The sequence below is a fragment of the Streptomyces sp. NPDC005004 genome, from assembly GCF_053600675.1.
Window position 1 is genome coordinate 1 of record NZ_JBSGAH010000019.1, and the last position, 55,617, is coordinate 55,617.

Annotated in this window: 56 protein-coding genes (1 of these 56 only partly in view); 15 read left to right on the top strand and 41 right to left on the bottom strand. The window is 71.6% G+C overall.

The window, feature by feature from the left end; all coding sequences use genetic code 11:
* From ACWEEU_RS24380 to ACWEEU_RS24400, 5 genes are all read right to left on the bottom strand, one after another.
* Positions 1–928: hypothetical protein (locus ACWEEU_RS24380; RefSeq protein ID WP_451734942.1), on the bottom strand; the 928-nt coding region annotated here is incomplete at its 3' end.
* Entirely contained in the window at positions 925–1,689 is a 765-nt protein-coding gene (locus ACWEEU_RS24385) for a hypothetical protein (protein ID WP_451734944.1), read from the bottom strand. The genes ACWEEU_RS24380 and ACWEEU_RS24385, both read right to left, overlap by 4 nt.
* A gap of 62 nt (positions 1,690–1,751) precedes the next feature.
* On the bottom strand, positions 1,752–2,039 hold the full coding sequence (locus tag ACWEEU_RS24390; protein ID WP_385743140.1) for a hypothetical protein: 288 nt from the start codon (positions 2,037–2,039) through the stop codon (positions 1,752–1,754).
* 79 nt (positions 2,040–2,118) lie between these two features.
* A complete protein-coding gene (locus ACWEEU_RS24395; RefSeq protein WP_385743142.1) occupies positions 2,119–2,403 on the bottom strand; it encodes a hypothetical protein in 285 nt (94 codons plus the stop codon).
* Positions 2,400–2,963, bottom strand: a complete 564-nt coding sequence (locus ACWEEU_RS24400) for a hypothetical protein (protein ID WP_451734946.1) — start codon at positions 2,961–2,963, stop codon at positions 2,400–2,402. The genes ACWEEU_RS24395 and ACWEEU_RS24400 overlap by 4 nt, the downstream gene beginning before the upstream one ends.
* A gap of 260 nt (positions 2,964–3,223) precedes the next feature.
* Between ACWEEU_RS24400 and ACWEEU_RS24405 the strand changes: the two genes are divergently transcribed.
* From ACWEEU_RS24405 to ACWEEU_RS24415, 3 genes are all read left to right on the top strand, one after another.
* Positions 3,224–4,021 carry a lytic transglycosylase domain-containing protein gene (locus tag ACWEEU_RS24405; protein WP_451734948.1) on the top strand — a complete coding sequence of 266 codons (798 nt, stop codon included), beginning with the start codon at positions 3,224–3,226 and terminating at the stop codon, positions 4,019–4,021.
* Between the two features lie 11 nt (positions 4,022–4,032).
* Complete coding sequence (locus ACWEEU_RS24410) at positions 4,033–4,914, top strand: hypothetical protein (RefSeq protein WP_451734950.1); 882 nt, start codon at positions 4,033–4,035, stop codon at positions 4,912–4,914.
* A 142-nt stretch (positions 4,915–5,056) separates the two neighbouring features.
* Complete coding sequence (locus tag ACWEEU_RS24415) at positions 5,057–5,602, top strand: sigma-70 family RNA polymerase sigma factor (RefSeq protein WP_385743149.1); 546 nt, start codon at positions 5,057–5,059, stop codon at positions 5,600–5,602.
* A gap of 6 nt (positions 5,603–5,608) precedes the next feature.
* Here ACWEEU_RS24415 and ACWEEU_RS24420 read toward each other — a convergent pair whose 3' ends face one another.
* Together ACWEEU_RS24420 and ACWEEU_RS24425 are read right to left on the bottom strand one after the other, a co-directional pair.
* On the bottom strand, positions 5,609–6,802 hold the full coding sequence (locus ACWEEU_RS24420; RefSeq protein WP_451734952.1) for an extracellular solute-binding protein: 1,194 nt from the start codon (positions 6,800–6,802) through the stop codon (positions 5,609–5,611).
* A 138-nt stretch (positions 6,803–6,940) separates the two neighbouring features.
* Positions 6,941–8,380 (bottom strand): gamma-aminobutyraldehyde dehydrogenase, encoded by a 1,440-nt coding sequence (locus tag ACWEEU_RS24425; protein ID WP_451734954.1) that lies wholly within the window; start codon positions 8,378–8,380, stop codon positions 6,941–6,943.
* Positions 8,381–8,586: 206 nt separating this feature from the next.
* Between ACWEEU_RS24425 and ACWEEU_RS24430 the strand changes: the two genes are divergently transcribed.
* From ACWEEU_RS24430 to ACWEEU_RS24455, 6 genes are all read left to right on the top strand, one after another.
* Positions 8,587–9,105, top strand: a complete 519-nt coding sequence (locus tag ACWEEU_RS24430; protein ID WP_385743155.1) for an Lrp/AsnC family transcriptional regulator — start codon at positions 8,587–8,589, stop codon at positions 9,103–9,105.
* A 2-nt stretch (positions 9,106–9,107) separates the two neighbouring features.
* A complete protein-coding gene (locus ACWEEU_RS24435; RefSeq protein ID WP_385743157.1) occupies positions 9,108–10,472 on the top strand; it encodes an aspartate aminotransferase family protein in 1,365 nt (454 codons plus the stop codon).
* A gap of 203 nt (positions 10,473–10,675) precedes the next feature.
* Complete coding sequence (locus ACWEEU_RS24440; RefSeq protein WP_451734956.1) at positions 10,676–11,416, top strand: ABC transporter ATP-binding protein; 741 nt, start codon at positions 10,676–10,678, stop codon at positions 11,414–11,416.
* Positions 11,398–12,678, top strand: coding sequence for a hypothetical protein (locus ACWEEU_RS24445; protein WP_451734958.1), 1,281 nt, complete (start codon positions 11,398–11,400; stop codon positions 12,676–12,678). Before ACWEEU_RS24440 ends, ACWEEU_RS24445 begins: the two co-directional genes overlap by 19 nt.
* Before the next feature lie 91 nt (positions 12,679–12,769).
* Complete coding sequence (locus tag ACWEEU_RS24450) at positions 12,770–13,177, top strand: VOC family protein (protein WP_385743163.1); 408 nt, start codon at positions 12,770–12,772, stop codon at positions 13,175–13,177.
* Positions 13,178–13,480: 303 nt separating this feature from the next.
* The gene (locus ACWEEU_RS24455; RefSeq protein ID WP_385743165.1) at positions 13,481–14,185 is read left to right on the top strand and encodes an LAETG motif-containing sortase-dependent surface protein; all 705 of its coding nucleotides are present in this window, start codon (positions 13,481–13,483) and stop codon (positions 14,183–14,185) included.
* 87 nt (positions 14,186–14,272) lie between these two features.
* Here ACWEEU_RS24455 and ACWEEU_RS24460 read toward each other — a convergent pair whose 3' ends face one another.
* The 4 genes from ACWEEU_RS24460 to rlmN form a co-directional block, all read right to left on the bottom strand.
* On the bottom strand, positions 14,273–15,295 hold the full coding sequence (locus ACWEEU_RS24460; RefSeq protein WP_451734961.1) for an ABC transporter ATP-binding protein: 1,023 nt from the start codon (positions 15,293–15,295) through the stop codon (positions 14,273–14,275).
* Complete coding sequence (locus tag ACWEEU_RS24465; protein WP_385743171.1) at positions 15,295–16,896, bottom strand: ABC transporter permease; 1,602 nt, start codon at positions 16,894–16,896, stop codon at positions 15,295–15,297. The genes ACWEEU_RS24460 and ACWEEU_RS24465 overlap by 1 nt, the downstream gene beginning before the upstream one ends.
* Positions 16,897–16,952: 56 nt before the next feature.
* The gene (locus tag ACWEEU_RS24470; protein WP_385743173.1) at positions 16,953–18,044 is read right to left on the bottom strand and encodes a thiamine ABC transporter substrate-binding protein; all 1,092 of its coding nucleotides are present in this window, start codon (positions 18,042–18,044) and stop codon (positions 16,953–16,955) included.
* A gap of 248 nt (positions 18,045–18,292) precedes the next feature.
* On the bottom strand, positions 18,293–19,399 hold the full coding sequence (rlmN, locus tag ACWEEU_RS24475; protein ID WP_385743175.1) for a 23S rRNA (adenine(2503)-C(2))-methyltransferase RlmN: 1,107 nt from the start codon (positions 19,397–19,399) through the stop codon (positions 18,293–18,295).
* Between the two features lie 102 nt (positions 19,400–19,501).
* Between rlmN and ACWEEU_RS24480 the strand changes: the two genes are divergently transcribed.
* Complete coding sequence (locus ACWEEU_RS24480) at positions 19,502–19,834, top strand: deoxyxylulose-5-phosphate synthase (RefSeq protein ID WP_385743177.1); 333 nt, start codon at positions 19,502–19,504, stop codon at positions 19,832–19,834.
* A gap of 75 nt (positions 19,835–19,909) precedes the next feature.
* Here the strand turns inward: ACWEEU_RS24480 and ACWEEU_RS24485 are convergent, their stop codons facing one another.
* The 5 genes from ACWEEU_RS24485 to rpsB all read right to left on the bottom strand — a co-directional run bounded on the left by ACWEEU_RS24485 (position 19,910) and on the right by rpsB (position 24,481).
* Entirely contained in the window at positions 19,910–20,932 is a 1,023-nt protein-coding gene (locus tag ACWEEU_RS24485; protein ID WP_385750564.1) for a phosphatidate cytidylyltransferase, read from the bottom strand.
* On the bottom strand, positions 20,932–21,489 hold the full coding sequence (gene frr / locus ACWEEU_RS24490; RefSeq protein WP_026248385.1) for a ribosome recycling factor: 558 nt from the start codon (positions 21,487–21,489) through the stop codon (positions 20,932–20,934). Before frr ends, ACWEEU_RS24485 begins: the two co-directional genes overlap by 1 nt.
* A gap of 179 nt (positions 21,490–21,668) precedes the next feature.
* Positions 21,669–22,427: a UMP kinase gene (gene pyrH, locus ACWEEU_RS24495; protein WP_385750567.1), complete on the bottom strand. Its 759-nt coding sequence runs from the start codon at positions 22,425–22,427 to the stop codon at positions 21,669–21,671.
* A 188-nt stretch (positions 22,428–22,615) separates the two neighbouring features.
* On the bottom strand, positions 22,616–23,452 hold the full coding sequence (gene tsf / locus ACWEEU_RS24500) for a translation elongation factor Ts (protein ID WP_385750570.1): 837 nt from the start codon (positions 23,450–23,452) through the stop codon (positions 22,616–22,618).
* A 147-nt stretch (positions 23,453–23,599) separates the two neighbouring features.
* On the bottom strand, positions 23,600–24,481 hold the full coding sequence (rpsB, locus tag ACWEEU_RS24505; RefSeq protein ID WP_385750572.1) for a 30S ribosomal protein S2: 882 nt from the start codon (positions 24,479–24,481) through the stop codon (positions 23,600–23,602).
* 303 nt (positions 24,482–24,784) lie between these two features.
* Here rpsB and ACWEEU_RS24510 point away from each other — a divergent pair, with 303 nt between their 5' ends.
* A complete protein-coding gene (locus ACWEEU_RS24510) occupies positions 24,785–25,342 on the top strand; it encodes a murein hydrolase activator EnvC family protein (protein ID WP_451734966.1) in 558 nt (185 codons plus the stop codon).
* Positions 25,343–25,386: 44 nt separating this feature from the next.
* On the opposite strand, the gene ACWEEU_RS24515 is transcribed toward ACWEEU_RS24510, so the two are convergent.
* The 17 genes from ACWEEU_RS24515 to ACWEEU_RS24595 form a co-directional block, all read right to left on the bottom strand.
* The gene (locus ACWEEU_RS24515) at positions 25,387–25,944 is read right to left on the bottom strand and encodes a TetR/AcrR family transcriptional regulator (protein ID WP_451735031.1); all 558 of its coding nucleotides are present in this window, start codon (positions 25,942–25,944) and stop codon (positions 25,387–25,389) included.
* A gap of 64 nt (positions 25,945–26,008) precedes the next feature.
* Positions 26,009–26,851, bottom strand: a complete 843-nt coding sequence (whiG, locus tag ACWEEU_RS24520) for an RNA polymerase sigma factor WhiG (protein ID WP_385750578.1) — start codon at positions 26,849–26,851, stop codon at positions 26,009–26,011.
* A gap of 349 nt (positions 26,852–27,200) precedes the next feature.
* Positions 27,201–28,328 carry a DNA-processing protein DprA gene (gene dprA, locus ACWEEU_RS24525; RefSeq protein WP_451735033.1) on the bottom strand — a complete coding sequence of 376 codons (1,128 nt, stop codon included), beginning with the start codon at positions 28,326–28,328 and terminating at the stop codon, positions 27,201–27,203.
* 98 nt (positions 28,329–28,426) lie between these two features.
* Positions 28,427–30,052 (bottom strand): YifB family Mg chelatase-like AAA ATPase, encoded by a 1,626-nt coding sequence (locus tag ACWEEU_RS24530; protein WP_385750581.1) that lies wholly within the window; start codon positions 30,050–30,052, stop codon positions 28,427–28,429.
* Position 30,053: 1 nt separating this feature from the next.
* The gene (locus tag ACWEEU_RS24535; protein ID WP_385750584.1) at positions 30,054–30,449 is read right to left on the bottom strand and encodes a YraN family protein; all 396 of its coding nucleotides are present in this window, start codon (positions 30,447–30,449) and stop codon (positions 30,054–30,056) included.
* A gap of 110 nt (positions 30,450–30,559) precedes the next feature.
* Complete coding sequence (locus ACWEEU_RS24540; protein ID WP_018544766.1) at positions 30,560–30,868, bottom strand: DUF2469 domain-containing protein; 309 nt, start codon at positions 30,866–30,868, stop codon at positions 30,560–30,562.
* 53 nt (positions 30,869–30,921) lie between these two features.
* Positions 30,922–31,440, bottom strand: coding sequence for an NUDIX hydrolase (locus ACWEEU_RS24545; RefSeq protein ID WP_385750595.1), 519 nt, complete (start codon positions 31,438–31,440; stop codon positions 30,922–30,924).
* 37 nt (positions 31,441–31,477) lie between these two features.
* A complete protein-coding gene (gene lepB / locus ACWEEU_RS24550; protein WP_385750586.1) occupies positions 31,478–32,227 on the bottom strand; it encodes a signal peptidase I in 750 nt (249 codons plus the stop codon).
* Positions 32,228–32,403: 176 nt separating this feature from the next.
* Positions 32,404–33,282, bottom strand: coding sequence for a signal peptidase I (gene lepB, locus ACWEEU_RS24555; protein WP_451734969.1), 879 nt, complete (start codon positions 33,280–33,282; stop codon positions 32,404–32,406).
* Positions 33,248–34,357: a signal peptidase I gene (lepB, locus tag ACWEEU_RS24560; RefSeq protein ID WP_385749984.1), complete on the bottom strand. Its 1,110-nt coding sequence runs from the start codon at positions 34,355–34,357 to the stop codon at positions 33,248–33,250. Before lepB (ACWEEU_RS24560) ends, lepB (ACWEEU_RS24555) begins: the two co-directional genes overlap by 35 nt.
* Complete coding sequence (lepB, locus tag ACWEEU_RS24565) at positions 34,350–35,045, bottom strand: signal peptidase I (RefSeq protein ID WP_385749987.1); 696 nt, start codon at positions 35,043–35,045, stop codon at positions 34,350–34,352. Before lepB (ACWEEU_RS24565) ends, lepB (ACWEEU_RS24560) begins: the two co-directional genes overlap by 8 nt.
* A 45-nt stretch (positions 35,046–35,090) precedes the next feature.
* Positions 35,091–35,441 carry a 50S ribosomal protein L19 gene (gene rplS / locus ACWEEU_RS24570; protein ID WP_366803823.1) on the bottom strand — a complete coding sequence of 117 codons (351 nt, stop codon included), beginning with the start codon at positions 35,439–35,441 and terminating at the stop codon, positions 35,091–35,093.
* A 137-nt stretch (positions 35,442–35,578) separates the two neighbouring features.
* Complete coding sequence (gene trmD, locus ACWEEU_RS24575; protein ID WP_451734971.1) at positions 35,579–36,412, bottom strand: tRNA (guanosine(37)-N1)-methyltransferase TrmD; 834 nt, start codon at positions 36,410–36,412, stop codon at positions 35,579–35,581.
* Positions 36,409–36,954 (bottom strand): ribosome maturation factor RimM, encoded by a 546-nt coding sequence (rimM, locus tag ACWEEU_RS24580; protein WP_385749993.1) that lies wholly within the window; start codon positions 36,952–36,954, stop codon positions 36,409–36,411. The genes trmD and rimM overlap by 4 nt, the downstream gene beginning before the upstream one ends.
* Positions 36,955–37,037: 83 nt before the next feature.
* Positions 37,038–37,277: an RNA-binding protein gene (locus ACWEEU_RS24585; RefSeq protein ID WP_003973401.1), complete on the bottom strand. Its 240-nt coding sequence runs from the start codon at positions 37,275–37,277 to the stop codon at positions 37,038–37,040.
* 5 nt (positions 37,278–37,282) lie between these two features.
* The gene (gene rpsP / locus ACWEEU_RS24590; RefSeq protein ID WP_199585300.1) at positions 37,283–37,702 is read right to left on the bottom strand and encodes a 30S ribosomal protein S16; all 420 of its coding nucleotides are present in this window, start codon (positions 37,700–37,702) and stop codon (positions 37,283–37,285) included.
* A 287-nt stretch (positions 37,703–37,989) separates the two neighbouring features.
* Complete coding sequence (locus tag ACWEEU_RS24595; RefSeq protein ID WP_385749996.1) at positions 37,990–38,589, bottom strand: hypothetical protein; 600 nt, start codon at positions 38,587–38,589, stop codon at positions 37,990–37,992.
* Between the two features lie 392 nt (positions 38,590–38,981).
* Between ACWEEU_RS24595 and ACWEEU_RS24600 the strand changes: the two genes are divergently transcribed.
* On the top strand, positions 38,982–39,836 hold the full coding sequence (locus ACWEEU_RS24600) for an SAM-dependent methyltransferase (protein ID WP_451734974.1): 855 nt from the start codon (positions 38,982–38,984) through the stop codon (positions 39,834–39,836).
* 71 nt (positions 39,837–39,907) lie between these two features.
* On the opposite strand, the gene ffh is transcribed toward ACWEEU_RS24600, so the two are convergent.
* The 5 genes from ffh to nsdA form a co-directional block, all read right to left on the bottom strand.
* Positions 39,908–41,461, bottom strand: a complete 1,554-nt coding sequence (gene ffh, locus ACWEEU_RS24605) for a signal recognition particle protein (RefSeq protein WP_385750001.1) — start codon at positions 41,459–41,461, stop codon at positions 39,908–39,910.
* Positions 41,462–41,683: 222 nt separating this feature from the next.
* A complete protein-coding gene (locus ACWEEU_RS24610) occupies positions 41,684–44,155 on the bottom strand; it encodes a [protein-PII] uridylyltransferase (RefSeq protein WP_451734977.1) in 2,472 nt (823 codons plus the stop codon).
* Between the two features lie 28 nt (positions 44,156–44,183).
* Positions 44,184–44,522: a P-II family nitrogen regulator gene (locus ACWEEU_RS24615; protein WP_199585309.1), complete on the bottom strand. Its 339-nt coding sequence runs from the start codon at positions 44,520–44,522 to the stop codon at positions 44,184–44,186.
* The gene (locus tag ACWEEU_RS24620) at positions 44,519–45,853 is read right to left on the bottom strand and encodes an ammonium transporter (RefSeq protein WP_451734979.1); all 1,335 of its coding nucleotides are present in this window, start codon (positions 45,851–45,853) and stop codon (positions 44,519–44,521) included. The genes ACWEEU_RS24615 and ACWEEU_RS24620 overlap by 4 nt, the downstream gene beginning before the upstream one ends.
* A 334-nt stretch (positions 45,854–46,187) precedes the next feature.
* Positions 46,188–47,666 carry a transcriptional repressor NsdA gene (nsdA, locus tag ACWEEU_RS24625; protein WP_385750008.1) on the bottom strand — a complete coding sequence of 493 codons (1,479 nt, stop codon included), beginning with the start codon at positions 47,664–47,666 and terminating at the stop codon, positions 46,188–46,190.
* A gap of 454 nt (positions 47,667–48,120) precedes the next feature.
* Between nsdA and ACWEEU_RS24630 the strand changes: the two genes are divergently transcribed.
* Positions 48,121–48,783, top strand: coding sequence for a bifunctional DNA primase/polymerase (locus tag ACWEEU_RS24630; protein ID WP_451734981.1), 663 nt, complete (start codon positions 48,121–48,123; stop codon positions 48,781–48,783).
* 122 nt (positions 48,784–48,905) lie between these two features.
* On the opposite strand, the gene ftsY is transcribed toward ACWEEU_RS24630, so the two are convergent.
* The gene (ftsY, locus tag ACWEEU_RS24635; RefSeq protein ID WP_451734983.1) at positions 48,906–50,111 is read right to left on the bottom strand and encodes a signal recognition particle-docking protein FtsY; all 1,206 of its coding nucleotides are present in this window, start codon (positions 50,109–50,111) and stop codon (positions 48,906–48,908) included.
* A gap of 180 nt (positions 50,112–50,291) precedes the next feature.
* Between ftsY and ACWEEU_RS24640 the strand changes: the two genes are divergently transcribed.
* Together ACWEEU_RS24640 and ACWEEU_RS24645 are read left to right on the top strand one after the other, a co-directional pair.
* Entirely contained in the window at positions 50,292–51,743 is a 1,452-nt protein-coding gene (locus ACWEEU_RS24640) for a cytosine permease (protein WP_451734985.1), read from the top strand.
* 41 nt (positions 51,744–51,784) lie between these two features.
* Positions 51,785–52,306 (top strand): hypothetical protein, encoded by a 522-nt coding sequence (locus ACWEEU_RS24645; RefSeq protein WP_451734987.1) that lies wholly within the window; start codon positions 51,785–51,787, stop codon positions 52,304–52,306.
* Between the two features lie 442 nt (positions 52,307–52,748).
* Here ACWEEU_RS24645 and ACWEEU_RS24650 read toward each other — a convergent pair whose 3' ends face one another.
* On the bottom strand, positions 52,749–54,167 hold the full coding sequence (locus tag ACWEEU_RS24650) for a sugar porter family MFS transporter (RefSeq protein WP_385749714.1): 1,419 nt from the start codon (positions 54,165–54,167) through the stop codon (positions 52,749–52,751).
* A 229-nt stretch (positions 54,168–54,396) separates the two neighbouring features.
* Positions 54,397–55,617 carry the 3' portion of a chromosome segregation protein SMC gene (gene smc / locus ACWEEU_RS24655; protein ID WP_451734989.1) on the bottom strand. 2,337 nt of this gene lie beyond the right edge of the window, so only the last 1,221 of its 3,558 coding nucleotides appear in the window; the start codon falls outside the window, past its right edge; its stop codon occupies positions 54,397–54,399.

The following is a 55,617-nucleotide window of genomic DNA, read 5'->3' on the forward strand; positions in this document are numbered from 1 at the left end:
CTACGCCTCCTGGGGCGACCGGGGCCAGCAGGTCCTGGAGTTCAAGTCGGCGGTGCGGGCGCTGCACGAGGCGGGCATCGAGGTGATCCTCGACGCCGCCCGTGCCCAGCGCGGCGGTCGCGGGCACCACGAGCTTCAGCAGCGCGGGCAGCGCGACGGCGGACAGCAGCATCACGCCGATGCCGGCGATACGGACGTTGACGTCGCTGCCGTCGCCGTCGCCCGAGCTGTACGTCGTCATCACCGAGCCCGCGTACATCACGAGTCCCGCGGCCGGTTTGTACAGCAGCCAGGCGACCATCCAGCCGACGTGCTTGCGCCACCAGCCCGCGCCCCAGTCCGTCATGGAGGCGGCGGCGGCCAGCGGCAGGGTGCCGAGCAGCAGGATCATCACGCCGAGCCGGATGTAGAGCAGGACGGTCTGGACGATCCCGGCGAGCAGCAGCAGGAAGGCGAGCACCATCAGCAGGAACGCCTGGATGCCGCCGCCGTCCGAGCACTGGCCGATCGAGTCGAGCTGGCGCTGCGCGCCCTGCTGGAACAGATAGTCCGAGTAGCGGTCCGACAGGCTGGCCGCCGCCGTGACGACGGTGGTGGCCGCGCCGGAGACGAAGATCACCCGCAGGATGCCCTTCAGCGCGGTCCTGCCCGCGTCACCGCGCTGCTCGGCTGCCATCCGCGCGGCGGCGAACAGCAGCGAGCCCACCGCCAGATAGACCACGATCCACTGGGACTGGTTGTTGATGTCCTTGGAGGTGTTCGTGTTCGGCAGGGTCGGGATGCTGGTGATCAGGTCGCCGAACACCTCGACGGCGGCGGCGAGGACGAAGTCCGCGATCCCCTTCATGATCGTGCCGATGGGGTCGCCGAGGAAGCTGAAGAACCCGACCAGGGCGTTCAGCAGCGGATTGCCGTCGTCGCAGCTCATGTCCGCGCCCCTCCCCACACGAGGTAGCCGTTGGCGTTCTGGACCGAGCGCACCGGGCTGTGCAGGGAGCCGTCCCCGGCGGGCAGCACCTTCCAGTCACCGTCGCTCCAGCGCAGGTCGATACTGGTCGCGGCGTACCCCTGGCTGCTCCTGATGAGCAGGTCCACGGTGGAGTCCCGGCCGTCGTACCGGGTCACGGCGAACCCCGCGTACGACGAGACCGAGGCGCTGTCGGGGCGCCGCTCGGCGCCGGTGGTGCGCACGGTGGAGCGGTGGAAGACGAACCGGTCGCGACCCCGGCCCGGGACGAGCTGCCGGTCGGCCACGGTCCGCCAGTGGGCCTCGCTCATCTGCGAGGTGATGACCTGGGCGGCGAGCACGGAACCGACGGGCGTGTGCGCGAAGCACCACCACGGCGCCCGGTCGGTCACGGTGGGACCGGCTGCCGCCGACACCGGTACGCGGACGACGCCGACGGCGCGCCAGCGGATGTCCCGCGGGGCCGTCGCGGGCACCGTGTTCCCGGGCGCCTCGTCGGTGTGGCACCCCGGGGGGCGGCCGTCGGTGGCGAGGGCACCGCCCGTCGGCGGACCGCCGGAGCCGGCGGCCTCGGCGTGGTCCGTGCCGTCGCCGCCCGAGGTCAGTGCGACGATCCCGGCGAGGACGACCACGGCCGCGAGGAAGCCCGCCGACATCTGCCAGCCGCGCTGCTTCCAGTACGGCCCCTCCTGCACGGTCCGGCGCCGTCTGCGTGTGAACATCACCAGTGCTCCCTGTGTGCGCTTCCGTCGAAGTCGACGCTGGGCGAGGTCGGTCGAAGACGTCAGTTGAAGACGAAGGCGACCAGCGGTCCGGCTGTCGCGACCAGGACGCAGCCGCCGAGCACCATGCCGAGGCGGCTCATGTGCTCCGAGCTCTCGCCCCGCTTCAGGGAGAGGGCCATCATCGCGCCGGTGACCAGCACCCCGGCGACCCCGGCGGCCGTACCGGCCCAGGCGGCGATGCCGAGCACGGTGTCGACCTTCGCGGTCAGTTCGCCGGGCGCCTGCCGGGTCGGCTGGGGCACGCCCGAGGCCAGGAGGCTGGAGGCTTCGAACAGCAGTGAGGACATGGGGATCTCCGGGAGTCGGGGCGCCCGGCGCGGACGGCGGGCGGCGGGGGCGTGCGGTTGCGACGAGGGGGTACGGCGCTCAGGGGTCGAGCAGTTGCAGCGAGCCGAGGGCCGCGACGAGCGGTCCGGCGCAGGTGGCGAGCAGACAGCCGAGGGTGACGAAGAAGACGCCGCGGAAGTGCTCGCCGCCCTCCCCGGGGTCGCCCCGGCGCAGCTGGAGGGCCATCCGGGTGCCGACGACGATGAGCCCGCCGACTCCGGCGGCGGAGGCGCACCAGGCGAGCAGGTTGAGCAGGGTCCCGGCGTCGCCGCCCGGGTCGAAGGCGGCCAGCAGGGGACCCGCGAGGAGACGGTGGCTCGTCACGCGCTCACCCCGGCCTGCGTGTCGGCGCCCACCAGGCGGGCGAGCGTGGCCAGTTGACGGGGGACGGTCCTCGGCTCGGCACCCACCCGCCAGGCCGGTATCCACGGCACCCGGTGCACATGGGCGGCCGAGCGCAGGACCCGGACGCGGCGCAGCAGGCCGAGCGGCAGCCGGGCGGGGGCGTCGGCGACGAGCACCACGGCCAGCAGTTCGAGCCCGTGCGGCGCCCTGCCCTCGTGCAGCGCACCGAGCGCCCGTGACACGGACCGCATCCCGTGGGCGCTGGTCCGGCCGACCAGCACGATCCGGCGCGGTTCGCCTCGTGCGGGCTCCGGCCAGCGGGCGCCCACGTCCACCCCGCCGAGCAGGTCGGCCAGCGAGGTGGCACCGGCCCCGCCGTGCGCCTTGACCCATCCGACGGCGTCCCTCGACTCCGCGCGCGAGGGGACGGTGCGCCGGGGCTCGTCCCAGGGGGCCGCACCGGCGCGGCGCGCGGGAGGCGCCGGGCGGGGCGCGGTGCGCGCGACAGGGGCCGCGGGCCGAACCCCCTGGGGGGCCACGGGGGTTGCTGCGACCCCGGACACGGACGTGGCCGTGGGGCCCCGCTCCCAGGCCCGTGGACCCGGCGGTGTCGCCGACGGAGTGCCCATGTGTGTCCCGCCTCCCTCTCCGCTCGCGCTTCCGCTGCTCTGACTCATCTGTTTTCCACCGGTTTGAACTTCTTCGCTCCAGGACCCGTTGGGTGTGCCGAGTCCGACGGACAGCACAACGGGCCGTCCGGGCACAGCGGTTCAAGGCGAGAGGAAGAAGGCGGGCGCGGATGAGCGCGGAGAACGGGGACGGCGGGGAGCAGGGCGCCTCGAACGCCGTCAGGAACACCATGGCCGCCGGGGCGGGCTGCGGCTGTCTGCTGTCGCCCGTGGTCCTGCTCGGCACGATCGTGGTGGTGATCGTCTTCGGTGGACTCGGCGTCCTGCTGGCCCCGCTCATCGCGCTGATCCTGCTGTTCGGCGGCGGGGGCGACTCCGGGGGCTCCTCGCCCGAGGACCAGGCGAGCCAGGCGGTCGAGATCTTCAACGGCGACGGCAAGGGCACACTCGACGAGGACACCGTCCCGGACGACCTCGTCGACCCCATCGAGAAGGCGGGCGCCCTGTGCGAGGCGGTCGGTCCGATCGTCATCGCCGCGCAGGTGGAGAGGGAGTCCTCGTTCAACGCCTCGCTGGTGGGGCCGGACGGCGAGAAGGGTCTCTCCCAACTGCCGCCCGACGTCTTCGAGAAGTACGGCAAGGACGACGACGACAACGACAAGGTCTCCGCGCTGGACGCGGCGGACTCCGTCATGGCCCAGGGCCGTTACATGTGCGACCTCGCCGACCAGGCCCAGCGGGCGATCGACGACGGCCGGGCCCAGGGCACCGCGCTGGACCTCGCGCTGGCCGCGTACGACGTCGGGATGGACTCCGTCCTCGCGGCGAAGGGCGTACCGAGCACGGCGGAGGCACAGGGGTATGTCGCCTCGATCCGCGCCCAGTTCGCCAAGTACGCGGGCGTCGCCGCACCGCCCGACGGCGCGACCCCCGGCGTCACTCCCACTCCCACCGACGGTTCCCTCTGAGGAGGATGGTCATGATCAGTCACCAGGTACGCGTGTCCGGCGGCGAGTTCGCCGTCATCGACGGGGAGACCGTCACGGCGGGGCCCGGCGGCTCCGTGCACGACGCCGTCCTCGACCGGCTGCAGCGGTACGCCGAGCGGCGGGGCTCGGCCGTGGCGGCTGCCGTGGCCGAGGACACGGACCGCTTCGTCCTGGAGGTCTCCCCGGACGGCTCCAGCCGCGTGCTGCCGTCCGAGGAGACGCAGGACACGCCCGAGACCACACCCGAGGACGCGCCCGAGACCACACCCGAGAACACGTTCGGGAAGCCGGAGGACGCCCCCGAGGAACCCGGGAGGCCCCAGGACCGCTCCGCCATCGCCGCCGTACTCGCCCGCGCCCGCGCCACCGCCGCCGCCCGCGCCACTCCCCCGGCGCCCCCCGCACCCGCCCCGGACCCCGCCGCGGAGGTCCCGCCGCAGCTGGCGGAGCCCGTGACCCGCATCAACACCCTCGCGCGGATCGGCCACTTGGACGAAGCACTCGCCGAGGCGACCGCGCTGCGCGAGCGCCTGGCCGGCTCGGCCGGGACCGAGCATCCGCACACCCTCCAGGCCCGCGCGGTGGAGGCGTACCTCGCGCACCTGAGCGGCCGGCACCGCGAGGCGACCGTGCTCGCGCTGTCCGTGGCCCGCAGCCGCTGCGGGGCCGGGGACGCGCAGGCGCCGACCGAGGTCGTGCGGGCGGCGGCCGCCTGGCAGCGGCTCGACGACGAGCGGGCGGCCGTCGTGCACGGGCGCGAGCTGCTGCACATGTGGGACCGCCTCGGCAGCCGGGGCCCGCTCCCGCCCGGCCACGCGGAACTCGCCGAGCGGGTGCGCGGCCAGGTGGAGTCCCTGGAGGCGTACGCCTGACCCGGGCACCCGCGTGTACGCCGTCGTGGACCGGCCGTCAATCGAGTGTGGAACCGCCCTCGGAACACTCCCGAGTCCCGGCAGCCCCGGCCGTTTCCCGGCCGGGCTGCCTCGCGAGGAGCACGAGGAGCGGGAGCACACCATGAACATGACGGTGATCGGGTCGGCGAGCGCGACGACCCCGGACGAACGGGCGCTGGGCGACCTCTACGTCGAGCACGGTCCGGCGCTCCACGCGTACGTGCTGCGGCTGCTGGGCGGGGACACGCACCGGGCGGAGGACGTCGTCCAGGAGACGCTGCTGCGCTGCTGGAACAAGCGGAACCTCACCGACCGCGAGGGGATGGCCGTACGCCCCTGGATGTTCCGGGTCGCGCGCAACCTCGTCATCGACGCGCACCGCACCCGCCGGGCCCGTCCCGCGGAGGTCGGCGGCGCGACCTGGCTGACCGAACTGGGCGCCGAGGCCGACCAGATGGAGCACATGCTGTCGGCGATCGTGGTCCAGGACGCCCTGGAGGCGCTGACACCCGCGCACCGGGACGTCCTGGAGGCGACGTTCTTCGAGGACCGCACCACCCAGCAGGCCGCCGCGGCCCTCGGCGTCCCCCAGGGCACCGTGAAGTCCCGCGTCTACTACGCCCTGCGCTCACTGCGGACGGCACTGGAGGAGCGGGGACTGGGCTGAGGGCTCTCAGAGCCCCGCGATCCGGTTCCAGCGCCGTGCGAACTCCACCCGTTCCGTGGACGTGATGTCCCGGGCTATCGCCAGGCGGGAGCGCATCGTCGGGTCGGGGAAGATCAGGGGGTTGTCCGCGAGGGCCGCGGTGTCCTTGTCCCCGGAGGAGGCCAGGACGTCCTGGGCGGCGGGGACGGGGCAGACGTAGTTGACCCAGGCGGCGAGCTTCGCGGCGACGTCCGGGGCGTAGTAGTAGTCCACCAGGCGTTCGGCGTTGGACTTGTGGGCGGCCAGGTCGGGGATCATCAGGGAGTCCGACCAGAGTTCGGCGCCCTCCTCGGGGACGACGAAGCGGATGTCGGGGTTGTCGGCCTGGAGCTGGATGACGTCGCCGGAGTAGGCCTGGCAGGCGAGGACGTCGCCGCTGACCAGGTCCTTGGTGTAGTCGTTGCCGGTGAAGCGGCGGATCTGGCCGCGGCGGACCTGGTGGGCCACCTGGTCGCAGATGGTGTGGAAGTCGTCCGCCGTCCACTTCGTGATGTCGACGCCGTTGGACTGCATCAGCAGCGCGAACGCCTCGTCCAGTCCGGAGAGCAGCGTCACCCGGCCCTTGAGGTCGGGTGCCCAGAGGTCCTTCACGTGCCGGATCTCGCGGCCGAGCCTGCGGTGGTTGTAGGCGATGCCGGTGATCCCGGACTGCCAGGGCACGGTGTAGAGACGGCCCGGGTCGAAGGCCGGCGAGCGCAGCAGCGGGTCCAGGTACCTCGCGACGTTGGGCTGGTGGGCGCGGTCCATCCGCTGGACCCAGCCGAGGCGGACGTACCGCGCGCACATCCAGTCGCTGATGACGATCAGGTCGCGGTCGGTCGGCCGGTGGTTCATCAGCGCCGGGCTGACCTTGCCGAAGAACTCGTCGTTGTCGTTGATCTCCTCGACGTAGTCGACGGAGATCCCGGTGCGCTTCTCGAAGGCGTCCAGCGTGGGCCGCTTGTTCGGGTTGTCGTCATCGGTGTCGATGTACAGCGGCCAGTTCGACCAGACCAGCCGGTGGTCACTCGCCGAGCGGTCCGGCGCCGACCGCGCACCGGCGCGTACGTACGCCGAGGGCACCCCGCACCCGGCGACCGCGCCGAGCGCGGCGGTACCCCCGAGAGCACGCAGCAGGGTCCGGCGGGAGGGGGCGGAACCACGAACAGAGGTGTGAAGCACTCGGAAAGTGTGCCGCCCGAGCCGCAAAAGAGACAATCCGAGGCCGGACCGAACGGGCGCGGGGAACTGCGCGAACAGCCCCCACGCGCCCGCGGCCGGCATACGACCGCACCAACCCGGCCGGACCCGGCGAAGCGCCTACGCGTCGAGCGAGGTCATCACGTGCTTGATCCGCGTGTAGTCCTCGAAGCCGTACCCCGACAGGTCCTTGCCGTAGCCCGACTTCTTGAAGCCGCCGTGCGGCATCTCCGCGACCAGCGGGATGTGGGTGTTGATCCACACACAGCCGAAGTCCAGCTTCTTGGACATCCGCATCGCGCGCCCGTGGTCCTTGGTCCACACCGAGGAGGCCAGCGCGTAGTCGACGCCGTTGGCCCACTCGACGGCCTGGTCCTCGTCGGTGAAGGACTGGACGGTGATGACGGGGCCGAAGACCTCGTTCTGGACGATCTCGTCGTCCTGGTTGAGGCCGGAGACGACGGTCGGGGCGTAGAAGTAGCCCTTGTCACCGACCTGGTGGCCGCCCGCCTCGACCTTGGCGTGGGCGGGGAGCCGCTCGATGAAGCCGGAGACCTGCTTGAGCTGGTTGGGGTTGTTCAGCGGACCGTAGAGCACGTCCTCGTCGTCCGGCTGCCCGGTCTTGGTCTCCTGCGCGGCCTTGGCGAGCGCCGCGACGAACTCGTCGTGGATGGACTCCTGGACGAGGACGCGCGTGGCGGCGGTGCAGTCCTGGCCGGCGTTGAAGAAGCCCGCGACCGAGATGTCCTCGACGGCCTTGGGGATGTCGGTGTCCTCGAAGACGACGACCGGCGCCTTGCCGCCCAGCTCCAGGTGGACCCGCTTGAGGTCCTTGGCCGCGGACTCGGCGACCGACATGCCCGCGCGCACCGAGCCGGTGATGGAGGCCATCGCCGGGACGGGGTGCTCGATCATGCGGCGGCCGGTGTCGCGGTCGCCGCAGACGACGTTGAAGACGCCCTTGGGCAGGATCGAGCCGAGGATCTCCGCGATCAGGACCGTGGAGGCGGGGGTGGTGTCGGACGGCTTGAGCACGACCGTGTTGCCCGCCGCGAGGGCCGGGGCGAACTTCCACACCGCCATCATCATCGGGTAGTTCCACGGCGCGACCTGGGCGCAGACGCCGACCGGCTCGCGGCGGATGATCGAGGTGAGGCCCTCCATGTACTCGCCCGCGGAGCGCCCCTCCAGCATCCGGGCCGCGCCCGCGAAGAAGCGGATCTGGTCGACCATCGGCGGGATTTCCTCGGTGCGGGTGAGCCCGACCGGCTTGCCGGTGTTCTCCACCTCGGCCGCGATCAGTTCCTCGGCCCGCTCCTCGAAGGCGTCCGCGATCTTCAGCAGGGCCTTCTGCCGCTCGGCGGGGGTGGTGTCGCGCCAGGCGGGGAAGGCCGCGGCGGCGGCCGCCATGGCGGCGTCCACGTCCTCCTGCCCGGACAGCGGCGCGGTCGCGTACGCCTCACCGGTCGCGGGGTTGACCACCTCGGTGGTCCGTCCGTCGGCGGCGTCCCGGAACTCACCGTCGATGTAGTTGCGCAGACGACGCAGCTCGGTGCTCACTGCCGGCCTCCTGATCTGGTTCGAGGGTTCGAGCTGTCCCGCCCCCCGGGGCAGCACGGCTGTCCGGTGGCTGAGACAGCCCAACCCTAGTCGCGACACCCACGTTTTCAACACCCCCACCACCACCGGTCCTGCGAAATCCGCACACTCCACCCTCGTAAACAACGAATTTCATCGATCGAGCCTTGCGAAACTGTCGAGACGTCGTGCACAGTGTGGGCGTGGCCAGTCGAAGCGCAGAACACAGGGACTCCGCCCGCGAGTCCAGGAGCGGCACTCCCCAGCTGGACGCCGTCTCCCTCGCCATCATCGAGCAGCTCCAGGAGGACGGCCGCAGGCCCTACGCCGCGATCGGCAAGGCGGTCGGCCTCTCCGAGGCGGCCGTGCGCCAGCGCGTGCAGAAGCTGCTCGACCAGGGCGTGATGCAGATCGTCGCCGTCACGGACCCGCTCACCGTGGGCTTCCGCCGGCAGGCGATGGTCGGGATCCACGTCGAGGGCGACGTGGAGTCCGTCGCGGACGCGCTGACCGCCATGCCGGACGTCGAGTACGTGGTGATGACCGCGGGCTCGTTCGACGTCCTCGCCGAGATCGTCTGCGAGGACGACGACCACCTGCTGGACGTGATCAACCGGCGCATCCGGGCCCTGCCCGGCGTGCGCTCCACCGAGAGCTTCGTCTACCTGAAGCTCAAGAAGCAGACCTACATGTGGGGAACCCGATAACCGTGACCCAGAAGGACCTCAGCCGCAGCGCGTACGACCACCTGTGGATGCACTTCACCCGCATGTCCTCGTACGAGAACTCCCCCGTCCCGACCATCGTCCGGGGCGAGGGCACCTCCATCTACGACGACAAGGGCAGGCGCTACCTCGACGGCCTCGCGGGCCTGTTCGTGGTCCAGGCCGGACACGGCCGGGTGGAGCTGGCCGAGACCGCCCTCAAGCAGGCCCAGGAGCTGGCCTTCTTCCCGGTGTGGTCCTACGCCCACCCCAAGGCGATCGAGCTGGCCGAGCGGCTGGCCGGGTACGCGCCCGGGGACCTCAACAAGGTCTTCTTCACCACCGGCGGCGGCGAGGCCGTCGAGACCGCCTGGAAGCTCGCCAAGCAGTACTTCAAGCTGACCGGCAAGCCGACCAAGCACAAGGTCATATCCCGCTCGCTGGCCTACCACGGCACCCCGCAGGGCGCCCTCTCCATCACCGGACTGCCCGCCCTGAAGGCGCCCTTCGAGCCGCTGGTGCCCGGCGCGCACAAGGCCGCGAACACCAACATCTACCGCGCGCCGGTCTTCGGCGACGACCCGGAGGCGTTCGGCCGCTGGGCCGCCGACCAGATCGAGCAGCAGATCCTGTTCGAGGGGCCGGACACGGTCGCCGCGGTCTTCGTGGAGCCGGTGCAGAACGCCGGCGGCTGCTTCCCGCCGCCGCCCGGGTACTTCCAGCGGGTGCGCGAGATCTGCGACCGGCACGACGTGCTGCTCGTCTCGGACGAGGTCATCTGCGCCTTCGGCCGCCTGGGCACGATGTTCGCCTGCGACAAGTTCGGCTACGTCCCGGACATCATCACCTGCGCCAAGGGCATGACCTCGGGCTACTCCCCGATCGGCGCGACGATCGTCTCCGACCGCATCGCCGAGCCCTTCTACCGCGGCGACAACGTCTTCCTGCACGGCTACACCTTCGGCGGCCACCCGGTCTCCGCCGCCGTCGGCCTCGCCAACCTCGACCTGTTCGAGCGCGAGGGCCTCAACCAGCACGTCCTCGACAACGAGGGCGCCTTCCGCTCGACCCTGGAGAAGCTGCACGACCTGCCGATCGTCGGCGACGTCCGCGGCAACGGCTTCTTCTACGGCATCGAGCTGGTCAAGGACAAGAACACCAAGGAGTCCTTCGACGGCGACGAGATCGAGCGCATCCTCTACGGCTTCGTCTCCAAGAAGCTGTTCGAGAACGGCCTCTACTGCCGCGCCGACGACCGGGGCGACCCGGTGATCCAGCTCGCCCCGCCGCTGATCTCCGACCAGGAGACCTTCGACGAGATCGAGCAGATCCTGCGCGCCACCCTGACGGAGGCGTGGACCAAGCTCTGACCTCCCGCGCGGATGCCTCCGGTCGGTCGACCGGCCCCGGCCCCGGCGCCGCCCGTTCGAGTGAGAACGGCGGCCCGGGGCCGTGTGCTGTCCCGGCGCGGACCAGCGGCTGCCTAGCGTGCCAGTGACCGATCGGCCCGGTGTTTCGTTCCCCCGGACGGGGGACGGACACGGGAAAACGGATCAGAACCGAGGTGTACGCCATGGAGGCCCCGCCGGACAACGACGTGCTCTGGGCACGCTCCCTCACCTTCAGGCACCCCGACGGCTCACCCGGCATCGCCGGGATCTCGCTCGGAGTGCGCGAGGGCGAGATCCTCGCCGTCGGCGGCCCGCGCGGCAGCGGCAAGACCACCCTGCTGCGCTGTCTGTCCGGCCAGGTGCGCGTGCGGGACGGCGAGGTCTGGTTCAACAGCTCCCCCGTGCACACCATGGGCCCGTTCGCCCGCGAACGGCTGCGCCGCGACCGGTTCGGCTGGATCGACCCGGCCCCGGCCCTCGTCCCCGAGCTGAACGTCTGGGAGAACGCCGCGCTCCCCCTGATGCTGCGCGGCACGAGCCGGCGCCGGGCCAAGGTGGCCGCCATGGAGTGGCTGGAGCGCCTGGACGTCGGCGACAAGTCCCGCAAGCGCCCGCACGCGCTGCTGCACGCCGAATGCCAGCGCGTCGCCATCGCCCGCGCGCTCGCCACCGGGCCCACGGTCCTCTTCGCCGACGAGCCCACCGCTCCGCTGCACCGCGCCGACCGGGGACATGTGCTGCGCACCCTCACCACGGCCGCCCGTTCGCACGGCATCACCGTGGTCCTCGCCACCCACGACTCCGAGACCGCGGCCCTCGCGGACCGCACCGTCTCCCTGCTCGACGGCCGGCGCGTGAAGACCGTGCATCTGCCGGACGCGGAGGAGAAGGAGGGCCGGGCCGCGTGCTCGCTCTCCGCCTGACCCGTGCCGCCCGGCCCGCCGTCCAGCTGCGCCGCCTGCTGGTGGCCGCGGCCTCGGCGGGCACCGGGTTCCTGCTGCTCGGCTCCCTCGGCTACGCGCTCGGCCACCCCACGACCCCGGGCGCGGGCGCGCTGCGCCTGGCCTGGTGCCTGGTGCCGCTCGCCGCCACCGCGTACCTCGCGCTCGCGGTGGCCCGCACCGACCCCGGCACCCGGCCGCGCCCGGGGCTTTCGGCGGTCGGGCTCGGTCCCGGGCGGCTGATGGCGATCTCCGCGCTGACCACGGCGCTCTCCTGCGTACTGGGCTCGCTGGTGGCCCTGATGTTCTTCCTGCACCTGCGCGGCGACATCACGGGGATGCCGTTCGACGGCGACGGCGCCAAGCTGCTCGCCGCCGACCAGCCGCTGCCCGTACCGGCCGTGCTGACCCTGCTCACCCTCGCCCCGGCCGTCGCCTCGCTGACGGTCGCCCTCGCCCTGCGCCCCAGGGACGGGCGGCCGGGGGCGCGCTGGTTCGACACGGCGCTCGGAGGCCGTCCGGGCGCGGCGGCCGAGCCCCCGGCCGACGACGAGAGCGCCGGCGAGTCGGACGACGCGGGTGCCGGTGCGGGTGCCGGTGCGACCGTCGGCGCACCCGATGCCGTCGCCGTACCGCCCGCCCCGCGCGAGGCACCGGACGGTTTCCCCTGGGGTGTCGCCGCGCTGGCGGGCGGTCTCGCCGTCCAGGCGTACGCGGGCCGGGTCACCCCCGCCCCCTCGCTCGCCGCGCTGCCCGCCGAGGGCGCGGCGGTGCTCGTGGGCTGGATGCTCACCGCACTCGGTCTCGTCCTGGCCGCACCGGGGCTGACGTACCTCGCCGGGCTCCTGCTGCAGAGCACGCGGCCCGGCGCGCTCAGGCTGCTCGCCGGGCGGGTCCTGATGGCGGAGGCCACGCGGATCGGGCGCCCGCTCGGCGTGCTCTGCGCGGTGGTGTCCGCCGCGTTCGCGATGACCGTGCTGTACGACGGCTCCGCGCCGCCCTTCGGCCCGCTGACCCTGCTCGGCACGCTGGTGGTGGCCGGCTGCACGCTGGCCACGCTGCTGACCGCCGCCGTGGAGGCGCGCCAGTCCCGCGCCGACACCACCGCCGCGCTGCTGCGTCTCGGCGCCCCGGCGACGATGCTGCGCAGCGCCGCCGCGCTGCGGGCGGCCGCCCTGCTCGCGGTGTTCGGCCCGCTGACCCTGCTGATCGCCTATCTGTCCGCGCTGCCCACAAGCCGCTGAGCACAAGCCGCTGAGCCAACCGATGAGTTCCGGGACGGTCCGCCGTCTACACAGGCGGACACCATCGAACACACGGACCCCGGAGGGCCCCATGTACCGCCAGATGATCTTCGTCAACCTGGTCACCGCCGACGTCCCGGCCACGCGGAAGTTCTTCACGGAGCTGGGCTACGAGATCAACCCGCAGTTCAGCACCGACGAGTGCGCCTGTGTCGTCATCAGCGACACCATCGTGGCGATGCTCATGACGCGCGAGCACTACGCCCGCTTCACCGACAAGGAGATCGTGGACGCGCGGACCTCCAGCGAGGTGCTGCTCTGTCTGAGCGCCGAGAGCCGCGAGCGGGTGGACGAGCTGGTGGACAAGGCGATCGCGGCGGGCGGCACGGCCCACGGCGAGCCCCAGGACCACGGCTTCATGTACGGTCGCGCCTTCGACGACCTGGACGGGCACACCTGGGAGGTCATGTGGATGGACCCGGCGGCGATCCAGGACTGACCGTCAATGTGCTGACGCGAGCGAGGCGTTGGCGTCCGGGTGACCGGACGCCGACGCCTTTTGCCGTTGCGGGGGCGGTAGTTGGCCACGTAAGCGACCGGATAGAGTCGGCGCCCGAGGCGTTGAAACGTCTCTTCAGTTAATAAGACGGTAAAGTCAACGGCTCACAGGTGCCTACGCATTGACACTCCTTATGGAGCGCTTATAAACCTGTGTGTCTCGTGGGGGTACCGGGACTGTGCCTCACCCCGCCCCAACTCCCCCACTACCCCCCGCAGTTCTGCACTCAGCAAAGGACAGGACTTGTCCATATCCCGCCGCAACGCACGCCGCTCCGTGCGCATCCTGGGTCTCGCCTCCGCGTCCGCCGCGCTGGTCCTGGGCGTCTCCGGCCAGGCTCTCGCGTGCAACATCAGTGAGTTCTCGGCCGAGGCCGTCTGCAACGGTGGCAAGGGTTCCATCGTCGTCACCGACAAGGACTTCTCCGGCCAGAAGGCCACCGTCACGGTGTTCCTGGAGAACAACGGCGCCGACGAGAAGAAGATCGGCGAGCAGGAGGTGACCGGCACCAAGGAAGGCGCCAAGATCACCTTCGACGAGGACTGGAAGCCCGGCGCTGTCTACCGCGTCAGCGTCAACGTGCCCCGGTTCATCAACAACAAGGACATCACGCCGAACCTGACCACCCCGGCCACGGCGTGCGGCAAGGAGGCCACCCCGGCTCCGAGCGACTCGGCCTCCGAGTCGGCCAAGCCGTCCCCGTCGGAGACCAAGCCGGCCAAGGGAGACGCCTCCCCGTCCGGCTCGGCGTCCGAGAGCGCCGCGGCCCCGGCGTCCGACGTCCCGAGCAACGCGCCGTCCGCGGCCATCGGTGACTCGAACCTCGCCGAGACCGGTGCCAACTCCAACACCGGCCTGATCGCCGGTGTCGCGGGCGCCCTCGTGGTCGTCGGCGGCGGCGCGGTGTACTTCGGTATGCGCCGCCGTGGCGCGAAGAACGGCGGCTGACGCCGGGCTTCCGCCCACCACCGCTTCACCACCGCGGCCCGTCCCCGAATCCACGGGGGCGGGCCGCGGTCGCGTTCCGGTCGCCGGTCAGCCGAGGACGACCACGTCCGACGCGTCGAACACCACGCCGGTCTCCGCCCCGGTCTGCGGCGCGTCGGCCGGCGCGCAGGCGGCTTCCAGCAGAGGTCCGCCGTCGTGGGGCCGCAGCCGCAGCGCGACATGGGTGCCCTTGAAAGTGCGCGCGGCCACCGTGCACGGCAGCCCCGTGTCCTCCGCCACCAGCCGTACGCCGGCGGGCCGTACGAGCAGTTCGCGGCCGCCCTGCGGTGAGCCCTCCGGCACCGGCAGCTTGCCCCAGGGGGTGTCCGCGACCGCGTCGGTGACGGTCGCCGCCACCACGTTGTCGAAACCGAGGAAGCGGGCCACGAAGGCGTCGGCGGGCCGCCTCCACACCTCAAGTGGCGTGCCGGACTGGGCGATTCGCCCGTCCCTCATCACCACGACCCGGTCGGCGAGGGCGAACGCCTCGCCCTGGTCGTGCGTGACGGCGAGCACGGTGGTGCCCAACCGGCCGAAGAGTTCCTGCAGTTCGACCACCAGACGCTCGCGCAGCGAGCGGTCGAGCTGCCCCAGCGGCTCGTCCAGCATCAGCAGGCGGGGCCGGGGCGCGAGGGCCCGCGCGAGCGCGACCCGCTGCTGCTCGCCACCGGACAGCCCGGCCACCGCCCGCCGTTCGGAGCCGGGCAGCCCGACCAGTTCCAGCAACGCCCTTACCCTGGCGTCCCGTTCGGACCTGGACACCCCGTGCATCCGGGGCCCGAAGGCGACGTTGCCGCCCACGTCACGCTGCGGGAAGAGCTGGTGGTCCTGGAACATCAGGCCCACGCCCCGCCGGTGCGCGGGCACGCCCGCCTGGTCGCGGCCGTCGAGCGACACCCGTCCGGCGTCGAGCGGCTGGAGCCCGGCGACGGTCCTGAGCAGCGTGGACTTGCCGCTGCCGCTCGGCCCGAGCACACACACCACCTCGTGCTCGGCCACGTCGAGGTCGACGCCGTCCAGCACCGGACGCCCGCCGAGACGTACGGTCGCCTCGCGAAGGCTCAGCAGCATCAGAACTCCCCCGTCCGGTCCACGCGGGCCCGCTCCAGAAGGAGCAGGGCGGCCGCGCAGACGACCATGAGAATCGTGGAAAGGGCCATCGCCTGGCCGTAGTTCAGCTCCCCGGGGCGGCTCAGCAGCCGGGCCACCGCGACGGGCAGGGTCGGGTTGTCGGGGCGCGCGATGAAGACGGTCGCCCCGAACTCGCCCAGGGAGACGGCGAACGCGAACCCCGCCGCGATCAGCAGCGCCCTGCGCACCAGCGGCAGGTCGACCTCCCGCCACACCCGCCAGGGCGACGCCCCGAGCACCGCGGCCGCCTCCCGGAGCCGTACGTCCACCGCGCGCAGCACGGGCAGCATGGTCCGCACGACGAAGGGGGCGCCGACCAACGCCTGGGCGAGCGGGACCAGCATCCACGACTCGCGCAGATCCAGCGGCGGCCGGTCGAGGGCGATCAGGAAGCCGAAGCCGACGGTCACGGCGGAGACGCCGAGCGGCAGCATCAGCAGGGCGTCGAACCCGCGCACCAGCCGTCCCGCGTCGCGGCGCGCCAGCGCGGCGGCGGCGAGCCCGCCGATCGCCACGGCGATGGCGGTGGCGGCGACGGCGTACTCCAGCGAGGTCCACACGGCGTTCAGCGGCGCCGTCAGGAACGTGCCTCCGTCGGCGTCGGTGAGCGCCCGGTAGTAGGCGAATCCGGGCGCGTCCAGGGAGCGGCGCACGAGCACGGCGAGCGGCAGGACCAGCAGCAGGGCCACGGTGACGAGGACCCCGGTGAGCAGCGCCCGCTGCCCGGCGCCGCGCGGACGGCGGGCGGTGACCGAGGCGTCCACCAGGCGCAGGGTGCTCTCGCGCCGCCGTACGGTCCAGGCGTGCACGGCGAGGATCGCGCCGACCGCCGCGAACTGGAGCAGGGTGAGGACGGCGGCCGTGGTGAGGTCGAAGACCTCGGAGGTCTGCCGGTAGATCTCCACCTCCAGGGTGGAGAAGGTGGGGCCGCCGAGGATCTGCACCACACCGAAGGAGGTGAAGGTGAACAGGAAGACCATCAGCGCCGCGGCGGCCACGGCGGGCGCGAGCGCGGGCAGGGTGACCTGCCGCCAGGCGCGCAGCGGGGAGGCGCCGAGCATCCGGGCGGCCTCCTCCTGCCGCGGGTCGAGCTGCGCCCACAGACCGCCGACGGTGCGCACGACGACCGCGTAGTTGAAGAACACGTGTGCGAGGAGGATCGCCCACACCGTGGTGTCCAGGCGTACGCCCCACAGCTCGTCCAGGAGCCCGCCGTGGCCGACGAGTGCGAGGAAGGCGGTGCCGACGACCACGGTCGGCAGCACGAACGGGACGGTGATCACGGCCCGCAGCACCTGTTTGCCGGGGAAGTCGAACCGGGCGAAGACATAGGCGGCGGGCAGCGCGATCAGCAGGGTGAGCGCGGTGGAGGCGAGCGCCTGCCAGGTGGTGAACCACAGCACATGGCGGATGTCGGGGCGGGCGAGCACGTCCGTGACGCGGCCGAGGTGCCAGGTGCCGTCCGCCTTCAGGCCGCGCAGCACGATCGCGGCCACGGGCCAGGCGAAGAACACCGCGAAGAACGCGGCCGGCACGGCCATGAGACCGAGCCGGGCCGCGTTCGCGCGGACGCGCCGCGTGGCTGCCCGCCGCGCGGCTACTTGAGTACGAGCGACGTCCACGAGCTGACCCACTGGTCGCGGTTGGCGGCGATCCGGCCGGGCGCCATGTTCTCCGGGTGCTTGGCGGCGGGCCCGTACTCGGTGAACTCGGCGGGCACCTTCGCGTCCTTGACCACCGGGTACACGAACATGTTCAGCGGCATGTCCTGCTGGAACTTCTTCGACAGCAGGAAGTCGAGGAACGCCTTGCCGCCCTTGGGGTTCTTGGCGTGGCTCAGCAGCCCGGCGAACTCGGTCTGCCGGAAGCAGGTGCCCTCGGAGACGCCGGTCGGGGCGGTCGAGGGACGCTTCTTGGCGTAGATGACCTCGGCGGGCGGCGAGGAGGCGTAGGAGACGACGAGCGGGCGGTCGCCGCCGGCCTTCTTCCCCTCGGAGGAGCCGGAGAACTCCTGGTAGTACGCCTGCTCCCAGCCGTCCACGACCTTCACGCCGTTGGCCTTGAGCTTCTTCCAGTACCCCTCCCAGCCCTTGTCGCCGTACCGGGCGGCGCTGCCGAGCAGGAAGCCGAGGCCGGGCGAGGAGGTGGAGGCGTTCTCGGTGACCAGGAGGTTCTTGTACTTCGGGTCGGCGAGGTCGGCGAAGGTCCGCGGGGGCGTGAGCTTGTGCTTGCCGAAGTACGCCTTGTCGTAGTTGACGCAGATGTCGCCGTAGTCGACGGGCGTGACGCGGTGCTTGGCGCCGTCCAGCCGGAAGGCGGCGTCGACCTGGTCGAGGCCCTTGGCGGCGTACGGCTGGAAGAGGCCGTTGTCGAGGGCGCGGGAGAGCAGGGTGTTGTCGACGCCGAAGAGGACGTCGCCCTGGGGGTGGTCCTTGGTGAGGATCGCCTTGTTGACGGCCTGACCGGCGTCGCCGTCCTTGAGGACGCGGACCTTGTAGCCGGACTGCTTCTCGAAGTCCTGGATGACGCTCTTGGACGCGGCCCACGAGTCGTGGCTGACCAGGGTCACGGTCCTGGTGTCGGCGGCGTGCCCGGTGCCGGCGGAGCCGGTCGATCCGGTGGAGCCGCACGCGGACAGCGTGACCAGGCCGAGGCCGACCGCCGCGGCCACGAGGGTCTTGGTGTGCACTGGATGTTCCTCCTGGGTCTGGCCAGGAAGAGACGCGGCCCTGCCCGGTCTCCGCGGACGGAGGCCGGGCAGGGCACAACAGCTTGAGTGATGACCGAACTTCCTACCCAGAATGACCTGGGCGAGGTTCAGAGGGTCTGCGGGCCTTGGTGCCGCACTCTCAGCGCTGTGGCGCTCCCCTGTCGGAATATGCAGATGTATGACGCGTATGAAGTTGTGCAGGTATGGCGTTGTACGACCGGCCCAGGTTACCGCTCGGTGGCGGCGAGCTGACCACACGCCCCGTCGATCTCCTGGCCCCGGGTGTCCCGCACGGTCACCGGAACGCCGTGCGCGGCGATGGCCTCCACGAACGCCTTCTCGTCCTCGGGACGGGAGGCGGTCCACTTGGAGCCGGGGGTCGGGTTCAGCGGGATCAGGTTGACGTGGACGGGCCTGCCCTTGAGCAGCCGTCCGAGCCGGTCACCGCGCCACGCCTGGTCGTTGATGTCCCGGATCAGCGCGTACTCGATGGACAGCCGGCGACCCGACTTCTCCGCGTACTCGAATCCGGCGTCCAGTACCTCGCGCACCTTCCACCGCGTGTTCACGGGGACGAGGGTGTCGCGCAGCTCGTCGTCGGGGGCGTGCAGGGAGATCGCGAGCCGGCACTTGAAGCCCTCGTCCGCGAAGCGGTGGATCGCGGGGACGAGCCCGACCGTCGACACGGTGATACCGCGCTGCGACAGCCCGAGCCCGTCGGGGGCGGGATCGGTGAGCGCGCGAATCGCCCCCACGACCCGCTTGTAGTTGGCGAGCGGCTCGCCCATCCCCATGAAGACGATGTTGGAGAGCCGAGCGGGCCCACCCGGGACCTCCCCGTCCCTCAGCGCCCGCATCCCGTCCACGATCTGGTGCACGATCTCGGCGGTGGACAGGTTCCGGTCGAGGCCGGCCTGCCCGGTCGCACAGAACGGGCAGTTCATCCCGCACCCGGCCTGCGAGCTGATGCACATGGTCACCCGGTCCGGGTAGCGCATCAGCACCGACTCCACGAGCGTGCCGTCGAACAGCCGCCACAGGGTCTTGCGGGTCGTCCCCTGGTCCGTCGACAGATGCCGGACGACCGACATCAGCTCGGGGAACAGCGCCTCCTGCAGCTTGGCGCGGGACCCGGCGGGGATGTCGGTCCACTGCTCCGGGTCGTGCGCGAACCGCGCGAAGTAGTGCTGCGACAACTGCTTGGCGCGAAACGGCTTCTCCCCGGCCTCCGCGACAGCGTCCTTGCGCTCGGCAGGCGTGAGATCGGCAAGATGCCGCGGCGGCTTCTTGGCTCCGCGCGGCGCGACAAAAGTGAGTTCTCCGGGCTTGGGCATGGTGGTACCAGTGTCTCAGATCCAATAGCGACGCCTTACGCCGTCGCCCTCCGCTGCGGAAACCCCGTTGGCCCGCGACCGGCAGCGCCCTAGCCTGGGGCGATGCCCGCGAACGTGTCGTACGTCTGCCTGGACTGCAGGGTGTCGTACAAGCTGCGCCCGTACCCCGACGCCGGGCGGCGGGTCTGCCCGCGCTGTGCCGGTGATCTCTTGTACGCGGGGTCGGCCTACGCCGCACCTGCCAAGCGGGACACCGAGGGCTGGCGGGTTCTCACCGTGGTGCTGAACGCGGGGCTGACCTTTCGCCAGTGCTGTTGCGGCAGTGGTCCCGGATACCGGCCGCGCACCCTGCGCGAGGTCCGCGAACGCCTGGACCACGCGCGCCGCACCGGTGAGCCCGTCTCCCGCGCGCTGGAGCGGTACGAGGTGCCCTGACCGGGGCGGATACGGCGGCGGGCCCCGTCCTGAAGTCAGGACGGGGCCCGCCGAGGCCGTTCGGCGGATGTCCGGTCAGGACCCCACGAACGCCACCATCAGCATCCACACCACCGGAGCCGTCGGCAGGAGGGAGTCCAGGCGGTCCATGATGCCCCCGTGGCCGGGGAGCAGGGTGCCCATGTCCTTGATGCCGAGGTCTCGCTTGATCATGGACTCGCCGAGGTCGCCCAGCGTGGCGCTCACGGCGACCGCGAGGCCCAGGACCAGACCCTGCCACCAGGCGCCGTCGTCGATCAGGAACTGCATGCACAGTGCGCCCGCGACCATGGCGAACAGCACCGCGCCGACCAGGCCCTCGCGGGTCTTGCCGGGGCTGATGCGCGGGGCGAGCTTCTTCTTGCCGAAGCGCCAGCCGACCGCGTAGGCGCCGGTGTCGCTGACCACCGTGAGTATCAGGAAGGTCAGCACCCGCCAGGCCCCGTCGTGCGCGGTGAGCAGCAGTGCGACGAACGTGGCCAGGAACGGCACGTAGAACGCGGCGAAGACGCCTGCCGTGACGTCCTTGAGGTAGTTCTCCGGCGGCTGTGTCATCCGCCAGACCAGGACCGCGAGCGCGGTGAGCGCCATGGCGACCCAGGCACCCTCGGCCCCGCGCGCGTACCCGGCGATCACCATGGCCGCGCCGCCCACCGCGAGCGGCACGAGCGGCGCGTTGATCTCCTTGCGCTCGCGGAGCCTGCTGGTCAGCTCCCAGAGCCCGACGACCACCGCGACCGCGACGACGCCGACGAACACGGCCTTGACGACGAACAGGGACGCGATGATCACCGCGCCGAGTCCGACGCCGACCCCTATGGCCGCGCTCAGGTCGCGGCCCGCGCTCTTCTTCTGCGGCGCGGGCGCCGGCTGCGGGGAGTCGGGCATGGGCTCCGGATTCTGCGAAAGGCTCGGATACGGGCTGCCGTGCTGCGGGGCGAACGCCCCGTCGTACGCCGGACCCGCCGGGACAGCCCCCTGGGCGGGCCCACCGTCGGTGGGCCCCCAGTAGCCGGCCTGCCCCGCCTGCGGCGGCGCCCCCCAGGAAGAGTCGCTCATCAGACTTCGAGCAGCTCCGCTTCCTTGTGCTTGAGAAGCTCGTCCACCTGCGCGACGTACTTCGCGGTCAGGTCGTCGAGTTCCTTCTCCGCGCGGCGGCCCTCGTCCTCGCCGACCTCGCCGTCCTTGATCAGCTTGTCGATGGCGTCCTTGGCCTTGCGGCGCACGGAGCGGATCGAGACCTTGGCGTCCTCGGCCTTGTGCTTGGCGACCTTGATGTAGTCGCGGCGGCGCTCCTCGGTCAGCTCGGGGAACACCACACGGATGATGTTGCCGTCGTTGCTGGGGTTGACGCCCAGGTCCGAGTCGCGGATGGCCTGCTCGATGTTGCGCAGTGCGCTCTTGTCGAACGGCGTCACGACGGCCATGCGCGGCTCCGGCACGGAGAACGAGGCCAGCTGGTTGATCGGCGTCGGGGCCCCGTAGTAGTCGGCCACGATCTTGTTGAACATCGCCGGGTGCGCACGCCCGGTGCGGATCGCGGCGAAGTCCTCCTTGGCGACCACGACGGCCTTCTCCATCTTCTCCTCGGCTTCGAGGAGGGTCTCTTCGATCACCACTTGCTCCTGCGTGTCTTGAGTAAGGCCCGGCTGCGGTTCCCCGATCGGGCGGCGGCCGGCTGCGTCGCGTCTGCATCCTGCACGGTTCCCCACCGGCAGGACATTGTCCATCCCCCGGCCAGGGTGCGTCCGGTCCGGCACCCGGACAAGTCGCGCCCCTGGGCGGGGAGTGCCGGTCAGTCCCGGCTGCCCTGGTCACCCACGAGCGTGCCGATCTTCTCACCCTTGACGGCCCGCGCGATATTGCCCTCGGCGAGCAGCTCGAACACGAGGATCGGAAGGCGGTTGTCCCGGCAGAGGGTGATCGCGGTGGCGTCGGCGACCTTGAGGTCGCGGGTGATGACCTCGCCGTAGCCGAGCGCGTCGAACTTGACGGCGTCCGGGTTGGTCTTGGGGTCGGAGTCGTAGACCCCGTCCACGCCGTTCTTGCCCATGAGGAGCGCCTCGGCGTCGATCTCCAGGGCGCGCTGGGCGGCGGTGGTGTCGGTGGAGAAGTACGGCATTCCCATGCCGGCGCCGAAGATGACCACGCGGCCCTTCTCCAGGTGGCGCACGGCGCGCAGCGGGATGTACGGCTCGGCGACCTGGCCCATGGTGATGGCGGTCTGCACGCGGCTGTCGATGCCCTCCTTCTCCAGGAAGTCCTGGAGGGCGAGGCAGTTCATGACCGTGCCGAGCATGCCCATGTAGTCGGAGCGGGCGCGGTCCATGCCGCGCTGCTGCAGCTCGGCGCCGCGGAAGAAGTTGCCGCCGCCGATGACGACCGCGATCTCGGCGCCGTCGCGCACGACGGCGGCGATCTCACGGGCGATCTTGTGCACCACGTCCGGGTCCACGCCGAGGCCCCCACCTCCGGAGAAGGCCTCTCCGGACAGCTTCAGCAGAAACCGGCCGCCAACTTTGCCGTCGTCGCTCTTCTGGGCCTTGGTGGTCATGGGGAATCCCGTCTTTCACGTGGTGCACATACGAAGAAGGCCATTGCCGGTGGGGTCGCTTCTCGCTCCCTTGCGCGGCAATGGCCTCCTCGTCAGATCTGCTGCCGTCCGTCACACGCCCGGCCGGCGGTGTACGCGGACGACTGCTGTCGACCCTATCCGGGTCTCGCGTCGAGCGCGGTACGGACTCAGATGCCGACCTTGATGCGCGAGAAGCGCTTCAGGGTGACACCGGCCTCGTCCAGGACCTTCTGGACCGACTTCTTGTTGTCCAGGGCGTACGGCTGGCCGAGCAGCGTGGCGTCCTTGAAGAAGCCGTTCAGACGACCCTCGACGATCTTGGAGATCGCGGCCTCGGGCTTGCCCTCGGCGCGGGTGGTCTCCTCGGCGACGCGACGCTCGGTCTCGACGACCTCGGCCGGGACCTCGTCCTTGGAGAGGTACTTCGGCGCGAAAGCGGCGATGTGCTGGGCGATGCCCTTGGCGACGTCGGCGTTCGGCTTGTCCAGCTCGACGAGGACACCGATCTGCGGGGGCAGGTCGGGCATCGTGCGGTGCATGTACGCGGTCACGAAGCCGTCGGAGAACTGCGCGAAGCGGTCCAGGACGATCTTCTCGCCGAGGTTGGCGTTGGCCTCGTCCACGAACGCCTGGACGGTCTTGCCGGGCTCGATCTCGGAGGCGAGCAGCGCCTCGAGGTCGGCCGGGTTCGTCTTGGCGATGTGCTCGGCGATGGTGTTGGCCACGGCCTGGAACTTGTCGCCCTTGGCGACGAAGTCCGTCTCGCACTTCAGCTCGACGATGACGCCGGAGGAGTTGTCGTCGGCGATGATGGAGACCACGGCGCCGTTCTCGGCGGAGCGGCCCTCGCGCTTGGCGACGCCCTTCTGGCCCTTGATACGCAGCGCCTCGACGGCCTTCTCGACGTTGCCCTCGGCCTCGTCCAGAGCCTTCTTGCAGTCCATCATGCCGGCGCCGGTGAGCTCACGGAGCTTCTTGACGTCGGCGGCGGTGTAGTTCGCCATGAGTCTGTGAGTCTTTCTGGAGTCTTGAAAGATCGGAGATCCGCACGGGCCCGCGACCGGCGTGCGGCCGGGTCGCGGGCGTCATGTCGGCCTACGGGTGACCGGCGGGGGCGGGGTTCATGCCGCCCCCACCGTCAGCACCGTGGGTCAGGCCTGCTCGCCCTCGGCCACCTCGGCGGCGGCCTCCTCGACGGCCTCGGAGACCTTGGCGTCGGGGGCGGGGGCCTCGGCGGCGGCCTCGACGGCCTCGTCCTTCTTCTCGCCCTCGAGGAGGTCGCGCTCCCACTCGGCCAGCGGCTCGGCGGCGGCCTTCTCGCCCTTGTCACCGGTGGCGACGCGCGAGCGGGAGATGAGGCCCTCGGCGACGGCGTCGGCGATCACGCGGGTGAGCAGGGTGACGGAGCGGATGGCGTCGTCGTTGCCCGGGATCTTGTAGTCGACCTCGTCGGGGTCGCAGTTGGTGTCGAGGATGGCGACGACCGGGATGTTGAGCTTCCGGGCCTCGCCGACCGCGATGTGCTCCTTCTTGGTGTCCACGATCCAGACGGCGCTGGGCACCTTCTGCATCTCGCGGATACCACCGAGGGTCTTCTCGAGCTTGGCCTTCTCGCGGGAGAGGACCAGCAGCTCCTTCTTGGTCAGACCGGAGGCGGCGACGTCCTCGAAGTCGATCTGCTCGAGCTCCTTGAGGCGCTGCAGACGCTTGTAGACGGTCGAGAAGTTGGTGAGCATGCCGCCCAGCCAGCGCTGGTTGACGTAGGGCATGCCGACGCGGGTGGCCTGCTCGGCGATGGCCTCCTGCGCCTGCTTCTTCGTGCCGACGAACATGACCGTGCCGCCGTGGGCGACGGTCTCCTTGACGAACTCGTAGGCGCGGTCGATGTACGACAGCGACTGGAGCAGGTCGATGATGTAGATGCCGTTGCGCTCGGTGAAGATGAAGCGCTTCATCTTCGGGTTCCAGCGACGGGTCTGGTGACCGAAGTGGACGCCGCTCTCCAGCAGCTCCCGCATCGTGACGACGGCCATGGCCATCTCCTTGAGATTCTCGGTTGTGCCGCGTCCGCCGGACGGCGGTCGCGCCTGACGCCCGCGTGCGCCCAGCCGCGAAGGACCGAGGGGCGCTGATACGAGTCGGGTGACCGGCCTCGTACCGGGGCGTGCGAAGTCGACCCGGTGACCCGGATCGCCGTAAGAAGTGTACGGGACGGGCAGGGCACCGGGTGACGCCCCTGTCCACAACCGCGCGGCCGTCCACAGTTCGCGCCGGGATCGGCCGGAAAGCGGCAGGGTTCTCCCATGCGACGAGTACGGCGGTATGTGACGTTGTGGATGGCTTTGACCCTGGGAGCGGTCCTGGCCGCGCTCGCCCCGACGGCCTGGGCGGACGTCCCGGAACCGGTTCCCCGGCCGCCGTCCAAGGAGGGCGCGCCGGTCCCGAAGGCCACTCGTGTCTGGCCGGTCGGCACCCGTCCCGCCGTGCTGCGCGGCTGGGAACCGCCCGTCTCCGTCTACGGCCGGGGCCACCGGGGTGTCGACCTGGGCGCGCCCCCGGGCGCACCGGTGCGGGCGGTGGCGCCCGGCCGGGTGTCGTACGCGGGCCCGGTGGCCGGGAGGGGCGTCGTCGCGGTGGAACTGGCGGGTACGGACCTGCGGACGACGTACGAGCCGGTCACCCCTTCGGTGGAGAAGGGCGCGCGGGTGGAGGCGGGGGACGTGGTGGGCACGGTCGCGCGGACGGCAGGCCCGCACTGCGCGCAGGCGTGCGTGCACTGGGGTCTGCTGCGCGGAAAGACCTACCTGAACCCCCTGGACCTGCTGCCGCCGTGGCTGCTGGACCGGGGTCCGTCGAGACTGCTGCCGGTGCTGGGGGTGCCGGTGCCCGCCTGAGCCCCGGGGTCCGTGGAGAAGCGGGGCGGCGGGAAGGCCCCGGATCAGCCCCGTACGCCGCGCAGGGCCATGGCCACGGCGGCGTCAGTGATCGCCTCCGGGTCCTCGGCGGCGCCCAGTTCGATACGGCGTACGGCCGCGTCCACCACGCCCTGGAGCAGCATCGCGGCGAGGCGGGGCTGCGCGTGGCCCAGGTGCCCGAGCGCTTCGACGATCATCGCGACGAGGCCGCCGTGCGCGGCGCGGATCTTCTCACGTGCCCCGGCGTCCAGTTCGCTCGCGGAGATCGCCACCACGGCTCTGTGCCGCCGGTCCCCGACCAGCGCGAGCTGGCTGCGCACGTACGCCTCGACCTTGCCCTCGGCGGACGGCTCCCCGGCCATCGCGGCCTCGACCTCGGCCGCCCAGACGGGGAAGTCGACCTGGCACAGCTCCTCGACCACGGCGGCCCGCGACCGGAAGTACTCGTACACCGACGAGCGCGCGAGTCCCGTGCGCTCGGCCAGGGCGGGGAAGGTCAGCGCCTCCGTGCCGCCCTCGGACAGCAGGGTCCGAGCCGCGTCCAGCAGGGCGGCTCGCTGCATCGACCGGTGCTCGGCCACGGAGGCCGCTCGAATCCTTGGCACCCCACCACTTTACGGACCCGCCGCTCCCTGGGGGAGATCGTCAGCGACCGAAGCTCGCGAGCTTGGCCCTGAGCTGGAGCACGGACTTGGTGTGGATCTGGCTCACCCGGCTCTCGGTGACGCCGAGGACGTTGCCGATCTCGGCGAGGGTGAGCCCCTCGTAGTAGTAGAGCGTGACCACGGTCTTCTCACGGTCGGGCAGCGTGTTGATCGCCCGCGCGAGGAACCGGCGCAGCTCTCGGTCCTCGGCCACCTCCACCGGGTTGTCGGCGGCGGTGTCCTCCAGGGTGTCCATGAGGCTGAGCCGGTCGCCGCCCTCGCCGCCCACGTGCAGCAGTTCCTCCAGGGCGACCACGTTGGCCAGGGAGAGCTGGCTGAAGACGGCGTGCAGTTCCTCGACCTCGACGCCCAGTTCGGCGGCGACCTCGCCCTCGCTCGGCGTCCGCCGCAGCCGCGCCTCCAGGGTGGCGTAGGCGCGCTCGACGTTGCGCGCCTTCTGCCGCACCGAGCGGGGGATCCAGTCCAGCGCCCGCAGTTCGTCGATCATCGCGCCCCGAATGCGGGTGATCGCGTAGGTCTCGAACTTGATCTCACGGTCGATGTCGAACTTCTCGATCGCGTCAATGAGCCCGAACACCCCGGAGGAGACGAAGTCCGCCTGCTCGACGTTGGGCGGCAGACCGACGCTGACCCGGCCGGCCACGTACTTGACCAGCGGCGAGTAGTGCAGGATCAACTGCTCCCGCAGCCGGTCGTCCCCCGTCGCCTTGTACGACCGCCACAGCTCGTCGAGTGTCGAGGGAGCGGGCGGCCGCGCGCCGCCACCGTCGCGGGCGGCTGGGGGGATCGCCGCCCGGTCGGACCCGGAGGTGTGCTGGGGCATTCGTCGCCTAGTGCCGTTCTGCCGTGAAGTGCTGTGAAGTGCCGTGCGGTGCGAAGGAGGTGCGGGGTGTGCGGGGACGGGTGGGGTGCGGGACGTACGAGAGGGGTGGGCCACCCGGGTGGGATGCCGGACCGGTGCCGGGTCGCGCGATCCTCGCCCGAGACTTCGTGAGCGTAGCGTGACTGAGCTGTCGCGGTGTGCGAACAGCGAGGCACCACCCGCGCGCGAACCCCCTCCGCCGGCCGCCTTCCCGCACCCCGGGGCCGGGTCGCCGTGAGCCGTCCGGGGCGCCAACTCCGGGAAAACCCAAGGGTGTAGGGGCATTCCCTCGGACGGCCGAACCCGCCGGTCAGCCCGGGGCGGGCCCGGTCCGGACCGCGGTCACCGCCTGGCGTGTCAACTTCCAGCCGTCGTCGTGTCGTTCGACGAAGCCAAGCGCTCGAAGCTCGTACAGTCTCGCGACCGCCTCCTCCCGTGTGGTCCGCGCGCCGCGCGCGATCTCCCCGGCGCCCGCCGCGCGGTCGCCGGGCAGCGCGGCGAGCACCTCGCGGGCGGCCGGCTCCAGCAGGTCGCGCGGGAGCACCGGGCCGCGCCGGGGCGGGGCCAGCTCGCCGATGGCGCCGACGAGCTCGGCCACCTCGGCGGCGTCGGTGACCAGGAACGCCTCGCCGCGCAGCAGCTCGTGCACCCCGGCCGACAGGGCGCTCGTGACCGGACCGGGCACTCCCATCGTCGATCTGCCCAACCGCTGAGCGGCCCGGGCGGTGGCCAGCGAACCGCTGCGGCACGCGGCCTCCACGACGACGGTTCCTCTCGTGAGCGCCGCGATCACACGGTTGCGCACGATGAACCGGCTCGGCGTCGGATGGTCGCCCGGCGGCAACTCCCCCACCAGCAGCCCCTGTTCCGCGATCCGGTCGAACAGCGCGGTGTGGCCGCGCGGATAGGGCCGGTCCACTCCGCAGGCCAGGACGGCGACGGTGGCTCCGTCGGCCGCGAGAGCGCCCCGGTGGGCGGCACCGTCGATGCCGTAGGCCCCGCCGGAGACCACCACCCAGCCGCGCTCGGCCAGCCCCGCGGCGAGGGCGGCGGCCGTGTGGGCGCCGTACTCGGTGCAGGCCCGCGCCCCCACGACCGCGACGGATCTCAGCGCCCACATCCTCAGGCCCGGCCGCCCCCGCACCCACAGCCCCACGGGGCGCGCGTCCCCGAGGTCGTCGAGTTGGGCGGGCCACTCGGTGTCGCCGGGACACACGAACCGCGCCCCCGACTCCTCCGCGACGGCGAGGTCCCGCTCGGGCTCGGCCTCCTCGATGCGCGCGAGCAGCCCCTGCCAGCGCTTCGGCCCGACCCCGGGCAACGGTCGCCCGCCGCCCTGGAGCCGTCTGACCACCTCCGGGGCGCCGAACCGCCGCAGCCAGCGCCCGGCCGTCTCGTCACCGGGCTCGACGACCCGGGTGAGGAAGACCCGCGCGATGCGGTCGTCGTCGCCGGGTGCCTCCCCGGAGGATGCGCTCGGGAGGCCGTCATCGGCGTCCTTCTCCGGAGGTTCCCCGAGGCCGTCCCCTCCCGCGCTCACGCCGACGCCCCGATAGCCATGGGCACGCCCCGGGGGACGCCCGTGCGCAGTTGGAGGGCCAGGCGGACGTCGTCCGCCGTGGGGCGGTCGTGGCCTGCCAGGTCGGCGATGGTCCAGGCGACCCGGAGCACCCGGTCGATGCCGCGCGCGGTGAGGACTCCGCGCTCCAGGCCGCGCTCGGCCTCGTCCATCGCGCCGGGCCGCGCGTGGAAGCGGGTGCGCAGCTCACGGCCGGGGAGCTCGCTGTTGGTGCGCCAGGGACTGCCCGCCAGCCGGGCCACCGCGCGCTCACGGGCCGCGCCCACCCGCTCGGCCACGCTCGCGGTGGACTCGCCCCGGGCGCCGGGGCCGGTGAGCTGGGCCCGGGTGACCGGGTCGACCTCGACACGCAGGTCCACCCGGTCCAGGAGCGGCCCGGACAGCCGGGACTGGTAGCGCCGGATCGCGGACGGCGGGCAGTCGCACAGCGAGTCGCGCTGGGAGAAGCGTCCGCAGGGGCACGGGTTGGCCGCGAGGACCATCAGGAACCGGGCCGGGAACCGCACCACCCCGGCGCTGCGCGCGATCACCACGTGCCCGGACTCCAGGGGCTGCCGCAGGGCGTCCAGGGTCTGGCTGTGGAACTCGGGCGCCTCGTCCAGAAAGAGCACCCCTCGGTGGGCCAGGGACACCGCGCCGGGCCGGGCGACGCCGGGGCCGCCGCCGACGAGGGACTGCATGGTCGCCGAGTGGTGCGGGGCGCAGTACGGCGCCACGTCGACCAGCGGCTTGCCGGGGGGCAGCAGTCCGGCCACCGAGTGCACGGCGGTGACCTCCAGGGACTCCTCGCGGCTGAGCCGGGGCAGCACGGCGGGCAGCCGCTCGGCCAGCATGGTCTTGCCCGCGCCCGGCGGGCCTTCGAGGAAGAGGTGATGGCCTCCGGCGGCGGCCACCTCCAGGGCGGTGCGGGCCGAGGTCTGGCCCACCACGTCGGCCAGGTCGTGGCCCTGGTCCTGCTGGGCGGCTCCGGCGCTGTGCAGGGCGGCGGAGGCGCCGGTGCCGGGCATCCTGAGCCCGGCCAGGAGCGGGTCGGGGCGGCCCTCGGTGTCCGGTTCCTCGTCGGGCACGGGTTCGTCGGCGAGGACGGCGATCAGTTGCCGCAGGGTGCGCACCCCGAGGACGGACACCCCGGGCACCAGCGCGGCCTCGGCGGCGGCGCACTCGGGGACCACCACCTGCTGGTATCCGGCCTCGGCGGCGGCCAGCACGGCGGGCAGAATGCCCCGCACCGGCCGGACCCGGCCGTCCAGACCGAGTTCGCCGATCATCACGATGTCGGCCAGGACCCGGGGATCGATCCGTTCGGCGGCGCCGAGGATCGCGCAGGCCACGGCCACGTCGAAGCCGGAGCCGCCCTTCGGCACCGAGGCGGGGCTGAGGCCGACGGTGAGCTTCTTCTGGGGCCACTCGCCGCCGGAGTTCGCCACCGCGGCGCGGACCCGGTCCCGGCTCTCCGTGAGGCTCTTGTCCGGCAGCCCGACCAGGGCGAAGGCCGCGACCCCGGGTTCCAGGTCGGCCTGGACCTCCACGACGACGCCCTCGACACCGACCAGGGCCACCGAGCACGTACGGGCGAAACCCATCTCAGGCCACCCCCCGCGCGTGCTCCACGGCGGCCGCGCCCCGGCGGGGCAGCAGGACGCCCACGAGATCGACGCGGACGCCGCCGGGCGGGGCGCCTCCGTGCGAATGGACCCAGCGTTCGGCGAGGCCGAGCAGCCGCCGTGCCTTGCGCGGGGTGACGGCGGCCATCGGATGCTCGAAGCCGCCGCCCCTGCGGGTCTTCACCTCGCAGACGACCAGCGTGTCCCCGTCGCGGGCCACGATGTCGATCTCACCGGAGCGTCCGCAGCGCCAGTTGCGCTCCAGGATGCTCATCCCGGCCTCGGTCAGCCGCCGCGCGGCCAGATCCTCGCCGTACCTGCCGAGTCCACTGCGTGCCTTGCTCATGTCGGCACCACCTCCGGCGCCCACCGTCACGCAGATCCCCCAGCAAAGTGGATCTTGGTGGACCGTCCGGCGGCTGTGGAGAACTCCGCCACCCGTATGGGGGACGACCCCGAGCGCAGGGCTCCGGGTGCCCCCGCCCGTCAGCCGCTCGGCAGCTCCAGATCGCTCTTGTTCAGCTCCTCGATGTTCACGTCCTTGAAGGTGAGGACGCGGACCTGCTTGACGAACCGGGCCGGGCGGTACATGTCCCAGACCCAGGCGTCCGCCATGGTCACCTCGAAGAACACCTCACCCTGGACCGAGTGCACCTGCATCTCGTAGTCGTTGGTGAGGTAGAAGCGCCGTTCCGTCTCGATCACGTATTTGAACAGACCGACGACGTCGCGGTACTCCCGGTAGAGCTTCAGCTCCATCTCGGTCTCGTACTTCTCGAGGTCCTCGGCGCTCATGGCATCCCCTTCAGCCGTGCGATCCCCCCATTGTGCGCCAGTCCCGCGGACCCTCAGACGATTTCGGTGTCCAGGATCACGGGGCCGGCCGGGGGACCTTCGTCGAGCAGCGTGCGCAGCAGCCCGGCGAGTCTGGTCGGATACACCGTCTCATGGGCGTCGGCCAGTTCCCCGCACGTCCACCAGCGTGCTCCGCTGACGCTGCGCCGCTCCAGCTCGGTCAGGCCGCCCGGCACGCTCTCGGCCGCCGTGGCCGTACGGGCCAGGAAGTACCACTCGTCCTGGTCCCAGCGGCGCCCCGCGAACGGGAACGAGCAGCGGCGCCGCCACAGCACCGGTCCGAGTTCGACGTCGGTGATCCCGGTCTCCTCGGCCAGTTCCCGCAGCGCGGCCTGCTCACGCGTCTCGTCGCCCTCCAGACCGCCGCCGGGGGTGAACCACCAGTCGTCGGCCGGATCGTCCGGCTCGTGCCCGTGCAGCAGCAGGACGCGGTCCTCGGGGTCGAGCAGCACGACCCGTGCCACCCGCCGCAGCCCGCCCGCGGAGCCGTCCTCGCGCCCGCCGTCGTCCACGCCGTCCGCGGCCCTCTCCTCGCCCCGCCCGTAGCTCTCAGGCGGCACCGACGGCCTCCGGCTCGGTCCGGGCGCGCGAGCGGCCCAGCCGCCCCGCGATCGGCCCGTACGCGCCGCCCGCCAGCACCAGCACCGCGCCCGCGACGATCATCAGCTCGATGGAGCGCAGCGGCCCCGGCTGCGAGAGCCTCCCCAGCGTCTCGAAGCCCGTGGGCCGCGCGATCATGCCCTTCATCGGCCAGATCACGGAGTCCACCCGGGCAGAGACGGCGGAGCGGGCCACCGTGCCGCCGGCCGCGTCGGTCAGATGGGCGGTGGAGTCCAGCGAGCCCTGCCGCTCGTCACCGAGGAGGAAGAGGCGGCCCTTGGGCACGGTGACGGTCGGGATGCCGCCGATCTCCGCCTGGGTGCCCTTGGGCAGATACGGTTCCTCGATCGGCTTGCCGTTCACCGTGAGCTTGCCGTCGGTGCAGCAGGCGACCTTGTCGCCGCCGACCGCGACCACGCGCTTGACCACGTCGGCGTTGGTGACCCAGCTCTTGTCGCGGAAGACGACCACGTCACCGCGCCGGACATCGGCGCCGTCGACTCTCTGCGCCAGCACCCGGTCGCCCGCGTCGATGGTCGGGGTCATCGAGCTGGTGGGCACGGTGTACGGCCGGTACACCAGCGCCGCCCAGCCGAACCCGGCCAGAAAGAGCACGAGGCCGAGGGCCACCGCGATGCCCGAGAGCACCCCGCCGACGCCGCCGCCCGAGCCTTCGCCGCCGCGTGCGGCACTACCCATGAGTCGTCTCCCGTTTCCGGCCCGCCGCCTGCCCGGCGAAGCACGATCCGGCCTGGATAGCACACCGGCCCCGGACACCGCGAGGGCGGTGCGCCCCGGAACCGGTGAAGATCCGGTGTCCGGGGCGCACCGCCCGGGGCGGCGGGAAAGCGCGGTCCCTGTCGTACTACTGCTTCCTACTTCTCCTCGCCCGCCGTGGCGCGGCCGCGGCGGCGGCGCCACACGGCCAGCGGCAGGACGCCCGCGAGGGCGGCGGCGGGCGGGGCGTACGGCAGCGACGCGGCGGCGGAAGTCTGGTCGCCGAGGCCGGGCTGGTCGAAGGTGTCCGGGATGGGCAGCGTGCCCCAGCGGTTGATCGGCCACGCCTTGACGATCGCGCGTCCGACGACGTCCTTCACCGGGACCATGCCGTGGTGCTTGTCCATCTGGTTGTAGCGCGAGTCCCGCGAGTTCTGACGGTGGTCGCCCATCACCCAGATGTAGCCCGGGGGGACCGTCACCTTGAACTGGCCGCCCTCGTCGTCCACGCTGCACGGGGTGTTGCCCGGGTAGACGAACGGCTCGTTCAGCGCCTTGCCGTTGACCTTCAGGGGGCCGTCGTTCTTGCACTCGACGGTGTCGCCGCCGACGCCGATGACGCGCTTGATGAGGTCCTTCTCCTCGGCGGACGGCATGAGGCCGATCCAGCTCAGACCCTTCTGGATCGCGTTCTGCTCCGGCGTCGGCTCGCCCTGCAGCCAGTTGTCCGGGTCGTGGAAGACCACGACCTCACCGCGCTCGGGCTGGGAGCCGAACCACGGCGTGAGCTTGTCCACCAGGACGCGGTCACCCTGCTGGAGGGTGTTCTGCATCGAGTCGGACGGGATCGAGAACGCCTGCACCAGGAACGTCTTGATCAACAGGGCGAGGACGAGCGCGATGCCGACCAGGATCGGCAGTTCCTTCCAGAAGGAGCGCGGCTTGTTCGGCCGGTGCCCGGCCTCGTCCCCACCGTGCGAACGGCCCTCGGGCGGGGTGCCGTCACCGTCCGCCGCGGAGCCGTTCGCGGAGTTCACCGCGCCGGCCTGGGCCTCGGCTCCGGACGCCGCGGACTGTCCGCCGTGCTCCTCGCCGTCGTGCCCGGACCGTGCGCCAACCGCCACATCCCCCACGCCAACTCCTCACTCTCTGCCGCCGCCTGCCCCGGAGCCGGTGCAGGCCCACCACTCCCATAACGAGCGGGAGTTCCGCAGGGGTCGGGAGCCGGGTCATTCCGTTCGGGTCGTCCGAGGCAACCCTATGCGACGGGCGAGGGGCGGCAGCCGTTCCCGACACGGAGTCGGTGACGCTTGCGAAGGTTTTAGGTTCCTCCAGGCGCGTCCAGTGGGCGAACGGCCAGCCGATCACCATGGCGCGGCCCACCACCGAGGTCTCGGCGACCGTGCCGCCGTAAGAGGTGTTCTGGTGGTAGCGGGAGTCGGCGGAGTTGCCGCGGTGGTCGCCCATCACCCACAGGCGCCCCTTGGGCACCGTGATGTCGAAGGGCATGGTGGAGGGGGCGTTGCCGGGATAGAGGTAGTCGGTCTCGGACAGGGGGACGCCGTTGACCGTGACCTTGCCGTCCGCGTCGCAGCACTTGACGTGGTCGCCGCCGACCCCGATGACCCGCTTGATCAGGTCTTTCTCGTTGTCGGAGGGCAGCAGGCCGATGAAGGTCAGACCCTCCTTGAACTGCTTGACGCCGACGGGGTCGTTCTTCTTCGGCGTCTGCTCGTCGTTCAGCCAGCCGCCCGGGTCGTGGAAGACCACCACGTCCCCGCGCTTGGGCTCGGAGCCGAACCACGGCGTGAACTTGTCGACCAGCACGCGGTCGCCGATCCGGATCGTCTGCTCCATGGAGCCCGAGGGGATCACGAACGCCTGCACCAGGAAGGTCTTCAGGACCAGCGCGATGAGGACGGCGACGCCGATCAGCAGCGGGATCTCGCGGACGGCCGAACGCCTGCGCTTGCGCTTGACCTTGCGCTGGAGCTTGCGCCGCTCCGCGCGCGATCTGCCCGGCGCGGGCCGGGTGGCGCGCCGCACCCCGGTGGGCAGCAGCTCCTCGGCGGAGGCGCCGGGCACCCCGCGCGGCCTTCCACGACTACCCATGCGTGCCCTCCGCGGCCGGCACGCGCGCGTAGGCGGCGGGACGCTTCAGACGCGTCCAGCGGTCGTACGGCCATACGATCCAGTCGGCCCGGCCGACGACGGCGCCGACCGGGATCATGCCGCCGCCCGGCGAACCGAGATGGTCGCGGGAGTCGCTGGAGCGGCTGCGGTGGTCACCGAGGAGGAACAGCCTTCCCCCGGGCACCACGACGTCGAAGGGCACACCGGACGGTGCGTTCCCGGGATGGAGGAACGCCGTCTCGTCGACCGCCCGGCCGTTCACCTCGATCCTCCCCTTCTTGTCGCAGCAGACGACATGGTCGCCACCCACCCCCACTACGCGCTTGATGTAGTCGGCGTCGCCGAAGTACCCGGTGCCGTCGAAGACGACCACGTCGCCGCGGTGCGGCTGGGCACCGAAACGGTACGCCAACTTATTTACGAGTACGCGGTCCCCGATCCTCAATCCCGGTTCCATCGATCCACTCGGAATCTGGAACGGCCGCACGACGAACGCGTTGAGGAGGAGCAGGAAGACCAGACAGGCCAGGGCGGTCAGGGTGACGCGGCCGCCCGGCAGCCACCCGGCGGTCCGCTCCACCAACGCGAAACGCGACCGCTCCTCCTCACCCGGGGTCCCGGGCGGGGAGGTGCGGTCGCGTTCCGTCTGCTGTGCTTCGGTGTCCATCGGGGCCAGATGCTATCCGGCCCCGTTGTGACTCCGGGAAGGCACTCAGTTGTCGCGCTTCTCCTTGATCTTCGCGGCCTTGCCGCGCAGCTCACGGAGGTAGTACAGCTTGGCGCGGCGCACGTCACCACGGGTGACGAGCTCGATCTTCTCGACGATCGGGGTGTGCACCGGGAAGGTGCGCTCGACGCCGACGGAGAACGAGACCTTGCGGACCGTGAAGGTCTCGCGGACACCGGAGCCCTGGCGGCGGATCACGACGCCCTTGAACTGCTGCACACGGGAGCGGTTGCCCTCGATGACGCGCACGTGGACGTTGACGGTGTCACCCGGGCGGAAGGCCGGGATGTCGCTGCGCAGCGACGCGACGTCGACGGAGTCGAGCAGGTGAGACATTTCGTCTGCTTTCTTCGCTGATGCCACAGGTCATCAACGGAAGCTAGGTGGAACAACAGGGTCTGCCGTGCGGGTCGGAACGGGCGTCGTGTCCCCCTGTGGCAGGGGCGCACGCCGGACGGACGCACAACAGCGGACTATTCTTCCACGCTCCCGGTCCTGCGCCAAAATCGCCCGAACGGCACCCCTTCGGGATCGGGAGCCCAGCCCAGGATCGAGAGCATCTCCCGGTCCTTCTTGTCGAAGACCTTCGGGTCGCACCGCTCGATCAGGTCGGGCCGGTTGAGGGTCGTACGGCGCAGGGCCTCGTCGCGGCGCCAGCGGGCGATCCTGCCGTGGTGGCCGCTGAGCAGCACCTCGGGGATGTCCCGGCCGCGCCACACCGGCGGCTTGGTGTAGACGGGCCCCTCCAGGAGGTTCGCCATCGCGCCGGGCGCGAAGGAGTCGTCCCGGTGGGACTCGGCGTTGCCCAGGACACCGGGGAGCAGCCGCGCCACGGCCTCCGTGATGACCAGGACGGCCGCCTCGCCGCCCGCGAGCACGTAGTCGCCGATGGAGACCTCGTAGACCGGCATCCGGGTCGCGTACTCGTCCGTCACGCGCCGGTCGATGCCCTCGTACCGGGCCGGGGTGAAGATCAGCCAGGGACGCGTCGACAGCTCGACGGCCAGTTCCTGGGTGAAGGGACGGCCACTGGGCGTCGGGACGATCAGCGCGGGGGCCTGGGCGCCGGACTCGTAGCCGTCGGCCAGGACGGTGTCCAGGGCGTCGCCCCACGCCTCGGTCTTCATGACCATGCCGGGGCCGCCGCCGTAGGGGGTGTCGTCCACCGTGTTGTGCCGGTCGTACGTCCAGGAGCGCAGGTCGTGCAGGTGCACGCCGAGCTGGCCCCGGGCCCGCGCCTTGCCCACGAGGGAGACGTTCAGCGGCTCCAGGTACTCCGGGAAGATCGTGACGACGTCGAGCCTCATGCGTCCTCGTCCCGGGACGAGGCGATCTCGGCGCGGTCGTCGATCAGGCCGGGCGGGGGCGTGATGACGGCCTTCTGCTCCGCCAGGTCGATCTCGCGGACGATCTCCTCCACGAAGGGGATCATGACCTCGCTGCCGTCCGGGCGCTCGACGATGAACAGGTCCTGCGAGGGCAGATGGGAGATCTCGGTGATCCGGCCGATCTCCGTGCCGTCCGCGGTGACCACGTCGAGGTCCATGAGCTGATGGTCGTAGTACTCGTCCTCCTCCTCGGGGAGTTCGTCCGGGTCCACGTCGGCGATCAGCAGGATGTTGCGCAGCGCCTCGGCTCCGGTCCGGTCGTTCACCCCCTCGAAGCGCAGAAGGAGACGGCCGCTGTGGACGCGGCCCGAGGCGATGGTCAGCGGCCCGGCCGAGGCCGGGTCGGTGGTCAGGACGGCGCCCGGCCCGAGCCGCAGCTCCGGCTCGTCGGTACGCACCTCGACGGTGACCTCGCCCTTGATGCCATGAGCACGGCCGATCCGTGCGACTACCAACTGCACGAGTCCAATTCTCCTGTCATACGACTACGGGCCGGGGACGGCCCAGTGGCCCTCCCCGGCCCGAGCCGGATTGCTGTGATGCGTCAGCGGACGTGATCCACGTCGACCAGGTCGACACGGACACCACGGCCGCCGATGGCGCCCACGACGGTGCGCAGGGCACGCGCGGTACGGCCGTTGCGACCGATCACCTTGCCGAGGTCGTCGGGGTGCACCCGGACCTCCAGCACGCGCCCGCGGCGCAGGTTGCGCGAGGCGACCTGCACGTCGTCAGGGTTGTCGACGATGCCCTTCACGAGGTGCTCAAGCGCCTCTTCGAGCATGGTGCTCAGGCCTCGGTCGACTCGGACTCGGCAGCGGCCTCGTCCTTCTTCTCAGCCTTCTTCTTCTGGGTGATGGCCTCACCCTTGCCCTCGGTGTCGCCACCGAGCGCCTCGAACGACGGGCGGGCCGGCTTCGGCTCGGCGACGAGCAGCGGCGCGGGAGCCGGCTCGCCCTTGAACTTCTGCCAGTCGCCGGTCTTCTTCAGAATGGCGAGAACCGGCTCGGTCGGCTGCGCGCCGACACCCAGCCAGTAGGCGACGCGGTCGGCGTCCACCTCGATGACCGACGGGTTGTAGGTCGGGTGGTACTTGCCGATCTCCTCGATGGCCCGGCCGTCACGGCGGGTACGGGAGTCGGCGACGACGATGCGGTAGTGAGGCGAACGGATCTTGCCCAGACGCTTCAGCTTGATCTTGACTGCCACGGGAGTGAGTTCTCCAGGTTTTGACGTGTTGGGCACGGCGGAGTTGCCGCGTGGGGTTGCGGTACCCGAGTGCCCGATGGACGCGTCAGCCGGAGGAGAGAGGGGTCCTGTGCGACTGTCGAGTACAGCTAGACATTGTGCCATACCCCGCGGGGCTCTCCGGGACGGGGTTGGCGATCTCGAACGTGCCTACAGGGCGCCCTGTGCCGCACCCCTGCGCCCGCCCGCGCCACCCTGGGGCACGGCCGCCCGCAGGGACGACACGGCTGCCACGAGCAGCCGTGTCATCAGCTCGCCGCTGCTACCGGTTCCGGGATGCGGAAGGGTTTGCCGCAGCCGCCGCAGACGATGGGGGCCTGTTCGAGGACCGAGGGGACCACGCGGACGTTGCGGCCGCAGTCGCAGACGGCCTTGACGCGGACGCCTCCGCCGGAGGAGCCGTGCCGGGCGGCAGGACCCCGGAAGGAGCGGGCGGTGTCGGCGGACGTGGCCACCGTGTGCGCCTTCAGCGCGCGCTGGAGGCGTTCGATGGTCGGACGGTACCGCCGCTTGGCCTCGGGATTGAGCGTGACCAGCGAGAAACCGCTGCTGGGATGCGGCTCCTCGGGGTGGTCCAGGCCCAGTTCCTCGGCGACGGCCAGGAAGCGGCGGTTGTGGTAGCGGCCGGCGCGCGAGGTGTCGCGGACACCCCGGGCGGCGGCGATGCCGTGGACTGCCTCGTGCAGCAGTCGCTCGAAGGAGAGCTCGTGTCCGCACGCGGACGACGACTCCCCGATCAGGGATTCCGGCGCGGCGAGGTCCGGCAGCTCGGGGTGGTACCGCTGAATGTCGGCCCACGCCTGCGCCAGCTCCGCGGCGAGGACAGGTGGTGTCTGTGTCGTGCTCACGTAATGACAACGAGCGTGGGTGCCCTCGTGTTCCTATTCCGGGGCATCTCAAATAATTTGCACCTACCCGTCAGTTGCCGACGATGCGGCCGACGCGGGGCGGGTACGGCGATCTGCGGAGAAGCCGCACAGCTCGTACCAAGCCGGTGCTCAGCAGGGCTACCGGCCTCCGTGAGGCTACCGGTGCCCGCCCACCGCCCCGCACCCGCCCCTCAGGTTGCGGGGGCGTGAAATCTCGCCACACACGCCCACACCTCCCAAGCCGGACGCCGCAACCACTGGACGCCGCCGCGCGCCCGGAGTTACCTGGCATACGTGGAGTGCGCGCACGACCACGGGGGGCCACGCCCACGGGCACGTACGCGAACTGTCGGCGATTGGGGCGCTTACCTATGACACCTACGCTCGTGCGGGAGCACCTGTCCCACGCGGGTTCCGCACCACCCGGCGCGGACCCCCGAGCACGCGCGCGCGACTGGTCCGAGATCCAGGAGCGCATGTGGGAACCGCTCTACGAGAGTGTGTACGAACGACTCGACGTCGGACCCGGCACCCGGCTGCTCGGCCTGCGCTGCGGCTCCGGGCTCGCCCTGCTGCTCGCGGCCGCGCGGGGCGCCACCGTCACCGGGGCCGACTCCGCACCGGAACGGCTCGCGCTCGCCCGTGACCGCCTGGCGCCGGACGCGGCGCGGGGCGCGGACACGGCCGCCCCGGGCCCCTGGCTGCTGGACACCCTGCCCACCCGGGCGGACGCGCCCGGCTACGACCTGATCACCGTCTTCGACTCCATCGGCTGCCGCCCCGGCGACGCCGACTCCCTCGGGGCGCTGCTGGCCGACGCCCTTCCCCTCGCGGCGCGCGGCGCGGCCGTCGTGCTCACCGCCTGGGGGCCGCCGGAGCGGTGCGCGACCTCCGCCGTCCTGGGCGTGGCCGCGAAACTGGCCGACCCGCTGCACGGCGTGCGCGGCCGGCGCCCGGGCCGCCGGGACGACCTGGAGGAGGTCGCCCAGCGTGCGGGCCTCAGGCCGGACGGCTCGGGGCGGGTCGCGTGCCCCTTCGGCTACGCCGACCCGGACAGCGCCGTACGCGGGCTGCTGTCGACCGGTCTGTTCGACGCGGCGATCGCGGCGACCGACCGCAAGCAGGTGGAGAAGGAGCTGGCGGAGGCGCTGCATCCGTATCTGCGGGCGGACGGCATCGTGTGGATGCCGAACGTCTTCCGGTACCTGATAGCCCGCGTGCCCTGACCCGTCCCCTCACGCGCGAGGGCGCCCCTCGTGAAGAAGGGCGCCCTCGGGGAGGTCGTAGGCGGGCTCGGTCAGCCCATGAACTTCTTGAACTCGTCGGGCAGTTCGAAGTCCTGGCCACCCTGCTGCGGCGGGACACCGAAGGCGCCTCCACCCTGCGCGGCGGCCTCGCGGCGCTTGGCCTCCTCCAGCTCCTGCTGCTGGCGCTTCATCGGGTTGCCCGAACGCTGCTTGCCCTTGGCCTTCTTCGGCTGCTTCTTGCTGCGGCCGGGGCCGCCACCCATGCCCGGCATCCCCGGCATACCGGGCATCCCGCCGCCCTGGGCCATGCGCGACATCATCTTGCGGGCCTCGAAGAAGCGCTCCACCAGGCCCTTGACCGCGCTGACCTCGACACCGGAACCCTTGGCGATACGGGCGCGGCGGGAACCGTTGATGATCGTCGGGTCCTGGCGCTCGGCCGGGGTCATCGACTTGATGATCGCGGCCGTGCGGTCCACGTCGCGCTCGTCGATGTTGTTGATCTGCTCCTTGATCTGGCCCATGCCGGGGAGCATTCCGAGCAGCTTGGAGATGCTGCCCATCTTCCTGACCTGTTCCATCTGGGACAGGAAGTCGTCCAGGGTGAAGTCCTGGCCCTTCTTCGACGCCAGCTTGGAGGCCATCTTCTGGGCCTCTTCCTGGCTGAACGTCTTCTCCGCCTGCTCGATCAGGGTGAGCAGGTCACCCATGTCGAGGATGCGGGAGGCCATCCGGTCCGGGTGGAACGCGTCGAACTCGTCCAGCTTCTCGCCGTTGGACGCGAACATGATCGGCTTGCCGGTGACCTGGCGGATCGACAGGGCGGCACCACCGCGGGCGTCACCGTCGAGCTTGGAGAGCACCACGCCGTCGAAGCCGACGCCGTCGCGGAACGCCTCGGCGGTGTTGACCGCGTCCTGGCCGATCATCGCGTCGACGACGAACAGGATCTCGTCCGGCGAGACCGCGTCACGGATGTCCGCGGCCTGCTGCATCATCTCCTGGTCGATGCCCAGGCGGCCGGCGGTGTCCACGATCACGATGTCGTGGACCTTGGACTTCGCGAAGTCGATGGAGTCCTTGGCGACCTTGACCGGGTCGCCGACGCCGTTGCCCGGCTCGGGCGCGTAGACCGCGACACCGGCGCGCTCGGCGACGACGCTGAGCTGGTTGACGGCGTTGGGGCGCTGGAGGTCGCAGGCGACGAGCAGCGGGGAGTGACCCTGCTCCTTGAGCCACCGGCCGAGCTTGCCCGCGAGCGTGGTCTTACCGGCACCCTGGAGACCGGCCAGCATGATCACGGTGGGGGGCTGCTTGGCGAAGCGGAGACGGCGGGTCTCGCCGCCCAGGATGGTGATCAGCTCGTCATTGACGATCTTGAGCACCTGCTGGGCGGGGTTCAGCGCCCGGGAGACCTCGGCGCCGAGCGCCCTTTCCTTGACGTTCTTGATGAACGAGCGGACGACCGGGAGGGCGACATCCGCTTCGAGGAGCGCGATGCGGATCTCGCGGGCCGTGGCGTCGATGTCCTCCTCGGACAACCGGCCCTTGCCGCGGAGATTTTTGAACGTCGCGCTGAGACGGTCGGAGAGGGTATCGAACACGGTGGCGTCGGTCCTCGGGGTTGGAGTGGTCTGGGCTGCCCTCCAGGGTATCCGGCCCTGCAAGTAAATCGTCCCCGCCTACCGGGCACAGGAGGCGGGCGGGGGCGCACCCCGGCGCCTGCGGGGAGCACGTCGCATCCATGCCGGCCTCTGTCAGGAGACCCGGATCACCCCCGCGCCGACGGGGAGCACCTCCGGTGAACGCGTGCCACGCTCGAAAAGTCACGCCCGCAGTGTCTCCTCCAGCATCCGCGCCACCGAAGCCGCGTCCTCCCCCGGCAACGGCGCCCCCGTCCCCGTCGTGACGTAGAAGGCGTCCACCGCGTTCGCCCCCAGCGTGCTCACGTGCATGCTCCGCACCCGTACGCCCGCCTTCTCCAGGGCCGTGCCGATGCGGAAGAGCAGGCCCGGGGCGTCCTGGGCGCGGACCTCGATCACCGTGGCGTGGTGGGAGGCGGCGGGGGCGACGGTGACGCGGGGCGGTGGGGCGGGCCAGCCGCGGCGGCGGGGGTAGGCGGCGTCCCGCTCCGCGAGGCGGCCGGTGATGTCGAGGGTGCCGTCCAGGGCGCGGACCAGGTCGGCGCGGAGGCGGGCGGCCTGGGGCAGCGAGCCGTACTCGGCGGCGACGCGCCAGTCCAGGAGCAGGACGGAGCCCTCGTCGCCCGCCTCGACGGCGTCGGGCAGCCGCAGGGCGCGCAGCTCGGCGGTGCGGACGGTGAGCCGGTGCACGGCGAGGACGCCCGCGACGGCGGGCAGGACGCCGGGCTGGTCGGGTACGGCGATGAGGAGTTCGACGCCGAGCGGCTCGGGTTCGCCGGAGTGCTCGTCGGCGACCTGGGGCTCGGTCTGGGCGCGCAGGGCGAGGACGGGACCGCCGGTGCGGTGGGCCTCGATGGCCAGGCGTTCCTGTTCGGCGGTGGGGGCGCCGGGGTCGGGTTCGTCGGGGGTGTCCCCGGCGAGGACGGCCGCGACACGGCGTACGAGGTCGTCGACGAGGGAGCCGCGCCAGGAGGACCAGGCGGCGGGGCCGGTGGCCAGGGCGTCGGCCTCGGTGAGGGCGTGCAGGAGTTCCAGGGTGCTCTGGGTGCCGACGGCCTCGGCGACGGCGCGGACGGTGGCGGGGTCGTCCAGGTCGCGCCGGGTGGCGGTCTCGACCAGGAGCAGATGGTGGCGGACGAGGGCGGAGAGCACGCTCACGTCGGCGCGGTCGAAGCCGATGCGGGCGGCGACGTCCTTGGCGATGATCTCGCCGGCCACCGAGTGGTCGCCCGGCCAGCCCTTGCCGATGTCGTGCAGCAGGGCGGCGACGAGGAGCAGGTCGGGGCGGCTGACGCGGCGGGTGAGGGCGGAGGCGCGGACGGCGGTCTCGATGAGGTGCCGGTCGACGGTCCAGACGTGGACGGCGTTGCGCTGCGGGCGGCAGCGGACCCGCTCCCAGTCGGGGAGCAGCCGGCTGATCAGGCCCTCGGACTCCAGGGCCTCCCAGACGTCGACGGTGGGGCGGCCCGAGCCGAGCAGGGTGACGAGCTGTTCGCGGGCCTCGGCGGGCCAGGGGGTCGGCAGCGGGCGGGCGAGGGCCGCCATCCGGCGCACGGCGTGCGGGGAGAGCGGGAGCCCTGCCTGGGCGGCGGCGGCCGCGGCGCGCAGCGGGAGGACGGGGTCGCGTTCGGGGCGCGCGGCGCGGGCGAGGACGGCCTCGCCGTCCTGCTCGACGACGCCCTCGGCCAGCGGGGAGCGCTCGACGGGCGGTTTCCCGCCGCCCAGCATGGCGCGCAGTCGGGGGCGTACGGCGCGTGAGCGCAGGACGCGGCCCACTTCGCGCCAGGTGACGTCGCCCGCGTAGGAGATGATCCCGGCGGCCTCGTAGACCTGGCGGAGCAGCGTGTCGGCGTCGAGGAGGCCGAGTTCGGCGGCGACCTGGTCCTGTTCCTGGAGGGCGAGGCGGTCGGTGGCGCGGCCGGTGACGAGGTGGAGGGCGTCGCGGGTGTCGAGGAGGCGGCGGCGGGCGTCGGCCAGGCCCTCGCGGGGTGCGTCGGCGAGCCAGGAGGCGGCGACGGCGCGCAGGGCGGTGGCGTCGCGCAGTCCGCCGTGCGCCTCCTTGAGGTCGGGTTCGAGGAGGTAGCGCAACTCGCCCTGGCGCTCGGCGCGTTCGGTGCACAGTTCCTGGAGTTCGGGCAGGCGTTTGGGCGCCTGGTTGCGCCAGTCGGCGAGGACGGCGGTGCGCAGTCCTGCGGTGAGGCCGAGGTCGCCGACGAGGTGGCGGGCGTCGAGGAGGCCGAGGTGGACCTTGAGGTCCTCGCCGGCGGTCTTGCGGGCTTCGGCGGGGGTGCGCACGGAGTGGTCGAGGGTGAGGCCGAGGTCCCAGACGGGGTACCAGAGGCGGTCGGCGAGGGCGGCGACGGCGGTGGGGTCGCTGCCGTCGTGCAGCAGCAGGAGATCGAGGTCGCTGCGCGGGGAGAGTTCGCCGCGTCCGTAGCCGCCGACGGCGACGAGGGAGACGCCCTTGATGCCGGGTGCGGCGGCTCCGAAGAGTCCGGCGAGCCAGTCGTCGGTCAGTTCGGCGAGGGCCGCCCGGCGCGGCGGCCCGGGCCGCTCCCCCTCGGTGAGGAGGCGCAGCCGGGCCGCCGCGTAGCCGCTGGGTCGTCCCGAGTCGTCCGCTTCTTTCCGGTCATCCCGGTCATCCGTACGCGTCACCCAGCGGCTCCTGTTCGTCTCGTCGTGCTCAGAGCGCGTCCGGACCGCGCTCGCCGGTGCGGACCCGTACGGCCGTGTCGACCGGCACGGACCAGACCTTGCCGTCTCCGATCTTGCCGGTGCGGGCGGCCTTGACGACGACGTCGATGAGCTGGTCGGCGTCGTCGTCCTCGGCCAGCACCTCGATGCGGATCTTGGGGACGAGGTCGACGGTGTACTCGGCGCCCCGGTAGACCTCGGTGTGACCCCGCTGGCGGCCGTAGCCGCTCGCCTCGGTGACGGTGAGCCCGTGGACGCCGAAGGCCTGGAGTGCCTCCTTGATCTCGTCGAGGCGGTGCGGCTTGACGACCGCGGTGATCAGCTTCATGCGTCCACCTTCTTGTTGGGCGAAGCGGCCGTGGCAGGAGCGCCGGCGACGACTCCGCCGCCCGCTCCGCTGAAGTCGTATGCGGTCTCGGCGTGCTCGGCGCGGTCGATGCCGGAGACCTCGACGTCCTCGGAAACGCGCATCCCGATGGTCTTGTCGAGGAGGAAGGCGAGGACGGCGGAGACGACGAGGGAGTAGGCGAGGACCGCGAAGACTCCGGCGCACTGCTTCCAGAGCTGGTCGAAGCTGTGGTCGCCGTAGAAGACGCCGGTGGCGGCGGACTGTCCCTTGCCGGTGGCGAAGAAGCCGATGAGCAGGGAGCCGACGATGCCGCCGACCATGTGGACGCCGACGACGTCGAGGGAGTCGTCGTAGCCGAACCTGAACTTCAGGCCGACGGCGGCGGCGCAGGCGACACCGGCGATGGCGCCGACGGCGATCGCGCCGAGCGGGGAGACGGCGCCGCCGGACGGGGTGATGGCGACCAGGCCCGCGACCGCGCCGGAGGCGGCGCCGAGGGTGGTGAACGTGCCGTGCTTGATCTTCTCGTAGGCGAGCCAGGCGAGCATGGCGGCGGCGGTGGCGACCTGGGTGTTGACGAACATCAGCGCGCCGACGCCGTCGTCGTTGCCGAGCCAGGAGCCGGCGTTGAAGCCGAACCAGCCGAACCACAGCAGACCGGCGCCGAGCATCACCAGCGGCAGGCTGTGCGGGCGCATCGGGTCCTTCTTGAAGCCGACGCGCTTGCCGATGACGAGGATGACGCCGAGGGCGGCGGCACCCGCGTTGATGTGGACCGCCGTACCGCCGGCGAAGTCGATGACGCCGAGCTTGTACGCCCAGCCGTCCGCGCCCCAGACCCAGTGGGCGACCGGGACGTAGACGATCGTGCCCCACAGGGCGACGAAGAGGGCCCACGCGGTGAACTTCACGCGGTCGGCGAGGGCGCCGCTGATCAGGGCCGGGGTGATGATGGCGAACATCATCTGGAAGACCATGAAGACGAAGACCGGGATGGTGTACCCGGGCCACAGCTCCGTGAGGCCGATGTCGCTGAGGCCGATCCAGTCGGCGTTCCACCCGATGAACGGGGAGCCCGAGCCGAAGGCGAGGGAGAAGCCGTAGAGCACCCAGAGGATGGTGATGATCCCGATGCTGACGAAGCTCATCATCAGCATGTTGAGGGTGCTCTTGACGCGGACCATGCCTCCGTAGAAGAAGGCCAGGCCCGGGGTCATGAGCAGCACCAGGGCGGAACAGATCAGCATGAAGCCTGTGTTCGCGGAGGACAGTTTGGGTGCCTCCGCCGCAAGCGTGATGGCTGGAGCCATCGGCGTCTCCTCATCGGTGGGTACGGCCCCGTGCGGGCGGTGCCTGAGCGGTCCGGTCGGTTGAGGGGGGCGGTTATGGGCCACGAGACTGACGCAGCGCGGTTTCGGTGGGCGCCCCTCGCTGTTTCACCGGGGTGACGAAGGCACCTCGCGTGTTACGCGTGGATGAATTGCCGGATGGCGGCCGCGGCGATCGTTATCGTGACGCAACCATCTGCCGGAGGCGGGCGCGGACGAGAAACCGGCCGCGTCCGGCCTCTCGATGACCTGGCATGGGGGAGCCGAGTCGGGCAGTTCGGGAGGACCGGCCGCGGCCGGGGCAGGGGTGCCGGGCTCAGACCGCCTCGGCGGACTCCGGGAGGTCGCTGGCGAGCTGGTCGGTGAGGTCGACCACGACGGCGAGGTCCCCGAAATCGCGTACGGCCGTGTCGACCGTCTTGCGGATGCGGGTGTTGACGCGCTCGGAGCGGACCTTTCGGGCTATGTCCATCGCGCGCTTGGCGTACTCGGTGCTGTGCTCGGGCTCGCGCTGGAGCAGGTGCACGGTGGCCATGCCGATGAGGTTGAGCGCGTAGGACCGCTGGTGCTCGTCGTCCTTGGCGAACAGCTCGACCGCGCGCTCCATGAGGGGTTCGGCGAGGGAGGCGTAGGTGGGGCTGCGGCCCGCCACGTAGGCGAGGTCGCGGAAGGAGTGGCTGTTCTCGCCGTGCAGTTCGGCCTCGGAGAAGAAGCGGATCCAGTCGGGGTCCGGCTCGTCCCACTCGTCGGCCTCGGAGAAGGTGTCCTCGGCCATGCGGACGGCGCGCTTGCACTTGCCGGGCTGGCCCATGTTGGCGTAGGCGCGGGCCTCCATCGCATACAGCATGGACTGGGTGCGGGGCCCGGCGCAGTCGCGGCTGCCGTACTGCGCGAGGTGGATCAGCTCCAGGGCGTCGTCGGGCCGGCCGAGGTGGATCATCTGGCGGCTCATGCTGGAGAGGATGTACGACCCGAGGGGCTTGTCCCCGGCTTCCTTGGCGGCGTGCAGGGCGAGGACGAAGTACTTCTGCGCGGTGGGCTGGAGACCGACGTCGTACGACATCCAGCCGGCCAGCTCGGCCAGTTCGGCGGCGACCTTGAAGAGGCGGCGGGTGGTGGCCTCGGGCTGGGGCTCCTGGAGGAGGTCGGTGACCTCGTGGAGCTGGCCGACGACCGCCTTGCGGCGCAGTCCGCCGCCGCACTGGGCGTCCCACTGGCGGAACATCCGGGTGGTGGACTCGAGCAGTTCCAGCTCGGGCCGGGAGAGCCGCCCCGGCCTTCGGGAGTCGTGCAGCGGGTCGGGTCCCGGGGGCAGCGAGGAGGAGGGCGAGGGCACCAGCCAGCGCTGCATGGGTTCGACCAGGGCGGGTCCGGCGGCCAGACCGAGCGAGGTGCCGAGGAAGCCGCGGCGGGCGAGCATCAGGTCGCTGCGGGAGAACTCGCTGAGCAGGGCGACGGTCTGCGGGCCGGTCCAGGGCAGGTCGACGCCGGTGGCGGACGGGGACTGGCGGGCGACGCGCAGGCCGAGGTCGTCGGTGGAGACGACACAGCCGAAGCGCTCGGAGAACAGCTCGGAGAGGATGCGCGGGATGGGCTCGCGCGGGTTCTCCCCGTCGAGCCAGCGGCGCACGCGCGAGGTGTCGGTCGAGATGTGGTTGGCGCCGAGCTGGCGGGCCCTGCGGTTCACCTGACGGGCCAGCTCGCCCTTCGACCAGCCGCTGCGCACGAACCACGAGCCGAGCAGCTCGTTGGGGCGCTTGTCAGCGTTCGTCCCGCCTCCGCCGTTGCCGCCCACTGGAACGCCCCCATCCCTGAAACCCTGTCGCCGTGCGCCAAGCCCTATCAGAATGCCGGTAAATACGGCCCCCCGTCCGGCGGTTCTCACCCTTCGAACGAGCTGACGACTTGCCTCCGGCATACCCACGGAGGCAAGTGCCCCCGGGGCTCGCATACTCACAGTAACCCCACGATCACCCTTCCAACCACGGCGATCCTTGAAACGCCACCATTCGCCACCCCTTCGAATGAACTCACGATCGCGTCCTCGCGATTCACTTGACATAGGACGGACGGAAGTGGGCGGAGCGGAGTGCGCGGGGGCGCATGGAACCCCGCGCACCACCCGCCGCGCCACGACGCGCCGCCTTGCTCCCGGGGCACCCCGGGAAGGCGGATGTCGTAGCGTCACGTTCCGCTTCCATCTCGCTCCGGTTCGTAACCACCGGCGCGCTGGACCCGTTGGAGGGGGCATGGGCTTCACGATCGGCGGCATTCGGGAGATCCGCTCCGGCACGCGTCGGCGCGGCCGCTCGTCGGAGTGCACGGCCGTCGCCGAGTTCACGGGCCTGTGGGGCTGGGACGTGGTTCCGGGCGCGCGGGCCGTCGGGGGCGTCTGCTCCTGCGGGCGCACGGACTGCGCCGCGCCGGGCGCGCATCCGCTGGAGTTCGCCGCACCGGTACCCGCCGGGGCCACGCTGGACGAGGTGGGCCGGGCGTGGGCCGAGGTGCCGGGCGCCTCGGCGATGCTGCCGGTGGGCCGCGCGTTCGACGTGATCGAGGTGGCCGAGCCCGCTGGGCACCGCGCCCTGGTCCGCCTGGAGCGCATGGGGCTGCCTCTCGGTCCGGTCGCCGCGACTCCCGAGGGCCGCGCGCACTTCCTGGTCGCCCCCGGCGCCGCCGCCGAGCTGCCCCGGCTGCTCTACCGCCTCGGCTGGGACGACCCCGCCGCCCTGGACCTGCGCGGTCTCGGTCCGGGTACGTACATCACCGCCCCGCCCTCCGACCGCGGCGGCCTCGGTCCGGTGCGCTGGCTGCGGCCCCCGGCGCTGGACAGCGCGACCCGGCCTCCGGCGGCCCGGCTGCTGCTGGGGACGCTGGCGTATGTGGCGCACCGGTCGCGGGCCGGGGCGTAGGGAGTCGCCGAAAGGCCCCCGATCCGCCCCGGTCCGGCTCCGGTCACGGCGAAGCGCCCGTCCCCACCGTTGTGGGGGACGGGCGCTTCGCCGTGGAGTGGGGGGTGATCGTGTCCGGTGGCTCAGTCACCGAGAAGCGCGTCCACGAACGCCTCCGGGTCGAAGGGCGCCAGGTCGTCGGGGCCCTCGCCGAGGCCGATCAGCTTGACCGGCACGCCGAGCTCGTTCTGGACGGCGATGACGATGCCGCCCTTGGCGGTGCCGTCGAGCTTGGTCAGCACGATGCCGGTGATGTCCACGACCTCGGAGAAGACGCGGGCCTGCACCAGGCCGTTCTGGCCGGTGGTGGCGTCGAGCACGAGCAGCACCTCGTCGAGCGGGGCGTGCTTCTCCACGACGCGCTTGACCTTGCCCAGCTCGTCCATGAGGCCGGTCTTGGTGTGCAGACGTCCCGCGGTGTCGATGAGCACCACGTCGACGCCCATCTCCTTGCCCTCCTTCACCGCGTCGAAGGCGACGGAGGCGGGGTCGCCGGCCTCCGGGCCGCGCACGGTGTAGGCGCCGACGCGCTCGCCCCAGGTCTGGAGCTGGTCGGCGGCGGCGGCGCGGAAGGTGTCGGCGGCGCCGAGGACGACGGTGCGGCCGTCGGCGACCAGGACGCGGGCGAGCTTGCCGGTGGTGGTGGTCTTGCCGGTGCCGTTGACGCCGACGACCATCACGATGCCGGGCTTGCGGCCCTCGGGCTCGGTCTTGACCGTCCGGTCCATGTCGGTGCCGACGAGCTTGAGCAGCTCCTCGCGGAGCAGGCCGCGCAGTTCCTCGGGGGTGCGGGTGCCGAGCACCTTGACGCGCTCGCGCAGCCGCTCGACCAGTTCCTGGGTGGGCCGCACGCCGACGTCGGCGGTGAGGAGGGTGTCCTCGATCTCCTCCCAGGTGTCCTCGTCCAGGTGCTCGCGCGAGAGCAGCGTGAGCAGGCCCTTGCCGAGGGCGTTCTGGGAGCGGGAGAGACGGGCGCGGAGGCGGATGAGCCGCCCCGCGGTGGGCTCCGGGATCTCGATCTCGGGAGCCTTCTCGGCGGCGGGCGGCTCCTCGACGGTGGCGGTCCCGCCGCCCGGGAGGTCCACCTCCTCGATCGCCCGGCGAGGTTCGTCGCGCGGAGTCTCGGCCTCTTCGCCGACCTGTGGCTCGGCCGGGGGCGCGGTGAGGTCGGGCGCGGCGGGCGGCGGCGGTGGCAGCTTCTTCTTCTTGAGGGTGCTGCCGATGAGGAGCCCGCCGAGCGCGCCGAGCACGACCACGGCGATGACTACAGCAAGGATGATGGTTTCCATAACGCGTCCAGTATCGGCCATGGGGTATCCGCCGAAGAGGCTTGCGGCCGCTTGTCGCTTCCTCCAAGAGACAAATGCCACAGGGGCAATGGAGTCGGATTAAACTACGATGACGTTTGGCTCCGCCGCGCGCGTTGAGCCCGTCGTCCTCGTCCCCCACCGCTAGGACACCTCTTTTTCATGAGCAAGACGGCCGCGCGTGAGAGCGCGCTGGAAACCCGTGGCATCGAGCCGGTCCCCGATCACGAACGCACCGCGCGCACGCGCGGGCTCTTCCCCACCTGGGTGGGCGCCAACATCAGCGTCCTGCTGCTCACGATGGGCGCGAGCCTGGTGGTGTCGTACCACCTGAACTTCTGGCAGGCGCTCGTCGTCGCGGGCGTCGCGCCCGTCGTCTCCTACGGCCTGGTCGGTCTGCTCGGCATCGCGGGCAAGCGGGGTGCCGCGCCCGGCATGGCGCTGTCGCGGGCGGTCTTCGGACAGCGCGGCAATCTGCTGCCCGGTTCGCTGATCTGGGTCGCGCGCTGGGGCTGGGAGACGATCAACGCGGTGACCGGTGCGTACGCGCTGCTGACGATCCTGGACCTCGGTCTCGGGATCAAGGCGAACGGCGTGCTGGACATGGTCACGCTGCTGCTCTTCGTGATCGCGACCTTCGCCATCTCCGGGCTGGGCATCAACGCCGTGCAGAAGTGCAGCAAGTACGCGACGTACCTCTTCGGTGTCTTCTCGGTGCTGGTGCTCGGGTACCTCGCGGTGCACACCCACTGGTCGAAGGTGATGCACCAGGGCGCCGGGTCCACGGCCTCGCTGATCACCGCCGTCGGCATGATCGCGGCAGGTGGCGTGAGCTGGATCCCGTCCGCGCCGGACTTCACGCGCTATCTGCCGCGTACGGCCTCCTCCAAGGCGATCGTCGGGAACACGGTCGGCGGTGCGGGCATCGTCGTCCTGCCGCTGGTGCTGATGGGGGCGGTCATGGCGGTCGGCACGCCCGACCTGGCCTCCGCCTCCGACCCGGTCTCCTTCCTCGGCACGATCCTGCCGCTGTGGATCACGGTGCCGTATCTGCTGATCGCGGTGGTCGGCATGTTGCTGATCAACTCGATGTCGATGTACTCGGCCGGTTTCACCGCGCAGACCCTCGGCTTCAAGATCCCGCGCCACTGGGCGGTCTCCGTGAACGCGGTGATCTCGCTGGCGCTGGGCGGCGTGCTGATGCTGGTGGCGACGAGCTTCATGGGCTCCTTCATCGCCTTCCTCTCCATGCTCGCGGTCGCCTTCTCCGCGTGGACCGGCGTCTTCGGCGCGGACATGTTCCGCCGCAAGGAGTACGACGCCCGCGCCATGGCCGACACCGGCCGCACCAGTGCCTACTGGTACCGGGCCGGCTTCTCCCCCGCCGCTGTGGCCTCCTGGGCGATCGGCCTGATCTCCGGTCTGCTCTTCACGACGTCCGACTGGTTCAGCGGGCCGCTCGCCAGGAACAACTTCATCGGCGAGTACGGCCTCGGCTGGGTCGCGGCGATCGTGGTCTCGGGCGGGCTGTACCTGCTGCTGCCGAAGCCGCGGGCGGCCTCCGCGGAACGGGCCGCGGTCCCCGAGCAGGAGCGCGTCCCGGCCGCGCTCTGACCCCGTACGGGGAGTTCCCTCGCGGCACTACGGTGTCCGGCATGGAACTCCCCGCGCCGGACGGCCCCGCACCCGACTGGTGGTCCCGCCTGGACGAGGCGACGCGGCGGAAGGCGGACACCCACGTCCTGCACGACCGCCGCCTGTGGGCGGTCAGGGCGGTCTGGGAGTCCCTCCGCCCCCAGGGCCTCGGCCTCCACGAGGCCGAGGCCCTGATCCACTCCCGCTACGCGTCCCTCACCCCCGGCCTTCGCCCACCCGACCCCCTCGACACCCCCTCCCTCACCGCCCGCGCCGCCGCCCTCCCGGGCCGCGTGATCGCCATCGAGGCGGTCTGGGACGGCGACACCGTCCACGACTGGTTCGTCGTCCTCCTCGCCATCCTGGACACACCGCCCGGCGAGTCCCCCCTGGCCACGGTCCACCACCGCCAGGGCGCCCCCTCCCCCGCCACCCGCGCCACCGAGGCGGGCCACGCCCTGGCCGGGCACCTCGCCATCCCCTTCCACTTCGCCTCCCCGGATGTCCCGGACGACGAGGCGCCACGGTGGCGACGCGGCTGACGCGCTGACGCCGTGGCGCGGTGGGCAGGCCCGGTCGGCGCCTGGGCGGCGGCGCCAGCGGTACGAGGCCGGTTCCCGCGTGCGTGCCTCCGGCGGAGCTGCTCGGGGGTTTCCCGGTGGGGTGGCCGAGTCGGTTCGCCGGCGAGGCGGCTCGACGTACAGGGGAGGCCGGTCATCGGCGTACGTGCCCGATACCGGGATCGGTCCGGGCCTGTGGCGCCGGCCGCTCGCCACCGGGGGCCCGCCGCCGGACGGGTACGGGCAACCGGCAGCCGTTCACGAGGCTCGGCCACTGCGCCCCCGCCGCTCGCACCGACGCCCGCCGACGCCCGGTGCATACGCCACCGCCCCCGACCCGGGCAGTGGCCGGGTCGGGGGCGGTGGAGGGTTCGAGGAGAGGGGCAGCGGGGACTTGGCCCTTCTCCCCGGGTCGAGGGGGCGGTCAGCCCATCTCCTCCAGGGTCTTGCCCTTCGTCTCCTTGACGAACTTCAGGACGAACGGGATGGAGAGGGTGGCGAAGATCGCGTAGATCACGTAGGTGCCGGAGAGGTTCCAGTCGGCCAGCGACGGGAAGCTCGCGGTGATGGCCCAGTTGGCGATCCACTGCGCGGAGGCGGCCACGCCGAGGGCGGCGGCGCGGATCTTGTTCGGGAACATCTCGCCGAGGAAGACCCAGACCACGACACCCCAGGAGAGGGCGAAGAAGAGGACGAACAGGTGGGCGGCGACGAGCGCGACCCAGCCCTGGGTGGCGGGCAGCTTGCCGTCGACCAGGTGGTAGCTGAACGCCCAGGCCTCCAGGGCCAGACCGGCGGCCATGCCGACCGAGCCGATGAGCGCCAGCGGCTTGCGGCCGATGCGGTCCACGAAGATCATCGCGATCACGGTGCCGACGATGTTGATGATCGACGTCGTGAAGGAGTAGAGGAACGAGTCCGACGGGTCGACGCCGACCGACTGCCACAGCGTCGAGGAGTAGTAGAACGCGACGTTGATGCCGACGAACTGCTGGAAGACCGAGAGGCCGATGCCGATCCAGACGATCGGCTTGAAGAAGAAGCCGCCGCCGAGCAGGTCCTTGAAGGACGACTTGTGCTCGGACTTCATCGCGTGCTCGATCTCGTTGACCCGGGCGTCGAGGTCGACGTCCTTGCCCTCGACCTCGGCCAGGATCTCGCGGGCGCGCTCACGCTTGCCGACGGAGATCAGGAAGCGAGGGGACTCGGGGATCGCGAAGGAGAGCAGACCGTAGAGGACGGCCGGGACGACCATGACGCCCAGCATGACCTGCCAGACCTCAAGACCCATGAGCTTGCCGCGCTGGTCGCCGCCGGCGGCGTTGAGCAGGCCCCAGTTGACGAGCTGGGAGACGGCGATGCCGATGACGATCGCGGCCTGCTGGAAGGAACCGAGACGGCCGCGGTAGGCGGGAGGGGCGACCTCGGCGATGTAGGCCGGGCCGATGACCGAGGCCATGCCGATGGCGAAGCCGCCGATGATGCGCCAGAACGCGAGGTCCCACAGCGCGAACGGAAGGGCGGAGCCCACGGCGCTGACGGTGAAGAGGACGGCGGCGATCTGCATGCAGCGGATGCGGCCGATCCGGTCGGCTATGCGGCCGGCCGTGGCGGCACCGATGGCGCAGCCGATGAGCGCGATGGCGATGACCTGCGCGAGGGCGGCGGAGCCCACGTCGTAACGGTCACGGATGGCCTCGACGGCGCCGTTGATGACGGAGCTGTCGTAGCCGAAGAGGAAGCCGCCCATGGCGGCCGCGGCCGCGATGAAGATGACGTGCCCGAGATGTTCGGGATGAGCCGTCCCGGCTCCTGGCTGGGGTGCCTGCGCTGTGCTGGTCACGTGTAACTCCTCGGGCCACGGCAACGCTGCCGGGTGGGGGGGCGAGCCCTTCCAGGTTCCAGTGGCGCACAACTTGGCACCGCTCACACCTGAAGGTAAATGCAACGTTGCAGAGAATATGCGTTCAAGTTTCGAAGTCAATACCTAGATGACTGTGACGTAAGAGATACGTCGAACCCGCAGATGTTCAAGAAGTGAACGAGAGATTTGTTGATCTTGAAAGCGGGGGTCAGCGCAGCCGCTGAGAGATGACCTTGGACACACCGTCGCCCTGCATGGAGACCCCGTAGAGCGCGTCCGCGATCTCCATCGTGCGCTTCTGATGGGTGATGACGATGAGCTGGGACGACTCCTGCAGCTCTCGCATGATGCGGATGAGCCGCTGCAGGTTGGTGTCGTCGAGCGCCGCTTCGACCTCGTCCATCACGTAGAAGGGGCTCGGCCGGGCCTTGAAGATGGACACCAGCAGCGCGACCGCCGTCAGCGACCGCTCGCCGCCGGAGAGCAGACTGAGCCGCTTGACCTTCTTGCCGGGCGGCCGCGCCTCCACGTCCACGCCGGTGGCCAGCATGTCGTCGGGGTCGGTCAGGATCAGCCGGCCCTCGCCGCCGGGGAAGAGCCGGGAGAACACGCCCTCGAACTCGCGCGCGGTGTCCCGGAACGCCTCCGTGAAGACCTGCTCCACCCGCTCGTCCACCTCCTTCACCACCTTCAGAAGATCCGCGCGGGTCTTCTTCAGGTCCTCGAGCTGCTCACTGAGGAACTGGTGCCTCTCTTCCAGCGCCGCAAACTCCTCCAGCGCGAGCGGGTTCACCTTGCCGAGCTGCTGATAGGCGCGCTCGGCGGCCCGCAGCCGCTTCTCCTGCTCGGCACGGTCGAAGGGGCGCGGCCGGTTGCGGGGGTGCTCCGGGTCCTCCGGGAGCGTCTCCCCCTCGGCCGGGGGCGAGGGCGGCACCAACTGCTCCGGGCCGTACTCCGCGACCAGTCCCTCCGGCTCGACGCCCAGCTCCTCCAGCGCCCTGGCTTCCAACTGCTCGATGCGCAGCCGTTTCTCGGCCCCGAGCACCTCGCCGCGGTGCACGGAGTCCGTCAGCTTGTCGAGCTCTGCCTTGAGTTCGCGCCCGGCTGTGCGCGCTTCGGTCAACTCCCGCTCCCGCAGCGCCTTCACGGCATCGGCGGCGGTGCGCTCACGCTCGGAACGGGCGAGGGAGACCTCGATGTGCGCGAGCAGCTGCCGGGCGCCGGAGGCGACCGCCCCGGCGACGGCGGCCTCGTGCCGCAGGCGTGCCCGGCGCCGCTCGGCCCGCGCGCGTGCCTCGCGTTCCGCGCGGGCGGCCCGGTCCAGCGAGTCGGCCCGCCCGGCGAGCGCCTTGACCCGTTCCTCGTGCGTACGGACCTGGAGGCGCGCCTCCATCTCGGTCTGCCGGGCGTTGGCGCCGTCCGCCGAGAG

What these genes read in the sequence shown, in the direction of transcription:
- rplS (WP_366803823.1), bottom strand. Translation starts at nt 35,441, where the DNA reads ATGTCTCACCTGCTCGACTCCGTCGACGTCGCGTCGCTGCGCAGCGAC.
- ACWEEU_RS24630 (WP_451734981.1), top strand. Translation starts at nt 48,121, where the DNA reads ATGGGCTTCACGATCGGCGGCATTCGGGAGATCCGCTCCGGCACGCGT.
- ACWEEU_RS24530 (WP_385750581.1), bottom strand. Translation starts at nt 30,052, where the DNA reads ATGGGTTTCGCCCGTACGTGCTCGGTGGCCCTGGTCGGTGTCGAGGGC.
- ACWEEU_RS24405 (WP_451734948.1), top strand. Translation starts at nt 3,224, where the DNA reads ATGAGCGCGGAGAACGGGGACGGCGGGGAGCAGGGCGCCTCGAACGCC.
- ACWEEU_RS24585 (WP_003973401.1), bottom strand. Translation starts at nt 37,277, where the DNA reads ATGCTCGAAGAGGCGCTTGAGCACCTCGTGAAGGGCATCGTCGACAAC.
- trmD (WP_451734971.1), bottom strand. Translation starts at nt 36,412, where the DNA reads ATGAGGCTCGACGTCGTCACGATCTTCCCGGAGTACCTGGAGCCGCTG.
- ACWEEU_RS24410 (WP_451734950.1), top strand. Translation starts at nt 4,033, where the DNA reads ATGATCAGTCACCAGGTACGCGTGTCCGGCGGCGAGTTCGCCGTCATC.
- ACWEEU_RS24485 (WP_385750564.1), bottom strand. Translation starts at nt 20,932, where the DNA reads ATGAGCGACTCTTCCTGGGGGGCGCCGCCGCAGGCGGGGCAGGCCGGC.
- ACWEEU_RS24450 (WP_385743163.1), top strand. Translation starts at nt 12,770, where the DNA reads ATGTACCGCCAGATGATCTTCGTCAACCTGGTCACCGCCGACGTCCCG.
- ACWEEU_RS24645 (WP_451734987.1), top strand. Translation starts at nt 51,785, where the DNA reads ATGGAACTCCCCGCGCCGGACGGCCCCGCACCCGACTGGTGGTCCCGC.
- ACWEEU_RS24460 (WP_451734961.1), bottom strand. Translation starts at nt 15,295, where the DNA reads ATGCTGCTGAGCCTTCGCGAGGCGACCGTACGTCTCGGCGGGCGTCCG.
- ACWEEU_RS24600 (WP_451734974.1), top strand. Translation starts at nt 38,982, where the DNA reads ATGACACCTACGCTCGTGCGGGAGCACCTGTCCCACGCGGGTTCCGCA.
- ACWEEU_RS24510 (WP_451734966.1), top strand. Translation starts at nt 24,785, where the DNA reads ATGGCTTTGACCCTGGGAGCGGTCCTGGCCGCGCTCGCCCCGACGGCC.
- ACWEEU_RS24465 (WP_385743171.1), bottom strand. Translation starts at nt 16,896, where the DNA reads ATGGCCGTGCCGGCCGCGTTCTTCGCGGTGTTCTTCGCCTGGCCCGTG.
- ACWEEU_RS24440 (WP_451734956.1), top strand. Translation starts at nt 10,676, where the DNA reads ATGGAGGCCCCGCCGGACAACGACGTGCTCTGGGCACGCTCCCTCACC.
- ACWEEU_RS24615 (WP_199585309.1), bottom strand. Translation starts at nt 44,522, where the DNA reads ATGAAGCTGATCACCGCGGTCGTCAAGCCGCACCGCCTCGACGAGATC.
- rlmN (WP_385743175.1), bottom strand. Translation starts at nt 19,399, where the DNA reads ATGCCCAAGCCCGGAGAACTCACTTTTGTCGCGCCGCGCGGAGCCAAG.
- pyrH (WP_385750567.1), bottom strand. Translation starts at nt 22,427, where the DNA reads ATGACCACCAAGGCCCAGAAGAGCGACGACGGCAAAGTTGGCGGCCGG.
- ACWEEU_RS24385 (WP_451734944.1), bottom strand. Translation starts at nt 1,689, where the DNA reads ATGTTCACACGCAGACGGCGCCGGACCGTGCAGGAGGGGCCGTACTGG.
- whiG (WP_385750578.1), bottom strand. Translation starts at nt 26,851, where the DNA reads ATGCCCCAGCACACCTCCGGGTCCGACCGGGCGGCGATCCCCCCAGCC.
- rpsB (WP_385750572.1), bottom strand. Translation starts at nt 24,481, where the DNA reads ATGGCCGTCGTCACGATGCGGGAGCTGCTGGAGAGCGGCGTCCACTTC.
- lepB (WP_385749987.1), bottom strand. Translation starts at nt 35,045, where the DNA reads ATGGACACCGAAGCACAGCAGACGGAACGCGACCGCACCTCCCCGCCC.
- tsf (WP_385750570.1), bottom strand. Translation starts at nt 23,452, where the DNA reads ATGGCGAACTACACCGCCGCCGACGTCAAGAAGCTCCGTGAGCTCACC.
- ACWEEU_RS24480 (WP_385743177.1), top strand. Translation starts at nt 19,502, where the DNA reads ATGCCCGCGAACGTGTCGTACGTCTGCCTGGACTGCAGGGTGTCGTAC.
- ACWEEU_RS24640 (WP_451734985.1), top strand. Translation starts at nt 50,292, where the DNA reads ATGAGCAAGACGGCCGCGCGTGAGAGCGCGCTGGAAACCCGTGGCATC.
- ACWEEU_RS24415 (WP_385743149.1), top strand. Translation starts at nt 5,057, where the DNA reads ATGAACATGACGGTGATCGGGTCGGCGAGCGCGACGACCCCGGACGAA.
- lepB (WP_385750586.1), bottom strand. Translation starts at nt 32,227, where the DNA reads ATGGGTAGTGCCGCACGCGGCGGCGAAGGCTCGGGCGGCGGCGTCGGC.
- lepB (WP_385749984.1), bottom strand. Translation starts at nt 34,357, where the DNA reads ATGGGTAGTCGTGGAAGGCCGCGCGGGGTGCCCGGCGCCTCCGCCGAG.
- ACWEEU_RS24540 (WP_018544766.1), bottom strand. Translation starts at nt 30,868, where the DNA reads ATGAGCGCCGAGGACCTCGAGAAGTACGAGACCGAGATGGAGCTGAAG.
- ftsY (WP_451734983.1), bottom strand. Translation starts at nt 50,111, where the DNA reads ATGGAAACCATCATCCTTGCTGTAGTCATCGCCGTGGTCGTGCTCGGC.
- ACWEEU_RS24390 (WP_385743140.1), bottom strand. Translation starts at nt 2,039, where the DNA reads ATGTCCTCACTGCTGTTCGAAGCCTCCAGCCTCCTGGCCTCGGGCGTG.
- ACWEEU_RS24620 (WP_451734979.1), bottom strand. Translation starts at nt 45,853, where the DNA reads ATGGCTCCAGCCATCACGCTTGCGGCGGAGGCACCCAAACTGTCCTCC.